This is a genomic window from Paeniroseomonas aquatica, from assembly GCF_030409335.1.
In the GTDB taxonomy this organism is placed as follows: Bacteria; Pseudomonadota; Alphaproteobacteria; order Acetobacterales; family Acetobacteraceae; genus Belnapia; species Belnapia aquatica.
On sequence record NZ_JAUFPN010000184.1, the window covers coordinates 162956 to 209125 of the forward strand.

Annotated in this window: 48 protein-coding genes (1 of these 48 running past the window's edge); 18 read left to right on the forward strand and 30 right to left on the reverse strand. The window is 71.7% G+C overall.

Going from position 1 to position 46170, the window contains the following annotated elements:
- The 3 genes from QWZ14_RS22015 to QWZ14_RS22025 form a co-directional block, all read right to left on the reverse strand.
- Positions 1-1190, reverse strand: the 5' portion of a protein-coding gene (locus QWZ14_RS22015; RefSeq protein WP_290319068.1) for a sensor histidine kinase. The gene continues 601 nt to the left of window position 1, outside the view; 1190 of the gene's 1791 nt are visible here — the first part of the coding sequence; its start codon is at positions 1188-1190; its stop codon lies beyond the left edge, outside the window.
- 157 nt (positions 1191-1347) lie between these two features.
- Positions 1348-2220 (reverse strand): 3-hydroxyisobutyrate dehydrogenase, encoded by an 873-nt coding sequence (gene mmsB, locus QWZ14_RS22020; protein WP_290319069.1) that lies wholly within the window; start codon positions 2218-2220, stop codon positions 1348-1350.
- Positions 2221-2326: 106 nt separating this feature from the next.
- Positions 2327-3898 carry an alkaline phosphatase D family protein gene (locus QWZ14_RS22025; RefSeq protein WP_290319070.1) on the reverse strand — a complete coding sequence of 524 codons (1572 nt, stop codon included), beginning with the start codon at positions 3896-3898 and terminating at the stop codon, positions 2327-2329.
- Between the two features lie 149 nt (positions 3899-4047).
- Between QWZ14_RS22025 and QWZ14_RS22030 the strand changes: the two genes are divergently transcribed.
- On the forward strand, positions 4048-5301 hold the full coding sequence (locus tag QWZ14_RS22030; RefSeq protein ID WP_290319071.1) for a flavin-dependent oxidoreductase: 1254 nt from the start codon (positions 4048-4050) through the stop codon (positions 5299-5301).
- Here QWZ14_RS22030 and QWZ14_RS22035 read toward each other — a convergent pair.
- Entirely contained in the window at positions 5273-5746 is a 474-nt protein-coding gene (locus QWZ14_RS22035) for an Lrp/AsnC family transcriptional regulator (RefSeq protein ID WP_290319072.1), read from the reverse strand. The two genes, QWZ14_RS22030 and QWZ14_RS22035, sit on opposite strands and share 29 nt — an antisense overlap.
- A gap of 112 nt (positions 5747-5858) precedes the next feature.
- On the opposite strand from QWZ14_RS22035, the gene phhA reads away from it, so the two are divergent.
- Both phhA and hppD read left to right on the forward strand, forming a co-directional pair.
- On the forward strand, positions 5859-6692 hold the full coding sequence (phhA, locus tag QWZ14_RS22040; protein WP_290319073.1) for a phenylalanine 4-monooxygenase: 834 nt from the start codon (positions 5859-5861) through the stop codon (positions 6690-6692).
- An 11-nt stretch (positions 6693-6703) separates the two neighbouring features.
- Positions 6704-7807 (forward strand): 4-hydroxyphenylpyruvate dioxygenase, encoded by a 1104-nt coding sequence (gene hppD, locus QWZ14_RS22045; protein ID WP_290319074.1) that lies wholly within the window; start codon positions 6704-6706, stop codon positions 7805-7807.
- Here hppD and QWZ14_RS22050 read toward each other — a convergent pair.
- Positions 7779-8183 carry a hypothetical protein gene (locus QWZ14_RS22050; RefSeq protein WP_290319075.1) on the reverse strand — a complete coding sequence of 135 codons (405 nt, stop codon included), beginning with the start codon at positions 8181-8183 and terminating at the stop codon, positions 7779-7781. The two genes, hppD and QWZ14_RS22050, sit on opposite strands and share 29 nt — an antisense overlap.
- Positions 8173-9519 carry a FliI/YscN family ATPase gene (locus QWZ14_RS22055; protein ID WP_290319076.1) on the reverse strand — a complete coding sequence of 449 codons (1347 nt, stop codon included), beginning with the start codon at positions 9517-9519 and terminating at the stop codon, positions 8173-8175. The genes QWZ14_RS22050 and QWZ14_RS22055 overlap by 11 nt, the downstream gene beginning before the upstream one ends.
- Positions 9520-9665: 146 nt before the next feature.
- Here QWZ14_RS22055 and ctrA point away from each other — a divergent pair, with 146 nt between their 5' ends.
- Positions 9666-10421: a response regulator transcription factor CtrA gene (ctrA, locus tag QWZ14_RS22060; RefSeq protein WP_290319077.1), complete on the forward strand. Its 756-nt coding sequence runs from the start codon at positions 9666-9668 to the stop codon at positions 10419-10421.
- Positions 10422-10547: 126 nt separating this feature from the next.
- Here the strand turns inward: ctrA and QWZ14_RS22065 are convergent, their stop codons facing one another.
- The 6 genes from QWZ14_RS22065 to QWZ14_RS22090 all read right to left on the reverse strand — a co-directional run bounded on the left by QWZ14_RS22065 (position 10548) and on the right by QWZ14_RS22090 (position 16818).
- A complete protein-coding gene (locus tag QWZ14_RS22065) occupies positions 10548-11369 on the reverse strand; it encodes a CheR family methyltransferase (RefSeq protein ID WP_290319078.1) in 822 nt (273 codons plus the stop codon).
- The gene (cheB, locus tag QWZ14_RS22070) at positions 11366-12553 is read right to left on the reverse strand and encodes a chemotaxis-specific protein-glutamate methyltransferase CheB (RefSeq protein WP_353959329.1); all 1188 of its coding nucleotides are present in this window, start codon (positions 12551-12553) and stop codon (positions 11366-11368) included. The genes QWZ14_RS22065 and cheB overlap by 4 nt, the downstream gene beginning before the upstream one ends.
- Positions 12550-12945, reverse strand: coding sequence for a response regulator (locus QWZ14_RS22075; protein ID WP_290319079.1), 396 nt, complete (start codon positions 12943-12945; stop codon positions 12550-12552). Before QWZ14_RS22075 ends, cheB begins: the two co-directional genes overlap by 4 nt.
- A gap of 36 nt (positions 12946-12981) precedes the next feature.
- Positions 12982-13485, reverse strand: coding sequence for a chemotaxis protein CheW (locus QWZ14_RS22080; RefSeq protein WP_290319080.1), 504 nt, complete (start codon positions 13483-13485; stop codon positions 12982-12984).
- Positions 13486-13497: 12 nt separating this feature from the next.
- Positions 13498-16104, reverse strand: coding sequence for a hybrid sensor histidine kinase/response regulator (locus QWZ14_RS22085; protein WP_290319081.1), 2607 nt, complete (start codon positions 16102-16104; stop codon positions 13498-13500).
- Between the two features lie 75 nt (positions 16105-16179).
- Complete coding sequence (locus QWZ14_RS22090; RefSeq protein ID WP_290319082.1) at positions 16180-16818, reverse strand: histidine phosphotransferase family protein; 639 nt, start codon at positions 16816-16818, stop codon at positions 16180-16182.
- Positions 16819-16900: 82 nt separating this feature from the next.
- Between QWZ14_RS22090 and QWZ14_RS22095 the strand changes: the two genes are divergently transcribed.
- The 6 genes from QWZ14_RS22095 (at position 16901) to QWZ14_RS22120 (ending at position 21621) form a co-directional block, all read left to right on the forward strand.
- Positions 16901-17080: a DUF3553 domain-containing protein gene (locus tag QWZ14_RS22095; RefSeq protein WP_290319084.1), complete on the forward strand. Its 180-nt coding sequence runs from the start codon at positions 16901-16903 to the stop codon at positions 17078-17080.
- 83 nt (positions 17081-17163) lie between these two features.
- Positions 17164-18156 (forward strand): GTP 3',8-cyclase MoaA, encoded by a 993-nt coding sequence (gene moaA, locus QWZ14_RS22100; protein WP_290319085.1) that lies wholly within the window; start codon positions 17164-17166, stop codon positions 18154-18156.
- Between the two features lie 8 nt (positions 18157-18164).
- On the forward strand, positions 18165-18533 hold the full coding sequence (locus tag QWZ14_RS22105; RefSeq protein ID WP_290319086.1) for a hypothetical protein: 369 nt from the start codon (positions 18165-18167) through the stop codon (positions 18531-18533).
- A 64-nt stretch (positions 18534-18597) separates the two neighbouring features.
- Positions 18598-19494: a carbon-nitrogen hydrolase family protein gene (locus QWZ14_RS22110; RefSeq protein WP_290319087.1), complete on the forward strand. Its 897-nt coding sequence runs from the start codon at positions 18598-18600 to the stop codon at positions 19492-19494.
- Positions 19478-20359 carry an NAD kinase gene (locus tag QWZ14_RS22115; RefSeq protein ID WP_290319088.1) on the forward strand — a complete coding sequence of 294 codons (882 nt, stop codon included), beginning with the start codon at positions 19478-19480 and terminating at the stop codon, positions 20357-20359. Before QWZ14_RS22110 ends, QWZ14_RS22115 begins: the two co-directional genes overlap by 17 nt.
- Positions 20360-20382: 23 nt before the next feature.
- Entirely contained in the window at positions 20383-21621 is a 1239-nt protein-coding gene (locus QWZ14_RS22120) for an MFS transporter (protein WP_290319089.1), read from the forward strand.
- On the opposite strand, the gene QWZ14_RS22125 is transcribed toward QWZ14_RS22120, so the two are convergent.
- The 7 genes from QWZ14_RS22125 to QWZ14_RS22155 all read right to left on the reverse strand — a co-directional run bounded on the left by QWZ14_RS22125 (position 21600) and on the right by QWZ14_RS22155 (position 27601).
- Positions 21600-21866, reverse strand: coding sequence for a hypothetical protein (locus tag QWZ14_RS22125; protein ID WP_290319090.1), 267 nt, complete (start codon positions 21864-21866; stop codon positions 21600-21602). The two genes, QWZ14_RS22120 and QWZ14_RS22125, sit on opposite strands and share 22 nt — an antisense overlap.
- Positions 21867-21999: 133 nt before the next feature.
- Complete coding sequence (locus tag QWZ14_RS22130; RefSeq protein ID WP_290319091.1) at positions 22000-22128, reverse strand: hypothetical protein; 129 nt, start codon at positions 22126-22128, stop codon at positions 22000-22002.
- The gene (locus QWZ14_RS22135) at positions 22125-23162 is read right to left on the reverse strand and encodes an ABC transporter ATP-binding protein (RefSeq protein ID WP_290319092.1); all 1038 of its coding nucleotides are present in this window, start codon (positions 23160-23162) and stop codon (positions 22125-22127) included. The genes QWZ14_RS22130 and QWZ14_RS22135 overlap by 4 nt, the downstream gene beginning before the upstream one ends.
- Positions 23159-24139 carry an ABC transporter ATP-binding protein gene (locus QWZ14_RS22140; RefSeq protein ID WP_290319093.1) on the reverse strand — a complete coding sequence of 327 codons (981 nt, stop codon included), beginning with the start codon at positions 24137-24139 and terminating at the stop codon, positions 23159-23161. The genes QWZ14_RS22135 and QWZ14_RS22140 overlap by 4 nt, the downstream gene beginning before the upstream one ends.
- Positions 24136-25050, reverse strand: coding sequence for an ABC transporter permease (locus QWZ14_RS22145; protein ID WP_290319094.1), 915 nt, complete (start codon positions 25048-25050; stop codon positions 24136-24138). Before QWZ14_RS22145 ends, QWZ14_RS22140 begins: the two co-directional genes overlap by 4 nt.
- A complete protein-coding gene (locus QWZ14_RS22150) occupies positions 25047-26021 on the reverse strand; it encodes an ABC transporter permease (RefSeq protein ID WP_290319095.1) in 975 nt (324 codons plus the stop codon). Before QWZ14_RS22150 ends, QWZ14_RS22145 begins: the two co-directional genes overlap by 4 nt.
- A complete protein-coding gene (locus QWZ14_RS22155; protein ID WP_290319096.1) occupies positions 26018-27601 on the reverse strand; it encodes an ABC transporter substrate-binding protein in 1584 nt (527 codons plus the stop codon). The genes QWZ14_RS22150 and QWZ14_RS22155 overlap by 4 nt, the downstream gene beginning before the upstream one ends.
- Before the next feature lie 276 nt (positions 27602-27877).
- On the opposite strand from QWZ14_RS22155, the gene QWZ14_RS22160 reads away from it, so the two are divergent.
- Positions 27878-29449: an ABC transporter substrate-binding protein gene (locus tag QWZ14_RS22160; RefSeq protein ID WP_290319097.1), complete on the forward strand. Its 1572-nt coding sequence runs from the start codon at positions 27878-27880 to the stop codon at positions 29447-29449.
- A 22-nt stretch (positions 29450-29471) separates the two neighbouring features.
- On the opposite strand, the gene QWZ14_RS22165 is transcribed toward QWZ14_RS22160, so the two are convergent.
- From QWZ14_RS22165 to thiS, 6 genes are all read right to left on the reverse strand, one after another.
- Complete coding sequence (locus tag QWZ14_RS22165) at positions 29472-29933, reverse strand: nitroreductase family deazaflavin-dependent oxidoreductase (RefSeq protein ID WP_290319098.1); 462 nt, start codon at positions 29931-29933, stop codon at positions 29472-29474.
- Positions 29934-29996: 63 nt separating this feature from the next.
- Entirely contained in the window at positions 29997-30497 is a 501-nt protein-coding gene (locus QWZ14_RS22170) for a hypothetical protein (protein ID WP_290319099.1), read from the reverse strand.
- 99 nt (positions 30498-30596) lie between these two features.
- Positions 30597-31061 (reverse strand): Lrp/AsnC family transcriptional regulator, encoded by a 465-nt coding sequence (locus tag QWZ14_RS22175; protein WP_290319100.1) that lies wholly within the window; start codon positions 31059-31061, stop codon positions 30597-30599.
- A 70-nt stretch (positions 31062-31131) separates the two neighbouring features.
- Positions 31132-32262 (reverse strand): type III PLP-dependent enzyme, encoded by a 1131-nt coding sequence (locus QWZ14_RS22180; RefSeq protein ID WP_290319101.1) that lies wholly within the window; start codon positions 32260-32262, stop codon positions 31132-31134.
- 428 nt (positions 32263-32690) lie between these two features.
- Positions 32691-33509 carry a thiazole synthase gene (locus tag QWZ14_RS22185; protein WP_353959330.1) on the reverse strand — a complete coding sequence of 273 codons (819 nt, stop codon included), beginning with the start codon at positions 33507-33509 and terminating at the stop codon, positions 32691-32693.
- A gap of 2 nt (positions 33510-33511) precedes the next feature.
- Positions 33512-33661, reverse strand: coding sequence for a sulfur carrier protein ThiS (gene thiS, locus QWZ14_RS32030; protein WP_353959331.1), 150 nt, complete (start codon positions 33659-33661; stop codon positions 33512-33514).
- A 272-nt stretch (positions 33662-33933) separates the two neighbouring features.
- Here thiS and aroQ point away from each other — a divergent pair, with 272 nt between their 5' ends.
- The 7 genes from aroQ to QWZ14_RS22220 all read left to right on the forward strand — a co-directional run bounded on the left by aroQ (position 33934) and on the right by QWZ14_RS22220 (position 40159).
- Positions 33934-34401 (forward strand): type II 3-dehydroquinate dehydratase, encoded by a 468-nt coding sequence (gene aroQ / locus QWZ14_RS22190; RefSeq protein WP_290319102.1) that lies wholly within the window; start codon positions 33934-33936, stop codon positions 34399-34401.
- A 22-nt stretch (positions 34402-34423) separates the two neighbouring features.
- A complete protein-coding gene (accB, locus tag QWZ14_RS22195; protein ID WP_290319103.1) occupies positions 34424-34915 on the forward strand; it encodes an acetyl-CoA carboxylase biotin carboxyl carrier protein in 492 nt (163 codons plus the stop codon).
- Positions 34916-35006: 91 nt separating this feature from the next.
- Complete coding sequence (accC, locus tag QWZ14_RS22200) at positions 35007-36359, forward strand: acetyl-CoA carboxylase biotin carboxylase subunit (RefSeq protein WP_290319119.1); 1353 nt, start codon at positions 35007-35009, stop codon at positions 36357-36359.
- A gap of 147 nt (positions 36360-36506) precedes the next feature.
- Complete coding sequence (gene aat, locus QWZ14_RS22205; RefSeq protein ID WP_290319104.1) at positions 36507-37178, forward strand: leucyl/phenylalanyl-tRNA--protein transferase; 672 nt, start codon at positions 36507-36509, stop codon at positions 37176-37178.
- Positions 37175-37966, forward strand: coding sequence for a hypothetical protein (locus tag QWZ14_RS22210; protein WP_290319105.1), 792 nt, complete (start codon positions 37175-37177; stop codon positions 37964-37966). Before aat ends, QWZ14_RS22210 begins: the two co-directional genes overlap by 4 nt.
- 144 nt (positions 37967-38110) lie before the next feature.
- Positions 38111-39358: a phosphoglycerate dehydrogenase gene (gene serA / locus QWZ14_RS22215; RefSeq protein ID WP_290319106.1), complete on the forward strand. Its 1248-nt coding sequence runs from the start codon at positions 38111-38113 to the stop codon at positions 39356-39358.
- A gap of 102 nt (positions 39359-39460) precedes the next feature.
- Positions 39461-40159 carry a CBS domain-containing protein gene (locus QWZ14_RS22220; protein ID WP_290319107.1) on the forward strand — a complete coding sequence of 233 codons (699 nt, stop codon included), beginning with the start codon at positions 39461-39463 and terminating at the stop codon, positions 40157-40159.
- Between the two features lie 21 nt (positions 40160-40180).
- On the opposite strand, the gene QWZ14_RS22225 is transcribed toward QWZ14_RS22220, so the two are convergent.
- From QWZ14_RS22225 to QWZ14_RS22245, 5 genes are all read right to left on the reverse strand, one after another.
- The gene (locus QWZ14_RS22225; protein WP_290319108.1) at positions 40181-41209 is read right to left on the reverse strand and encodes an amino acid ABC transporter substrate-binding protein; all 1029 of its coding nucleotides are present in this window, start codon (positions 41207-41209) and stop codon (positions 40181-40183) included.
- 17 nt (positions 41210-41226) lie between these two features.
- Positions 41227-43140: a TRAP transporter permease gene (locus QWZ14_RS22230; protein ID WP_290319109.1), complete on the reverse strand. Its 1914-nt coding sequence runs from the start codon at positions 43138-43140 to the stop codon at positions 41227-41229.
- A gap of 96 nt (positions 43141-43236) precedes the next feature.
- Positions 43237-44223, reverse strand: a complete 987-nt coding sequence (locus tag QWZ14_RS22235; protein WP_290319110.1) for a TAXI family TRAP transporter solute-binding subunit — start codon at positions 44221-44223, stop codon at positions 43237-43239.
- A gap of 106 nt (positions 44224-44329) precedes the next feature.
- Positions 44330-45208 carry a universal stress protein gene (locus QWZ14_RS22240; RefSeq protein WP_290319111.1) on the reverse strand — a complete coding sequence of 293 codons (879 nt, stop codon included), beginning with the start codon at positions 45206-45208 and terminating at the stop codon, positions 44330-44332.
- A gap of 52 nt (positions 45209-45260) precedes the next feature.
- Positions 45261-46170, reverse strand: a 910-nt coding sequence (locus tag QWZ14_RS22245; protein ID WP_290319112.1) for a bifunctional aminoglycoside phosphotransferase/ATP-binding protein, incomplete at its 5' end; no start/stop codon positions are given.

The window sequence follows — 46170 nt, forward strand, 5'->3', positions numbered from 1 at the left end:
TCCAGCTCGCGCAGCAGCAGCTCGCGCGCCCGCTCGGCCCGCTTGCGTCCGGTCACCTCCTCGCAGATCAGGCCGATGCCCATCACCTCCTCGGTTTCCGGGTCCCGGACCGGGTAGAAATGCTCCACCCAGTCGCGCCGCTCGCCCGGGGCCCGGGCGGTCTCGCCGGTGAACTCCACGCCGGTGATCGGCTCCCCCTGCTCGATCACCCGGCGGAGGACCGGCTCCGCCGCACTGCGGAGGTCTGGCACCAGATCCCAGACATTGCGGCCCAGATGGCGCTCGATCGGGAAGCCGTTGATATCGGCCAGCGCCTGGTTGACCCGGACGAAGCGGAGGTCCCGGTCCATCTGCGCCAGCCCGAGCGGCGCCGTGCGGTAGAGCAGCTCGAGGTCGGCCAGGCGGCGGCGGGCCTCGCGCTCGCTGGCCGCCTGGGCGGCGGCGGCGCGGCGCTGGTCGGTCAGGTCGAGGTGGGTGCCGGCGATGACCAGCGCCCGGCCCGCGGCGTCGCGGTCCAGCGCCTCGCCACGCGCCCGGATCCAGACCCAGCAGCCGCTCGCGTGACGCATGCGGAATTCGGTTTCGTAGCGGTCGGTGGCCCCTTTCACCAGCGGTGCGAGCCGGGCCCGGGTCGGCGCCACGTCCTGCGGATGCAGCAGCGCTTCCCACTCGGCCAGGGGGATGCCGCCGGCCGGGGCCGGGCGGCCCAGCATGCCGGCCCAGCGCGCCGAGACCGTCAGCAGGCCGGTGGCGGCATCCCAGTGCCAGGCCCCGAGATCGGCGCCGGCCAGGGCCACCTCGAGGCGGCGGTTGGCCGTGGCGAGCGCCGCTTCCGCCTGCCGCCGCCGGGCGACGTTGATCAGCCCCACCGAGAGCAGCATCCGCCCCAGCACCGCGACCTGCCGCGCCCGGATCAGCAGGCTGAGCGGCGCGCGCCCATGCGGGCCCAGTACGATGTCGAAGACCTCGGCCGTGGTGGTGGCGCGAATACCGGCCAGCCGGTGCTGCAGCGTGCCGCACTCCGCCAGGGCCGCGTCCCAAGCCGCCGGCAGCGCCGCCAAGCCGCAGCCCAGCAGGATCGCGGCCTCGGCATTGCCTGCCACCAGCCGCCGGTCGGCCGGATCCAGCAGCACCGTTGCCACCGGCGAGGCTTCCAGCACGCCGGCCAAGGCCTCCCCCGATGCCGTCATGACACCCGCAGAGCGGCAAGCGCCGCCCGGGACAGCCGGCCGGGGCGCAGGCAGCGATGACGGGCGAAAACAATCCTGAAGCGCAACATATTGCGCGATATTCGCCGATAAAGTTGCGACTCTTGGCTCACATTGTTGTGTTGTATTGCTGCGACCGTTATCTCAGCGCGCGAATGATGCCCGAAAAATCGACATCGCCGCTGCCGGCATCCTGGAACGCTTGGTAGAGGGCCTGGGCCTTGGCTCCCATCGGCGTCGTCAGCCCGACGCTGGCGGCGGCCTCCTGGCTGAGCCCGAGGTCCTTGGCCATCAGCGCCGTGGCGAAGCCGGGCTTGTAGTCCCGGTTGGCGGGGCTGGTGGGCACCGGGCCCGGCACCGGGCAATAGGAGGTCAGCGCCCAAGACTGGGCGGAGGACTTGCTGGCCACGTCGAACAGCGCCTGATGCGACAGGCCCAGCTTCTCGGCCAGCACGAAGGCCTCGGCGGTGACGATCATGGTGGCGGCCAGCATCATGTTGTTGCAGACCTTGGCGGCCTGGCCGGCCCCGGCCTCGCCGCAATGCACCAGGGTGCGGCCCATGGCGGCCAGGATGGGCTGGGCCTTGGCATAGGCCTCGGCCGGGCCGCCGACCATGAAGGTCAGGGTGCCGGCCTCGGCCCCCATGGTGCCGCCGGAGACCGGCGCGTCGAGCATCGGCCGGCCCACCCCCGCGGCCACCTCCCGTGCGGTGGCGACATCGATGGTGGAGCAGTCGATGAGGATGGCGCCGGGCTCCGTCGCCGCGGCCATGGCATGGCTGCCGAGCCAGGCCTCGCGCACATGCTTGCCCGCCGGCAGCATGGTGATGACGAACTCGGCCCGGCTTGCGGCGGCCGCCGCCGTGCTGGCGGTGGCGGCGCCGGCTGCGGACACGGCCGCCAGGGCTGCCGGCATCAGGTCGAAGGCGGTCACCTGGTGGCCGGCCTTCAGCAGGTTGCGCGCCATCGGCCCGCCCATGTTGCCCAGCCCGACGAAGCCGATGCGTGCCATTCATTTTCTCCCCTTGATGCCGCCACCGTGCCGTTGGCGGGCCCAGGGTGCAATCTGCCGTGCCCCGGCCGATCCGGCCAGCCAGCCGCCGCTGCGCCGGCCCGCCTCAGCCGAGTGGCTGCAGGCCGGGCCGCCCCGCCTCGAGGAGGAAGCGGCCGCGGTCCTCGCGCGCCGCCCCGGGCCGGGTGACCGCGGCGACGGCGCGGAAGGTGGTCTCCAGGCGCCCTGGCCCGGCCGCGTGCAGGCAGTAGCCGCGGCGGTCGTTGAAGAAGCGGACATGCGGGTTGCGGGCGAGGGTCGCGGCGGTGCCGGGCAGCGCCTCGCTGCCGTCGCCGCTGCTGGTGGTGCTGGTGGCGGTGAATTCGCTGGCCACCGGCGGCCCGTCCTCGCCGGCCCGGATGTCGCCGGCCCAGGCAGTATGCACGTCGCCGCTGAGGATCACCGGATTGGCCACCCGCCGCGCCGCTAATCCGGCCAGCAGCCGGGCCCGGGCGGCCGGGTAGCCGTCCCACTTGTCCATCGAGATGCCGCCCCGGGCCAGCCGCCGCGGCATCAGCATCACCTGCTGCGCCAGCACCTGCCACGTCGCCCCGGCCGGGCCGAGGTTGCCCAGCAGCCAGGCCTCCTGCGCCGGCCCGAGCACCTGCGCCGCGGGCCGTGCCACCGCCTCGCAGGCGGGGCCATTGACGTCGCCGCAGGGCTGGTCGTCGCGGTACTGCCGCGTGTCCAGCACATGCAGGTCGAGCAGCCGGCCGAAGCGCAGCCGGCGATGGGCGAGGATAGCGGCGCCGCGGGGCCGTTGGGCGCGGCGCAGCGGCATGGCCTCCCACCAGGCCTGGAAGGCGGCGGCGCGCCGGGCCAGGACGGCGGCTTCCGGCACGGCGACGGGAGGCCGGCTGCCGCCGCCATCGGCCTCGCTCTGCAGCCCGGCCCAGTTGTTCTCGACCTCATGGTCGTCGAAGCTGGCGACGAAGGGATGCGCGGCATGGGCGGCGGCCAGGTCCGGGTCGGACTGGTACTGGGCGTAGCGCTGGCGGTACTCCGCCAGGGTGCGGCAGGTGCCGCCGGCATGGCGGCGGACGGCGGGGCCGAAGCCGCCGGGCTGGCCGGGGGAGCGGCCGGCGGTTTCGTAGATGTAGTCGCCGTAGTGGAAGACGAAGTCGATCTCCGCCTCCTCCGCGACATGCCGCCAGGCGGTGAACCAGCCGTGCTCCAGGTGCTGGCAGCCGGCATGGATGAAGCGGACCGGCGCCGCCGCATCCGGCGCCGGCGCGGTGCGGGTGCGGCCGACCGGGCTCGGCACGCCGTCGGCCAGGAAGCGGTACCAGTAGGGGCGGCCGGGCTGCAGCCCGGTGACCTCGGCATGGAGGGAGAAGCCTTCCCCGGCATGCGCCACCTCCCGCCCCCGCGCGGCGATGCGGGTGAAGCCGGGATCCTCCGCCACCTCCCAGCCCACCTCGACCGCGGCCTCCGGCGGCATCCCGCCCAGCGGCGCCAGCGGCTCCGGCGCCAGCCGGGTCCAGAGCACCACCCCGTCCGGCCAGGGGTCTCCGCTGGCGACGCCGAGGGTGAAGGGTCCCCCGGGGTAGGCATCGGGATGGGCCCCGGAAGCGCGAGCCCAGGCGGCGGGGGCGGTGACCAGCGCCGGCAGGGCCAGCAGGGTTCGACGCAGCGGCATGCCGCCAGGATGCGCCAGCCGCCGCGCCGATCCAACGGCCGCCGCCACCGGTGCAGCGATCCGCAACCCTGCGGGATCCGCGCGCTGGCTCGCCCGGGTCTGCGGCGGTATCCTGCGGGTCCAGGCAGTCAGCGGCAGGGAGGCAACGGATGCGCGTGCTGGTGATCGGCGGGGGCATCGGCGGCCTGACCACGGCGCTGGCGCTGCAGGCCGCGGGCCTCGAGGTCGAGGTGCATGAGGGCGCCGGCGAGGTGCGGCCGCTCGGCGTCGGCATCAACCTGCAGCCGCATGCGGTGCGCGAGCTGACCGAGCTCGGCCTGGGCGCGGCGCTGGCCGCGATCGGCGTGGCGACGCGGGAGCTGGTCTATGCCAGCCGCTTCGGCCAGGTGATCTGGCGGGAGGATCGCGGCCGCGCCGCCGGCTACCACTGGCCGCAGTATTCCATCCACCGGGGCCGGCTGCAGCTGCTGCTGTGGCAGGCGGCAGAGGCGAGGCTGGGCGCGGCGCGGGTCCGCAGCGGCCACCGGCTGGCGGGATTCACCCAGGATGCCGGCGGCGTCACCGCGCATTTCGCCGATGGCAGCCTGGCCCGCGGCGACCTGCTGATCGCCGCCGACGGCATCCATTCCGTGGTGCGCCGGCATTTCGCCCCGGAGGAGGGTCCGCCGAAGTGGAACGGCGCCATCCTCTGGCGCGCCACCAGCGAGGCGCCGGCCTACCTGACCGGAGCCTCCATGGTGCAGGCCGGCAGTCACGACCAGAAATTCGTCGTCTATCCCATCGCCGAACTGCCGGACGGGCGGAGGCTGACCAATTGGATCGCCGAGCTGCGCTTCCCGGCCGACCGGCCCTGGGCGCGGGAGGACTGGAACCGGCCGGGCCGGCTGGCCGACGTGCTGCCGGCCTTCGAGCGTTGGGACTTCGGCTGGCTCGACGTGCCCGGGCTGATGCGCCGGGCCGAGGCGGTCTATGAATTCCCCATGGTCGACCGGGACCCGCTGGAGCGCTGGACGGAGGGGCGGGTGACCCTGCTCGGCGACGCCGCTCATCCGATGTACCCGATCGGCAGCAACGGCGCCTCCCAGGCGATCCTTGATGCGCGGCGGCTGGCCTGGCACCTGGCCGGCAAGCCCTGGGATGCGGCGCTGGCGGCCTACGAGGCGGAGCGGCGGCCGGCGACGGCGGCGCTGGTCGCGGCGAACCGCGGCCTCGGCCCCGACCTGGTGCTGGAGCTGGTGCACCAGCGGGCGCCGGAAGGATTCACCGCGTTGCACGACGTCATCAGCCAGGCCGAGCTGGAAGGCACCGCCAGCGCCTACAAGACGCTCGCCGGCTTCGACCCTTCGCTGCTCAACGCACGGGAGAGCTGGAGCGTCACACCGGGACCTCGCCCGGCGGCTTGAGCGCCGAGAGGACGAAGCTGCTGCGGGTCTCCTTCACCCCGGGCATGCGCAGCAGGGCTTTCAGGGCGAAATCCGCATAGGCCTCGAAATCAGCGGCCAGGACGTGCAGCAGGTAGTCCATCTCGCCGCTCATCGTATAGGCGGCCAGCACCTCGGGCCGTTCGGCGAGCGCCTTGTGGAAGCGCTCCACCACCTCCTCCGCATGGCTGTCGAGCGCCACCATGACGAAGGCCTGCAGGGGCAGGCCGAGCCGGGCCGGGTCCAGCACCGCGCCGTAGCGGGTGATGACGCCGGCTTCCTCCAGCCGCTTCACCCGGCGCTGGCAGGGCGTGGCCGACAGCCCGACCTGCTCGGCCAGCGCCACCACCGGCAGGCGGCCGTCGCGCTGCAGGGCGCGCAGGATACGGCGGTCGATGGCATCGAGGCTTATGGTGGATTTCGCCATGGAAAACGCCTTCCAGTAGCCGATTCAGCTCTATCCTAGCCGATCCGCCGGGAGATTCGCCGGAAACCCCTCGCCGCCCGGCGCTATGCTGGGGGCAACCGGGGAGGCTCGCATGGCGGGGCTGATCGAAGGGTTGCCGTCGGGCCTGCGTGGCGACTATGCCGGATTGGGTGCCGACCTCACCCTGGCGCAGGATATGGCGGGCTACGCCCCGGCCGACCACGCGACCTGGCGCAGCCTCTATGCCCGGCAGGCGGCGCTGCTGCCCTGCCACGCCGCCGCCGCCTTCCGCGAGGGCCTGGACCGCCTCCCCTTCGCCGCCGGCATCCCGGACTTCGCCCGCTGTTCCGCCCTGCTGCGGGCCGCCACCGGCTGGGTGCTGGTCGCAGTTCCAGGGCTGATCCCCGATGCCGCCTTCTTCGGCCACCTCGCCGCCCGGCGCTTTCCCGTCACCCGCTGGATCCGCCGGCGGGAGGAACTCGACTACATCGTCGAGCCCGATGTCTTCCACGACGCCTTCGGCCACGTGCCGCTGCTGACGCAGCCGGATTTCGCCGATTTCCTGCAGGCCTATGGCGCCATGGGCGAGACCGCGGCGCGGATCGGGGCCCTGAAGCCCCTCGCCCGGCTTTATTGGCACATGGTCGAGTTCGGCCTGATCCGGGAGGGGGGCGCGATCCGCGCCTATGGCGCCGGCATCCTCTCCTCCGTCGCCGAGACGCGGCATGCGACCGAGGGCGATGCGCCGCGCCGGCTGCGCTTCGACCCGCGGCGGGTGCTGCGCAGCGACTACCGCATCGATTCGGTGCAGCCGACCTACTTCGGCATCGGCGGCTATGCCGAGCTCTTTGCCACCATGCCGGCGCTGCCCGCGCTCCTGGCCGAGGCGCGCGACGCCGCGCCCATTCCGCCCGGCGCCGCGGCGCCGGGCGACCAACCGCTCTGAGGAGACATCGCATGGACATCCCTCCCGACCGCACCCCGCTCGCCGGCGTCATCTCGGAGGCCAATCCGATGGGAACCGACGGCTTCGAGTTCGTCGAATTCACCGGGCCCGACCTGCCGGGGCTGGAGGATCTCTTCACCCGCCTCGGCTTCCGCGCCGTGGCGCGGCACCGCAGCAAGCAGGTGGCGCTGTGGCGCCAGGGCGACGTGAATTTCATCCTGAACGCGGAGCCCGAGAGCTTCGCCCAGGCCTTCCAGAAAGTGCACGGGCCTTCCGCCTGCGCCATGGCCTTCCGCGTCGCCGACGCCGCCAAGGCCTATGAGCGCGCCATCGCGCTGGGCGCCAGGCCGGTCACCGGCAAGGTCGGGCCGATGGAGCTGAACATCCCGGCAATCGAGGGAATCGGCGGCTCGCTGCTGTATTTCGTCGACCGCTACGGGGCGCGCGGCAGCATCTACGACGTCGACTTCCGCTGGCTGGAGGGGGCTGACCCGCATCCGGCCGGGAATGGCCTGACGGTCATCGATCACCTCACGCACAACGTCCTGCGCGGCCGGATGGACGTGTGGTGGGCCTTCTACGAGAAGCTCTTCAATTTCCGCGAGATCCGCTACTTCGACATCGAAGGCAAGCTGACCGGGCTGAAGTCCCGGGCGCTGACCTCGCCCTGCGGCCAGATCCGCATCCCGATCAACGAGAGCAGCGACGACCGCTCGCAGATCGAGGAATACCTGCGGGCCTACAACGGCGAGGGCATCCAGCACATCGCCCTCGGCACCACCGACATCTTCGCCAGCGTCGAGGGCATGCGGGGGGCCGGCGTCGCCTTCATGGATACGCCGGAGACCTACTACGAGCTGCTGCCGACGCGGATGCCCGACCTCGACGCCGCGGAGATCGACCGGCTGCGGCGCAACCGCATCCTGACCGATGGCGCGCCGACGCCCGAGGGCGGCCGTCTGCTGCAGATCTTCACCGGCACGGTCATCGGCCCGATCTTCTTCGAGCTGATCCAGCGCAAGGGCGACCAGGGCTTCGGCGAGGGCAATTTCCGCGCCCTGTTCGAGAGCATCGAGCTCGATCAGATCAGGCGCGGGGTCCTCGCCGCCGGGTAGCGGCTTCGTCCAGCAGTGCCTGGGCCCGCCGCTCCGCCCCTTGCGCGGCGGCGGCCTGGCGCGCCTCACGCAGGGCGTCCAGCCCGCGCTCGGCCGCCCGTGCCTCCGCCAGCACGGCCTGGGCGGTGGCGGCCCCGGCGCGGGCCAGGCCATGGGCGATGCCGGCCCGGTCGCGCTCGGCCAGGCCGCGGCGCAGCCAGGCGGCGTAATCCGCCGGCGCGGCCGCGACTGTCTCGGCCTGCAGCCGGGCGCTGGCCTCCGCCACCCGCGCCTCGGCCGCGCCAAGCCGGTGGAAGGCCTCGCCGAGCCGCCGCTTGGCCTCGGTGGTCTCGAGCCGGCGCAGCCGCGCCAGGGCCCCGAGCGGATCACGCGCCACCGGGGTCCTCCATGGCGTCGGCCAGGGCGGCGAAGGCGCCGGCCACGGTGTCCCGTTCGCCCTTGGCCTGGGTCAGCATGGCCTCGATCCGCGGTGCGAGGCGGATCGCCTCATCCACCGCCGGATCGGCGCCGGCGCGGTAGGCGCCGAGCCGGACCAAATCCGCCATGTCGGCATGCAGCGCAAGGATGGCGCGGGCGCGGCGCATCAGCCCGGCCTCGGCCGGCGCCAGGCAGCCCGGCACGGTGCGGGAGAGGCTGCGCAGCACGTCCATCGCGGGGTAGCGGCCACGCTCGCCGATGGCGCGGTCCAGCACCACATGCCCATCGAGGATGCCGCGCACCGCATCCGCGACCGGCTCGTCATGGTCGTCGCCCTCGACCAGCACGGTGAAGAGGCCGGTGATGGCCCCCGCGCATCCCTCGGTCCGGGGGCCGGCCCGTTCCAGCAGCCGCGGCAGCTCGGCGAAGACGCCGGGGGTATAGCCACGCGTGGTCGGCGGCTCGCCGGCCGCCAGACCGATCTCCCGCAGCGCCATGGCATAGCGGGTGACGCTGTCCATCAGCAGCAGCACCTGCTTGCCAGCATCCGCGAAGTGCTCGGCGATGGCCATGGCGGCATGGGCCGCCTCCCGCCGCAGCAGGGGAGGGCTGTCGGAGGTGGCGCAGACCACCACGCTGCGGGCGAGGCCGTCCGGGCCCAGGTCGTCCTCGATGAATTCCCGCAGCTCCCGCCCCCTTTCGCCGACCAGGGCGAGCACCACCACGTCGCAGTCGGCCCCGGCCGCCAGCATGGCCAGAAGGGTCGACTTGCCGATGCCGGAGGCGGCGAAGAGCCCGAGGCGCTGGCCGCGGCGGCAGGTGGCGAAGGCATCCAGCGCCCTGACGCCGAGGTCGAGCCGCGGCCCCAGCCGGGCGCGCCGCCCGGCATCCGGCGGCGGCGCCCGGAGCGCCCGGGGCCTCGGCCCGGGGCGCAGGGGCCCCTGCCCGTCCATCGGCTGCCCCATCGGGTCCACCACCCGGCCCAGCCAGCTGTCGTCCACCGCAAGACAGGGCGGCGGGGCGAGGACCGCGGGCATGCCGGGGGCGATGCCGTCCAGCGGGCCGAAGGCCAGCGCCGTGGCTTGGCCGGCCTGGAAGCCGACCACTTCGACCGGCAAGGACGGCCGGCCCGATGCCTCCAGCCGCAGCCTGGCACCGACCTGCAACCATGGCGCGAGCGCCTCCAGCGACAGCCCCAGTCCCGTGGCGGCAGCCACCCGCCCCTGGAGACTGATGGCGGGCAGGCGGCGGAGGGCGGCCGTTGCCGTCACAAGTGTGCTAAGCGCATGATTCATCGGGTTTATTGGTCCTGCCCTGCTCCGGTTAGCCTCGAATTTACGGATTGTCTCGTAAATTGATACGTCTCAATGGTGAATATGCTCTTCACTGTGCGCGCAGAAGTGGTATCTCTATACACGTTAAAGGTGTAGGAGACCGCAACATGCGCGTTCTGCTGGTTGAAGATGACCTGACCGCCGCCCGTGGCATCGTTGCCATGCTGAAGGCCTCCGCCATGGTGGTGGATGCCGTCGACACCGGGGAGGAGGCGCTGGAGATGGTCCGCCTCTACGACTACGACATCGTCGTTCTCGACCTCGTCCTGCCGGACATGGAGGGCTACGAAGTCGTGCGCCGGCTGCGCGCCGGCCGGGTCGAGACGCCGGTGCTGATCCTCTCGGGGCTGGTCCGGCCGCAGGCCAAGGTGAAGGGCTTCGGCGTCGGCGCCGATGACTTCCTCACCAAGCCCTTCGACAGCCAGGAACTGCTGGCCCGCATCCATGCCGTGGTCCGCCGCGCCAAGGGCTTCTCCCAGCCCAGCCTCTCGGTCGGCCCGCTGACCCTGAACCTCGGCTCCCGCGAGGTGACGGTGGATGGCCATCCGATCCATCTGACCGGCAAGGAGTATGCGATCCTCGAGCTGCTCACCCTCCGCAAGGGCATGGTCCTCACCAAGGAGGCCTTCCTCAACCACCTCTACGGCGGGATGGATGAGCCTGAGGTGAAGATCATCGACGTCTTCATCTGCAAGCTGCGCAAGAAGCTGGCCCAGGCCGGCGCGGACAGCCTGATCGGCACCGTCTGGGGCCGCGGCTATGTCCTGCGCGACCCAGATACCCGGCTGACCGCCGGCTTCGCCCCGCCCCGCCCCGTGGCGGCGCCGGCCCCCGCCCTGCCGCTGGCCCGCGAGGTCGCCTGACCGCAGGTGCCGCCGGGGCCCGGCCGGGCCCCGGTTGCCTGGCCGCGTCACCCTTCGGACTCAACGGAGGCCCGGCGGAGCTGCTCCGCCGGGCCTCCGTTGCTTCCGGCGCCCCGCCGGTGCCGCCTAGCCCGCCAGGGCCGCCTCGCGCGGCCGGCCATAGGCGCCGCGTTCGCCGGCGAGCGGCGCCAGCCGGTCGGTCAGGCCCAATACCGTCTCCGCCCCACCGAGGTAGAGCACCCCATCCGGCAGCAGCTGCGCCGCCAGCGCGTTGAGCACCCGCGTCTTGGTCGGGGCATCGAAGTAGATCAGCACGTTGCGGCAGAAGATCACGTCGAAGCGGCCGAAGCCCCGCAGGTCGCCCAGCAGGGTGCCCCGCTCGAAACGGGCCATCGCCCGCAGCTCGGGCGAGACCCGCCAGCGCCCGCTCTCCTGCCGGAAATGCTTGACCAGGAGCCGCGCCGGCATCCCCCGCTGGACCTCGAACTGGGTGAAATACCCCTCGCGCGCCCGGGCGACGACGCTGTCGGCGATATCCGTGCCGATGATCTCGACCCGCCTGCCCTCCAGGTTCAGCTCCTGCACGAGCATGGCGATCGAATAGGCCTCCTGCCCGGTCGAGCAGGCCGCCGACCAGATCCGCAGCAGCGATCCGGGCGCCCGGGCCCGCGCCAGCACGGGCAGCGCCTGGCGCAGGTGGTCGAACGGCTTGCCGTCGCGGAAGAAGCTGCTTTCGTTGGTGGTCAGCGCCTCGGTCACCGCATCCGCCAGGGCGCTGGAGCGCGGGTCGCGCAGCTTCAGCGCCAGCGCATCCAGGCTTGCCAGGCCATCCCGCTTCAGCAGCGGTCCGAGCCGGGTCTCCAGCATGTAGCCCTTGTCGGAGGTCAGTACCAAGCCGGATCGGGATTTCACCACACCGGCGATGAAGGCGAAGCTTTCCGGCGTCATGCCATCACTCCCTGGCTCGTCATGTAAGGGCCGGCGGCGCCGGGGCGGGCACCGGCGGCTGTCAGCAACTGCTCGGCCAGGCCTTCCGGCGGCAGCAGCGCCCTGGCCAGGCCCGCCCGGGCCACTGCGCCGGGCATGCCCCAGACGACGGAGCTCGCCTCATCCTGCGCGAGCACGGTGCCACCCGCTGCGGCGACCGCCTGGCAGCCGAGCAGCCCGTCCTGGCCCATGCCGGTCATGATCACCGCCAGCAGCGCCCCGCCGCAGGCCGCCGAGAGGCTGCGCAGCATGGGGTCTACGGCCGGGCGGCAGAAATTCTCGGGCGGCCCCCCGTTCAGGCGTGCCGTCAGGGCACCGCCCGGGCCGGTATCCACCAGCAGGTGCCGGTCACCCGGGGCGAGGTAGAGCGCGCCGGGCCGCAGCGTCTCGCCGTCCTGCGCCTCGGCGCAGCCTGGCCCGCCGAGGCGGTTGAGGTGGTCCGCCAGCATGGCGGTGAAGCCGGCCGGCATGTGCTGCACCACCACCAGCGGCACCTGCAGCGGCCGGGTCAGCCCCCGCAGCAGGGTGGTCAGAGCCTGCGGCCCGCCGGTCGAACAGCCGATGCCGATGGCGCGGAGGCCGCGGAGCGGCGCGCCGGCAGCGGACCGCGGCGCCGCCCGGGCCACGCCCAGGGCCGCCGCCGGCACCGCCGTGACGCCGGCCTGACCCAAAGCCGCCTTGCGGCCGACCCGGGCCCAGCCCTTCACCTTGGCCAGCAGCTCGGCCCGGAAGGCCGGATCCGCCAGGCCGCCGCCGGCCGCGCCGGGCTTCGGCAGGTAATCCGCCGCCCCCGCGCGCAAGGCCGCCATGGTGGCGCTGGCGCCCTTCTGGGTCAGGGCGCTGGCGACGATGACCGCGGGCCGCGGCTCTTGCCTGAGCAGGAGCGGCAGCGCGGTCATGCCATCCATCACCGGCATCTCCAGGTCCAGCAGCACCACCTGCGGCCGACCGGCCATGGGCATCGAGGCGAAGGCGGCCACCGCCTGCTGCCCATCCCCGACGCGGGAGACCACCCTGATGCCGGGGTCCGCCTCCAGCGCCCGGGCCAGGGCGGACCGCACCGTCGGGCTGTCGTCGCAGAGCATCACCCGCACCGGCTCCGGCACGGGGGCCGGTGGCGGATGCGCCGGTCGCGTGGAGCTCACGCGGCCTCGTCCCGCAGCAGCCCGACCTGGACGAATTTGTCCCGCAGGATGCCCTCGTCGAAGGGCTTCATGACGTATTCCTGAGCACCGGCACCCAGCGCCTCGACGATCTTCTCCATCGCGGCCTCGGTGGTGCAGAGCACCACGATGGGATGGTCCGGGCCGAATTCCGCACGCGCCGCGCGCAGGAATTCCAGCCCGTCCATGACCGGCATGTTCCAGTCCAGCAGCACGACCTGCGGCATGCTGGACCGGCAGGCGGTCAGGGCTTCCGCGCCGTCGCCCGCCTCGGCGACCGTGAAGCCCAGCTTCTCCAGGATCCGCCGTGCCGCCTTGCGGACGGTACGGCTGTCGTCCACCACCAGGCAGGTTGCAGGGCTTTCGCCGGTCATTCCACGCTCTCCCTCTCAGCTTGGGTCCGGCACCGGTCAGCCAATGGCCAGGATCCGTTCGACATCGATGACGATCAGCAGCCGCTCACCGACGCGATGGACGCCGCGCGAGACCTCCCGCCACATGGCGTCGAGCGTGACCGGATTGGCCGCGCGATCCGCCAGCGGCAGCGGCAGCACCTCGCCGACCTGGTCGGCCAGCAGGCTGTAGAGCTCGCCCTCCCGCTCGACGACGATGCTCATGGCGCCGCGCTGGCCCTCGGCGCGCGGCGGCAGGCCGAGCCGGCACCGCAGGTCGATGGCGGTGACGATGCGGCCGCGCAGGTTCAGGCTGCCGGCCACCTCCGCCGGCGCCAGCGGAATGCGGGTGATGGCCTGCACGCCCAGCACGTCGCGGATCGCCAGCACCGGCACGCCGCAAAGCTGGTCGGCGACCGTCAGGGTCAGGTAGATCTCCTCGGCCGCATCGGCGGGCGCCGCGTTGCCCCGGGCCAGGTGGCCAGCAGGCGAGCCGTCGCTCAGGGTGCTCTGGGTCTGCATGTCTGGCGCTCCTCAGCCGGCGACCGCCGCGTCCAGGCATTGCCGGAGGCTGTCCAGCAAGGCGGCGCGATCGAATTTGGCGACGTAATCGGTGAAGCCGGCGGCACGGCCGAGCTCGACGTCGGCCGGCTCGGCCCGGCCGCTGAGGGCGATCAGCGGCAGGTCGCGCCAGGGGCCACCCTCCCGCAGGGTGCGGGCGAAGGCGAAGCCATCCATCCCCGGCATCACGATGTCGGAGACCACGGCATCGAAGCCGGCCCCCGCATCGCGCAGCCGCAGCGCTTCCTCGGCATCCGCCACCGCGGTCACGACGAAGCCGGCCGCGCCGATGGCGGGCACGACGAGGTTGCGGAAGAAGGCGCTGTCCTCCACGACCAGGATGCGGCGGGCCGGGCCCTTGCTGCCCTCGGCGCCAGCGCCGAACCAGTCCTCGCCGGCCTGGCGCAGCCACCAGGCGGTGTCGAGCATCTCGGTGACCTTGCCGGCGATCACGGTCGTACCGAGGAAGCCGGGGCGCTCGCCGGCGCCGTCGATGACCATCTTCTCCTCGATCACGTCCAGGATCTCGTCAACCATCAGCCCCATGGCGCGGTCGCCGTCGGAAAAGACCAGCACCGGCTGGCGCTCCGGCGCCATGGACTGGTCCCAGTGGCCGGCGATGGGCACCAGCGGCATCAGCTTGCCGCGATACTGCACTAGCGGCCGGCCGCCGGCATTCTCGATCCGGTCGCGCTCCACGTCCTCGAGCCGGGCGATGAGGCCGAGCGGCACCGCCTTCGGGGTGGTGTCGCCGGCGCGGAACAGGAGCATCGCCGTCTGCTGGTCCGAGCGATGCGTCACCACCATGCGGCCGCCGTCGCGCTCATTCTCCCCCTCCCCGCTCTCGGCGCCGACGCCGGTGGCGCGGGCGATGCCGTTGGGGTCTAGGATCATGATGACGCTGCCGTCGCCGAGGATGGTGTTGCCGCTGAACATGGTGACATGGCGCAGGATCGGCGCGACCGGCTTCACCACGATCTCCTCGGTGTCGAAGACCCGATCGACGATGATGCCGAAGACATGCGCGCCGACCTGGGTGACGACGACGAAGGCGCTGTCCTCGTTGGCTCGGGAGTCGAGCTGCAGCAGGCCGGCCAGGTTGACCAGCGGCAGCAGGCGGTCGCGCAGCCGCAGCACCGCGCTGTCCTTGATCCGCTCGAGCTGCGGGGCCCCTTCCCCGCCGACCCGGACCAGCTCGACCACGCCGATCTGCGGGATGGCGAAGCGCTCGCCGCCGGCCTCGACGATCAGCGCCGAGACGATCGCCAGGGTGAGCGGAATCTTCACCACGAAGGTCGTGCCGCGCCCCTCCTTCGAGCGGACCTCGATGGTGCCGCCGATGCGCTCCATGTTGGTCTTGACCACGTCCATGCCGACGCCCCGGCCGGAAACCGCGGTGACGGCGGCGGCGGTGGAGAAGCCGGCGCGGAAGATGAAGCGCTGCACCTCGCGCTCCGGCATGGCGGCCAGCTCGGCCTCGGTGGCGAGGCCTTGCGCCAGCACCTTCTGGCGGATCCGGTCCACGTTCAGCCCGCGCCCGTCGTCGCCGATCTCGATGATGATGTGCCCGCCCTCGTGCGAGGCATTCAGCAGGATGCGCCCGGTCTCCGGCTTGCCGGCGGCCGCCCGCTGCTCCGGCGTCTCCAGCCCGTGATCGGCCGAGTTGCGGACCATGTGCGTCAGCGGATCCTTGATCAGCTCGAGCACCTGCCGATCCAGCTCGGTCTCGGCGCCGCGCATCTGCAGCTCGATCTTCTTGCCGAGTTCGACACCGAGGTCGCGCACCAGCCGTGGCAGCTTGGCCCAGGCGTTGCCGATCGGCTGCATGCGGGTCTTCATCACCCCCTCCTGGAGATCGGAGGTGATGTGCGACAGCCGCTGCAGCGGCACCGCGAAGGCGCTGTCGGCACCGTTGCGGGAAAGCTGGAGGAGTTGGTTGCGGGTCAGCACCAGTTCCGAAACCAGCATCATCAGCCCCTCGAGCACCTCGACGGTGACGCGGATGGTCTGCGGCGGGGCATTGCCGCCGCCGGAGGCTTCGGCGTCGGCGGCCGGGACCGCCTTCGGCGGTGCCGAGGCGGGCGGCGGCGCGACCGGCGGCGCGGCGGCCACGACGACCTCTGCCGCCTCGGCCGCCGGCGGGCTGGGTGGTGCCGCCGCGGCCGCTTCGGCCGCAGCCGGGGGCGCGGCCGGCGGGGCGTCCTCACCGGAGGCGACGGCATCCAGCGAGGCGATCAGGGCGGCGTCGCTGCCGGCCGGCTCGGCACCGGTCGCCTCCAGCCCGGCGACGATCCCGCGGATGCAGTCCAGTGCCGCCAGGATCAGCGAGATCCCCCCCTGGGTGACCCGCAGCGTGCCGTCGCGGTAGCGGCCCAGCACGCTCTCGCCGGCATGCGCCACCGCTTCCATGCGGGTCAGCCCCAGGAAGCCGAAGGTGCCCTTGATGGTATGGACGATGCGGAACACCTCGGAGAGGGTTGCCACGTCGTCGGGCGATCGCTCCAGCCGGACCAGCGCGGCGTCCAGCGCGCCGAGGCCTTCTTGGGTTTCGGTCAAGAAATCGGCGAGCAGATCGTCCATTGCGGTCCTCGGGGCGGTATCCGGCGGAGCATGCCCCCGCAGGCCCGAAGATTCGGTAAACCCCGGCCAGCCGCCTCAGGCGGCGCCCAGCAGCAAGGGCTGCGGCCCGGGACCGGGGCCGAGGGAGGCCCGCCATCCCAGCTCGGCCAGCATCGCCAGCAGCAGCGGCGCCACCACCTGCCGCGGCCCCGCCGCCAGCCCTTCCTCCGCCGCGGCACCCGCCAGCAGCCGCAGCAGCAGCGGCGGCCAGGACACCGTGCCGGCCCCCGGCGCCGGGGCGCGATGCGGCTGCGGCAGCACCACCAGCCCGGCCTCGGCGGTGCCGGACAGGACGACGGTGCCGCCCCGCGGCAACGCCTCGGCCCCCAGCAAGGCCGCGTTCAACGCCACCGGCACGATGGCGGCGGGGAGCAGGGTGCCCGGAGCCAGCCCGTCCAGGTCGAAGCGCACCCGGGGGGAAGCCGGCGAGCCCAGCAGCATGTCGGCCAGCTCGGCGGCGTCGTGCTCGGCGGTGGGCCCGCCCCAGGCGGCGGCGCAGAGCCGCAGCCGCTGGCGGAGCGCCACGCCGGTCTCCCGCGCCATGACCATCATCTCGTCGTCGGCCGACCGGACCAGGTCCAGCGTGCCCGTAAGCCCCCCGACCGCCCCCCCGAGGTCATGGCAAAGCCTGGCGCAGAGGATGCGGGCAAGGCGGGTGTCCGGGCTGAAGCTCATCGCTGGGTTCCTGTCGACAGCCCCGCAGGCTACCCTGCCGGCGTTAGCGAAGCGTTGTCCGGCCGCATCTGCAAGGGAGCCCATGCCGAGCCTTCTGGAACCTGGGATGCGGGTGCGCCACCCGAGCCTGCCCGACTGGGGCGTCGGCCAGATTCAGTCCGTGGTCGGCGACCGGGTGACGGTGAATTTCGAGCATGCCGGCAAGGTGCTGATCAATGCCGCGATCATCGACCTGGAGCCGATCGATGACGCCGAAGCCTGAACGGGCGCAGGGGGGTTGCGGAACAGGGGGGGTGCGGTCCAAATGAGAACGCTCCTGTTCGCAGTGTTGAAGGGTTCCGCCGCATGATCGATCCGTTCGGCCGACGGATCAGCTACCTCCGCGTCTCCGTCACGGACCGCTGCGACCTCCGCTGCGTCTACTGCATGGCGGAGGACATGACCTTCCTGCCCAAGCGGGAGGTCCTGACGCTCGAGGAGCTGGACCGGCTATGCGGCACGTTCATCGGCCTGGGCGTGGAAAAAATCCGCCTGACCGGCGGCGAGCCCCTGGTGCGGCGCAACGTGATCGGCCTGGTCCGCAGCCTCGGCGCGCGGATCGGGGCCGGTGGGCTGAAGGAGCTCACCATCACCACCAACGGCACCCAGCTGACCAAGCTGGCCGATGACCTCTACGGCGCCGGCGTCCGCCGCATCAACGTCTCGATGGATACCCTCGACCCGGCCGTGTTCAAGTCCGTGACCCGCTGGGGCGAGCTGGACAAGACCATGGAGGGCATCTTCGCCGCCAAGGCCGCCGGCCTCGCGGTGAAGATCAACGCCGTGGCGCTGAAGGGCGTGAACGAGGGCGAGTACGACCGCATGATCGCCTGGTGCGGCGAGCACGGGCTGGACCTCACGCTGATCGAGACCATGCCGCTGGGCGAGATCAGCGGCGACCGCACCGACCAGTACCTGCCGCTCTCCATCGTCCGGTCGCGGCTGCGCGAGCACTGGACGCTCGAGGAAACCGACTACCGGACCGGCGGCCCCGCCCGCTACTTCACGGTGAAGGAAACCGGCCGGCGGCTCGGCTTCATCACGCCGATGACCCATAATTTCTGCGAGACCTGCAACCGGGTGCGGCTGACCTGCACCGGCACGCTGTACATGTGCCTGGGCCAGGAGGATGCCGCCGACCTCAGGGCGCCGCTGCGGGACCCGGCGGTCGGCGATGACGGCCTGCGGGCGGCGATCGAGCAGGCCATGCTGCGCAAGCCGAAGGGGCACGACTTCATCATCGACCGCCGGGAGGCCAAGCCGGCCCTGGCCCGCCACATGAGCGTCACGGGGGGCTGATGGGCCTGTTGCAGGAGTTGTCGGCCCGGCTTGCCATCCCCGGCTTGCCGGCCTGGACCGGCCCCCTGGCGCTGCTGGTGCTGCTGCTGGTGGGCCTCGCCTACCTGCTGATGCCCTTCAGCGTCTTCGGCGTGAAGGGACGGCTCGATTCGATCGAGGCGCAGCTCGACGAGCTGCAGGGCGAGCTCCGCCTGCTGGCCATGCGGCTGGCCGATGCGCCCCGGCGCGGCGCCGTGGCCGACGACTGGGTGGAGATGCCGAACCGCGCCCGGGCGATGCCGGAGGAGCCGGTCCTCCGCGCCACGCCGCCGGTCCCGCCGCCGGCCGCCTGGCCCGACAGCGGCCGGCGCGGCCGGGCCGAACCCCGTCTGGACTGAGCCGCGCCCGCTTGCCCTGGCGGCCATGCCGGGGCTTGATGCATCGACCCGGCGGAGAGTGGCGATGCGCGTCAGCGTCATCCAGATGAACCAAGGCAGCGAGAAGCAGGCGAACCTCGACCAGGCGCGGCAGCTGGTCGAGGCGGCCGTTGTGGCGGACCGGCCCGGCCTGGTCACCCTGCCGGAGACCTGGACCAACCTCGGCGGCGGCCGCGAAAGCCGCCAGGCGGCGGCGGAGGTGCTGCCGGCGCCCGGCTCCGGCGCGGCCGGCGGCCCGGCCTATGAGCTGCTGCGCGGCCTTGCCCGCAGCCATGCGATCCATGTCCATGGCGGCTCGATGATCGAGGCCCCCGGGCCTGGCGACGACCCGGAGAAGCTGTTCAACACCACCGTGGTCTTCGACCCCGGCGGGGCGGAGATCGCCCGCTACCGCAAGATCCACATGTTCGACATCGTGGCCCCCGACGGCACCGGCTACCGCGAGAGCGCGCTCTACGGCGCTGGCGAGCGGCTGGTGACCTTCGTGGCCGGCGGCATCACCTTCGGCTGCACCATCTGCTACGACATGCGCTTCGCCGAGCACTACGTCGCCCTGCGCCAGATGGGGGCGGAGGCCATCCTCGTGCCGTCCAATTTCACCCTGCAGACCGGCAAGGACCACTGGGAGGTGCTGCTGCGCGCCCGGGCGATCGAGACGCAGTGCTGGATCATCGCCGCCGCCTCCACCGGGCAGTACCTGGAACGCGGCCAGCCGCGTTCGGTCTACGGCCATTCGCTGGTGGCCGACCCCTGGGGTCATGTGGTGGCCAAGGCCTCGGACGGCACCGGCTGGGCGACGGCCCGGCTCGACCCGGCGGTCACGGCCCGGGTGCGGCGGGACATGCCGGTGCTGGCCCATCGCGCCGCGCGGCACCTGCGCTTCGACGCCTCCGGAGGCCCCCCGGATGCGGGGAGCCGATGACGCCTTGCCGCCGATGCCGCCAGCCGGGCGCCTGCGCTGTGGCCCCGGCGTGAACGAGATCCTGCCCTTCCCGCAGCCCCTCGCCCTGCTGCCCGAGGACCTGGCCGGCCGCATCGCCTTCCTCGCCGCCGCGACCGAGACCGCCGCCGCGGCCCGCGACCGGCTGGTGGCGCTCTATGGCGATGCCCCGGCCGAGACCGCCCTGGCCATCGTCGCCCTCGGCGGCGACGGCTGCATGCTGGAGACCCAGCACCGCCTGCTCGGCCGCAACATCCCGGTCTACGGGATGAACTGCGGCAGCGTCGGCTTCCTGATGAACGACTTCCGCGAGGATGCGCTGGTCGAGCGCCTGGCCGTGGCCCAGGCGGCCATGCTGTATCCGCTGCGGATGCGGGCGGTGGCGGCCGATGGCACGGCGCATGAGGCGCTGGCGATCAACGAGGTCTCGCTGCTGCGGGAGACCCGCCAGGCCGCCAAGATCCGCATCGTGGTGGACGGCAAGGAACGGCTGCGCGAGTTGATCTGCGACGGCGTGCTGGTGGCCACGCCGGCCGGCAGCACCGCCTACAACCTCTCGGCGCATGGCCCCATTGTGCCGCTCGGCGCCAACCTGCTGCCGCTGACGCCGATCTCGGCCTTCCGCCCCCGCCGCTGGCGCGGCGCCCTGCTGCCGGGCGATGCCGCCGTGGTCTTCGAGATCCTGGAGGCCGAGAAGCGTCCGGTCGCCGCGGTGGCCGACTATACCGAGGTGCGGGACGTCCGCCGGGTGGAGGTGCGGGAGGACCGCAGCCTGTCCCTCACCCTGCTCTTCGACCCGGACCATGGATTGAGCGAGCGGATCATCGCGGAACAGTTCACGGTCTAGCCGGCCTCCGTTAGGCTGGCGGCATGGAAGGCAGCCTGCCCACGACGCCCAAGCCGGCCGCCCCCGCGCCGGCCCCTGCCTCCGACCGCCGGCTCATCCTCTGCATGGCGATCGGCCAGACCATCGGCTGGGGCACGCTCTTCGCATCCTTCCCGCTGTTCGGGGCGCCGCTCGAGGCGGAGTTCGGCTGGACCCGGACCGAGTTCAACACCGGCCTGACCCTGGCCCTGCTGATCTCCGGGCTGGTGGCGGTGCCGGTCGGCCGCTGGGTGGACCGCCGGGGCGGCCGCTGGCTGCTGGCACTCGGCGGCTGGGCGGGCGCGGCGCTGCTGGCGGCGCTCGCCGCCACCTCCTCCCTGCCGGTCTTCTGGCTGATCTGGGCCGGCATGGGGCTGGTGCAGGCCTGCGCCCTCTGGGGGCCGGCCATGGCGGTGGTCGTCACCACGGCGCGGGACCCGGTGAGGTCGATCGCCGGCATCACCTTCGTCACCGGCTTCACCAATACGATCTTCGTCCCGCTGACCGCCCTGCTGATCGCGCAACTCGGCTGGCGCGGTGCCCTGCTCTGCCTTGCGGCCCTGCAGCTCATCCCCGGGATGCTGGCGCTCCGGCTGCTGCCGCCCGCCGCACCGCGTGGCCGGGCCACCGGGCAGGGCGCCTTCAGCCTCGCCCGGGCGGTGCGTTCCCGCGCCTTCCTGGGCATCGCCGGCAGCCTGGCGGCGCATGCCTTCATCGGGGTGGGGCTGGGGGCGCATGTGATTCCGCTGCTGCGGGAGAAGGGCCTGCCGGAAGCGTCCGTGCTGCTGCTGGTCTCGCTGCACGGCCCCTTCCAGGTGGCGGCCCGGGCGGCGCTCTACGGGCTCGGGCAGCGGGTGACGATGCGCAGCGTCGGCCGCCTCGGCGCATCGCTGGTGCCGCTGGCCATGCTGGCGCTTGCCCTGGCGCCGGCGGACTTCGCCTGGCTGGTGCTGTTCATCCTGGCCTGGGCCATGGCGGATGGGCTGATGACCATCGTCCGCGCCGCTGGGGTGGTGGAGATCCTGGGACGCGACGGCTACGGCGCCATCACCGGCGCGCTCAGCGTCGCCACGGTGCTGCCGCGGACCCTGGCGCCGGTCGCCATCGCCCTGATCTGGCAGGGGGCCGGCGGCTACGGCCCGGTCCCCTGGCTGCTGGCCGGGCTGGGCGCCCTGGGGGCCGCGGCCTTCGCCCTGGCCGCGGCGCAGCCGCCGCCCGCGTCTCAGCCGGGCGTGGGGACGTAGCCGTCGTCGTCGTCCTCGGCCACGGGTGCCACGAAGCCTTCCTGGCTCTTCATCATGACCAGGGTCCCGGCGAACATCCCGGTCAGCGCGACCAGATGCCCCCAGATGTTCGACCTCGGCTGCTGCCAGACCCCGACGGCCAGGGCCGCGGTGGCGACCGCGGCAAGGCCGATCCAGAGCCACATGTTGTCCTGGATATGGCGACCGGCAAAGGCGCTGGACGCCCGATAGGCTCGCATCGGCATGGATTGGCTCCCTGACCGGTGCATGTGCCGGGCGAGGCAGCCTGCACAGGCTTTCGGTCGGCTTGCTAGCGAAATAACCGGCGCCGCCCCGGCCCGACGGCCTGGCGATGAAAGCCCGGGCCGGTCGGTCGCCTCAGCGCAGCCGGCCGTCGTCCCGGATGGTGGCGCCGACCGAGCCGCCGACATAGGGCCCGCTGGCCGTGCCACCGCCGGCGCAGGCGGCCAGCAGCAGCAGCGCCAGGATCGCGGCGGTGCGGGTCATGCGGCGTCGTTCAGGTGGCAGGCACTGCGATGCCCGGCCGCGATCTGCCGCAGCGCGGGACGTTCCACCTTGCAGCGATCGAAGGCGAAGGGGCAGCGCGGGTGGAAGTGGCAGCCGCTCGGCGGATTGAGCGGCGAGGGAATCTCCCCCTTCACCCCGGCGAAGGCGCGCTTGCGGGCATCGATGCGCGGCACCTCGGCCAGCAGCGCCTGGGTATAGGGGTGGTTGGGCTTGCGGAAGACCTCCTCGGAGGGCGCCTCCTCGACCACCCGGCCGAGGTACATGATGACGACGCGGTCGCTGAGATGCTCGACCACGCCGAGGTCGTGGCTGATGAAGAGGTAGGTGAGATCGAGCTCCCGCCGCAGCTTCATGAACAGGTTCAGGATCTGCGCCTGGATGGAGACGTCGAGCGCCGCAACCGCCTCGTCGCAGACCAGGAATTCGGGCTGCACCGCCAGCGCCCGGGCGATGCCGATGCGCTGGCGCTGGCCGCCGCTGAACTGGTGCGGGTAGCGCTTCTTCAGGCTGGGATCGAGGCCGGCGCGGCGGAGCTGCTCATCCACGTAGCCCTCGTAGTCACCGCGCGGGATCATGCCGTGGTACTGCGGCGCCTCGCCGACGATCTCGGCCACCTTCAGCCGCGGGTTGAGCGAGGCGTAAGGGTCCTGGAAGATCATCTGGGTGCGGAGCTTGGCGTTCTTCGCCTCGGCCGCGTTCAGCGTCTTCAGGTCGCGGCCGCGCCAGAGGATGCTGCCGTCGCTCGGCGGCATGATGCCGGCGACCATGCGGCCGAGCGTCGACTTGCCGCAGCCGCTCTCGCCGACGAGGCCGACCACCTCCCCCTTGCGGACGGTGAGGTCGACGCCGTCCACGGCATGCACGATCTCCTCCCGCACGTTGGCGCCGAGGCGCTTGGCGAAGCGGGCGGCGAAATCCAGCGTCTTCGAGAAGCGCTTGGAGACGCCGCGCAGCTCGATGATGGGGTCGGCGAGGGCCGCGGCAGGGGCGGCCGGTGCAAGGACTTCACTCATGCGGCCACGGCCTCGTCATGCGGGTGGATGCAGCGGGCGTGGCGGCCGGGCCGGTATTCCGCCATCGGCGGCGGCTCGGCGCAGCGCGGTTCGGCCCGCGGACAGCGGGAGCGGAAGGCGCAGCCGGCCGGCAGGTTGAGCAGGCTGGGGGTCATGCCGGGGATCTGCCGCAGCGGCTCGCCCCGGCGGTTGCGGCTGGGGACCGAGCCGATCAGCCCGAGGGTATAGGGATGCAGCGGCGCATCCATCACCTCGGCCACCGGGCCGCTTTCGACCACCTTGCCGGCGTACATGACCGCGATGTCGTCGGCGAGGCCGGCGACGACGGACAGATCGTGGGTGATCCAGACCAGCGCGGTGCCGAACTGGGTGCAGAGCTTCTGCGCCTCGGCCAGGATCTGGCCCTGGATGGTCACATCCAGCGCGGTGGTGGGCTCGTCCGCCACGATGACGTCCGGCTTGTGCAGCAGGGCGATGGCGATGGCGACGCGCTGGCGCATGCCGCCGGAGAATTGGTGCGGGTAGCTCTGCAGCCGCTCGTCCGGGCTGGGGATCCCCACCTGCCCGAGGGCATCGCGCGAGCGCTGACGGGCCTCCTCCCGGCTGACCTTGGCATGGGCCTGCACCGTCTCGATCATCTGCGTGTCGATGCGCAACACCGGGTTCAGCGTCATCATCGGATCCTGGAAGATCATCGCGATGCGGTTGCCGCGGAGGCTCCGCATCTCGGCTTCCGGTAACGTCGCCAGGTCCCTCCCCTTGAACAGGATCTGCCCGCCGGTGATCCGGCCCGGCGGATCGACCAGGCCGATGATGGAGAAGCCGGTCACGGTCTTGCCCGAGCCGCTTTCGCCGACCAGGCCCATGACCTGCCCGGCCTTCACCGAAAAGGAGACGTCGTCCACCGCCTTCACCACGCCGGCGCGGGTGAAGAAATGGGTCCTGAGGTTGCGGACCTCGAGAGTCGGCGCGCTCATTTCTTCAGCCTCGGGTTCAGCACGTCCCGTAATTGATCGCCGACGAGGTTGATCGAGACGATGGTCACCAGCAATGCGATCCCCGGGTAAAAGCTGATCCAGTACTTGCCGCTCAGCATGTACTCGTAGCCGTTGGCGATGAGCAGGCCGAGCGAGGGCTCGGTGATCGGCACGCCGAGGCCGAGGAAGCTGAGCGTCGCCTCCAGCGCGATGGCGCGGGCCACCTGCATGGTGCCCACCACGATGAGCGGCGGCAGGCAGTTCGGCAGCAGGTGGCGGAAGATGATGCGCGAGGTCGGCAGCGCCAGGCACTGCGCCGCCTCGATGTATTCCCGCCGCCGCTCGACCAGGGCCGAGCCGCGCACGGTGCGGGCGTAATAGGCCCATTCGACGATGACCAGGGCGAGGACCACGTTGAAGATGCCCTTGCCGAGGAAGGCGAGGATCATCAGCGCCGCCAGGATGGCGGGGAAGGACAGCTGGAGGTCGACCAGCCGCATCAGCAGGCTGTCGGTCCGGCCGCCGGCATAGGCGGCGATCATGCCGAGCGAGGCGCCGACCAGGCAGGCGATGATGGCCGAGCCGGCGCCCACCGTCAGCGAGATGCGGAGCCCGTAGAGGATGCCCGAGAGCATGTCCCGGCCCTGGTCGTCGGTGCCGAGCCAGTAGGTGAAGCCGGCGCCGCCGACCGTGCCCGGCTCCATCCGCCCGTCCATGATGTCGAGCTGGGCGAGGTCATAGGGGTTCTGCGGCGCGATCCAGGGCGCCAGCACCGCGATGACGACGATGAAGGTGAAGATCAGCAGCCCGAGGAGCGCGAGGCGGGAGGCGCAGAATTCGGAGACGAAGCGCTGCAGCGGCGTCTCCACCCGCGGCACCGGGGGTGCCGCGGCGATGGTGGTGGTGCTCATGACTTGCCCTCCAGCCGGACCCGCGGATCGAGCAGCGAATAGGTGATATCGACCACAAGGTTGATGGTGATGAAGAGCAGGACAATCATCATGAGGTAGGCGACCATCACCGGCCGGTCCAGCACGTTGATGCTGTCGATGATGAGCTTGCCCATCCCCGGCCAGGCGAAGACGCTCTCCGTCACCACGGAGAAGGCGATGGTCCCGCCGAACTCGAGGCCGACCACGGTGACGACCGGGATCAGGATGTTCTTGAAGACGTGGACGAAGGTGACGCGCGCCGGGGAGAGGCCCTTGGCGCGGGCGAATTTCACGTAGTCCATCAGCATCGTCTCGCGCACGCCGGCGCGGGTCAGGCGGATGACGAGGCTGATCTTGAACAGCGCCAAGTTCAGCGTCGGCATGGCCATGTGGGCCAGGCCGTCGAGGGTCAGGAAGGACCAGCGGGTGCCGAGCAGGGTCACCGTCTCCCCCCGCCCGGTGCTGGGCAGCCAGCCCAACTGCACCGCGAAGACCATGATGAGCATCAGCCCGACCCAGAAGGTCGGCAGCGAGAAGCCGAGGATGCTGGTCGCCATGATCCCCTTGGACAGCGCGCCATTCGGCTTCAGCCCTGCATAGAGGCCGAGCGGCAGGCCGATCAGCAGCGCCAGCACGGTGGCGCCGATGGCCAGCTCCAGCGTCGCCGGCATGCGCTCGAGGATCAGCTTCAGCGCCGGCTCGTTGAAGACGAAGGAGCGGCCGAGGTCGCCCTGCAGCGCATTGCCGAGGAAGACGAGGTACTGCTGCCACAGCGGCAGGTCGAGGCCGAGCGCCTTGATGGCGCGCTCGCGCTCGAACTGGTCGGCCTCGGGGCTGATCAGGATCTCGATCGGGTCGCCGATGGCGAAGACGCCGAGGAAGACCAGCAGCGACATCACCAGCACGACCGCCGCGGCCTGCAGCAGCCGGCGGAGCAGGAAGACGGTCATCGGGCCGCCGCCGGACGGATGTCCTGCGCCCGCGTCAGCTCGTCGGCCCGGGCGTCGTGCGCGAAGCCGCGGCGCATGGCCCAGGCATTCTTCTGGATGTGGACGGGAATGATCCCGGTGTCCTCGAAGACGATGCGGGTCGCCTGCTGCAGCAGCGCCTCCCGCTTCGGGTCGTCCAGTTCGCGCATGGCCGCGTCCAGGATGCGGTCGGCCTCCGGGTTGGAGTAGCGGCCGCGGTTGGAGGCGCCGTAGCCCTTCTCCCGGTCGTAGGTCGCGGTGAGGTTCCGCAAGGGATTGGACGCCTCGCCGGAGGAGGTGCCCCAGCCGATCAGGAAGGCGGAGAAATCCTGCTTCGCGGCGCGGCCGACGAAGGTGGTCCAGGGCTGCGCCTCGATGGCGGTGCGGATCCCGGCCCGGGTCCACATCTGACCGATCGCCTGGATGATGCGGGCATCGTTCGGGTAGCGGTCGTTCGGCCCGTGCAGGGTCATGCGGAAGCCCTGGGGGAAGCCGGCCTCGGCCAGCAGCTTCTTCGCGGCCTCGGCGTCCTGGCGGGGCGCGGCCAGGCCGGGCGCGTAGCCGAAGCTGCCCTCCGGCAGGAACTGGCCGGCCGGGATGGCGGCGCCTTCCATCACGCGCTCGGTGATGGCGCCGCGGTCGATCATGAGCGAGAGCGCCCGGCGCACGCGCGGATCGCGCAGCGGGTTGCGCGGGACCGGCTTGCCCTCGTTGTCGGTGACGAAGGGCGAGGCTTCGGCGCTGAGGTGGTCGAGGCCGAGGAAGATCAGCCGCAGCCCGGTCGTCTCCGACAGGGTCAGCCGCTGGTCGGCCCGCAGCTTGGCCAAGTCGCTGGTCGGCACCTGATCGATGACGTCGACGTCGCCGGCGAGCAGCGCCGCGGTGCGGGCCGGGTCGTTGGTGATCATCCGGTAGGTCACTCGCGCCCAGGCGGGGGCGGTGCCGAAATAGCCCTCGTTGCGCTCGAACTCGATCCGGTCGCCGTTGCGGTGGCTGACCATGCGGAAGGGGCCGGTGCCGATGGCCATGGGCCCGGCATTGAAGCCCTCGGTCGTCGCCGCCGCATGGGTCTCGCGGTCGAGGATCATCACGCTGGCCAGGTCGGTCGGCATGAGCGGATAAGGCACTGCGGTGTGGAGGCGCAGCGTATGGCTGTCGACGATCTCCACCCGGGTGATCGGCCGGGTATAGATGGCATAGGAGGAGGGCGAATTCGGCACCTTCGGCACCCGGTCGAAGGTGAAGGCGACATCATCCGCGGTGAATTCCGAGCCGTTGTGGAAGCGCACGCCGCGGCGCAGCTTGAATTCCCAGGTGGTCTCGTCCACCGCGTGCCAGCTCTCGGCGAGGTCCGGGACGATCCGGGCATGGCCGTCCGTCGTCGTCAGCCCGCTGAAGATCATGTGGGCCACGGCAGTATTGGGCGACAGCTGGTGGTAGTGCGGGTCGATCGAGGTGACCGGCGCACCCACGCCCACGGTGAGGCTTTGCGCCGCGGCAGGGCCGGCGACCGCAATTGCCAAGGCAGCGGCCAGACCGGCCGCGTGACGATGATGTCCCATTATGTTCCCCGGAAGCCCCAGCAGCGGCGAAACTAGCATTCTGGTAACCCTCTCGCTAGGTTCCGCTGGGTTTGGTACGGAATTGACCCTTTTCGCGCCACTTTGCTGCGCGGGTCGCCCAGATCCTCGGCATGCATGCGGGACTCGAAGGCGATCGGTCGTGTCATCGGCCCATCCCCGTCCGCCCTGCCACCCGCGCACGCAAGCCGGATGCCAAGCCTTGGCGGGGAGGCATCGTCGCCGCTAGTGTCCGCCGCAATCCGGGAGAAAGTGCTGATGCATCGACCAATCCTTGCCGCCGCCCTCACGCTGGCGGCCCTGCCCGCCCTCGCCCAGCCAGCGTCCACCCTCAACATCGGCATCGGTGGTGCGGTCACCTCGGTCGACCCGCATTTCTACAACGCCTCGCCCAACAACAGCCTGTCGATGCACGTCTTCGACCGCCTGGTGGAACGCGACGCCCGGGCCCAGCCCTTCCCCGGCTTGGCCGAGAGCTGGCGCGTGGTCTCGGACACGGTCTGGGAGTTCAAGCTGCGGGCCGGGGTGAAGTGGCACGACGGCCGGGACTTCACCGCCGACGACGTCGCCTTCACCATCCAGCGCACCCCGAACGTGCCGAACAGCCCCGGCGGCTTCGGCGGCTTCGTCCGGGCGATCGAGCGGGTGGAGGTGGTCGATCCGCTGACCCTCCGCTTCCATACCGCCCGGCCGCACCCGCTGCTGCCGACCGAGCTCGCCTCCGTCGCGATCATCGCCCGGCATGCCGCCGAGGGCGCCGGCACCGAGGATTTCAACAGCGGCCGTGCGGCCATCGGCACCGGCCCCTACCGCATGGTCGCCTACCGCTCCGGCGACCGCACCGAGCTGGCCCGCAACGACGGCTATTTCCGCGGGCCGGAGCCCTGGGCGCGGGTGAACTACCGCTTCATCGGCAATGACGGCGCCCGCACCGCGGCGCTGCTGGCCGGCGACGTGGACATCATCGACCAGGTGCCCTCCACCGACCTCGCCCGGCTGAAGCGGGACCCGAAGGTGACGGTTTCGGAGATCCAGGGGCTGCGGATGATCTACCTGGTGATGGACCACTCGCGCCGCGGCCAGGTGCCCTTCGTCGCCGACAACGACGGCAAGCCGCTGGCGACCAACCCCTTCGACGACCTCCGGGTGCGGCGCGCGCTGTCCCTGGCCATCAACCGCGCCGCCCTGGCCGAGCGGGTGATGGAGGGCACCGCCCAGCCCACCGGCCAGTGGCTGCCGGACGGCACCTTCGGCTACAACCCGGAGATCCGCCCGCCCGCCTTCGACCCCGAGGCCGCCAAGAAGCTGCTGGCCGAGGCCGGCTTCCCCCAGGGCTTCCGCCTGACCCTGCACAGCCCGAACGACCGCTACCCGAACGACAGCAAGGCGGCCCAGGCCGTGGCGCAGATGTGGAGCCGCGTCGGCATCCGCACCGAGGTCGAGGCGGTGCCCTGGGCGAGCTTCGCCCAGCGGTCCAACCGGCAGGAATACGCCATCCGCCTGTCCGGCTGGGCCAGCGTGACCGGCGAGGCGAGCTACGCTCTGGTCAATATCCTCGGCACCTTCGACCGCGAGAAGCGGACGGGGGCCAGCAATGCCGGGCGCTATACCAACCCGGCGCTGGACGCGCTGACCGAGCGCGCGGCCGCGACCATCGACGACCCGACCCGCGAGCGGCTGCTGCGCGACGCGGTGAAGACGGCGATGGACGACCAGGCCATCATCCCGATGTTCCAGCTGGTGAACAGCTGGGCGCTGCGCCGCGGCCTGCGGTACGAGGCGCGGATGGACGAGCGCACCGTCGCCACGGGGGTGCGCGCGGCGCCCTGACGGCCCGTACCGGGCGACCCGGTCAGACGATCCGGTCGAGCACGACGACCGGGATCTCCCGCTCGGTCTTCGCCTGGTACTCCGCATAGGGCGGCCAGAACTCCAGCGCCTGCTCCCAGAGCCGGGCGCGCTCCGTGCCGGTCGCGGTGCGCGCCCGCGCCCGGGCCTTCACCGTGCCGGCCTGCACCTCGACCTCGGGATCGGCCAGGATGTTGCGGTACCAGCCCGGATGCTCCGGGGCCCCGCCCTTGGAGGCCACCACGATGTAGCCGTCGCCGGTCTTGCCGTAGAACAGCGGGAAGATGAACCGCTCGCCGGACTTGCGCCCGGTGGTGGTCAGCAGCAACGAGGGCACCACCAGCTCCGGCCGGTCCGGCTGGCTGATCCGGTACATGTGGCCATCGGTGCCGCCGCTGGCGAGGTAGCGCCTGGCGTGCTCCTGCATCCAGTCGGGAAGATTGGGGGCGAGCTTGGCCTCGGACATGACGACGTCTCCCTGGGAGCCAGGCGTCAGCCTAGCACGACGCGCCCGGCGGGCGTCCCCGCCCTATTGCAGCACCCGCCCGGCCGCCGCGTCGGCCGCCGGGGCAGGCTGCGGCATGCCCGGCCGCGCCAGGCGGACGTCATGCCGCGCCAGCATCGCCGCCAGGGCCTCGGCCGAGCGCAGCGCCGGCGTCAGGTTGCCGGGCTGCAGCCAGGCGTCCAGCTCGTCGAGCGCTGCCAGCCGGTCGCCGCACTGCATCGCCCCGAGCAGGCGCAGCAGCGCCTCCTCGTCCCGGCCCAGCCGGGGACAGGGGCAGCAGCGGACGTCGAGCGACCGCCGCAGCGATTGCCGGACGAGCGTCATGAAGGAGCCGAAGGCCGTGGCCGCCGCCGCCGGCAAGCCGGCCAGGGCGACGATCTGCCGCCACTCGGGCGCCCCGGGATCCGGCTGCAGCGCCGCGACCCAGGCCCGCAGCACCCCCACCACGAAGAGCGGCTCGGCCTCCAGCGTCAGGGTGGCACGGCCGCCGGCCTCGGCCTCGTCGCGATGGTGACACTGCGTCATGCCTGCTGCTCTCCCGGGCACTGCCGGGACAGACGCTAATGAGAATCACTTGCAATAACCAGAGCCATGTTTCGCGGGGCCGCGCCGGCCGCGGGCGGCCTATTCCTCGGTGGCCGGCGCCACCGGCAGGATGGAGGTCTCCTTGACCGTGGCGATGGCCAGCAGGGTCTCCACCCGCTGCACCCCGGACTGGGCCCGCAGCTCGTCGTTCAGGAAGGCATCGAGCGCCGGCAGGTCGGCCAGCCGCACCTTCAGCAGGTAGGTCCAGTCGCCGGTGATCGCATGGCATTCCAGCACCGTCTCCTGCCGGCGCATCGCCATGCGGAAGGCGGTTTCGTCGCGGCCCGGGGCGACGGTCACCAGGATATGCACCAGGAGGGGGCAGCCCGCGGCGACCGGATCGAGGTCGGCGCGCCAGGCACGGATGACTCCGCGTTCCTCCAGGCGCTTCACCCGCTCGGCGGTGGCGGAGACCGAAAGCCCCGCCACCTTGGCCAGCTCCGCCAGCCCTGCGCTGCCGTCCAATTGCAGGGCAACGGTGATGTTCCGGTCTATCTCGTCCATGGCGCCAGACTATGCGCCCCGCGCCGCCTTGGGAACGGAAAGAATCGGACCGCGAGGCGGCCCGAACCCTTCAGACGTAATGTTCGGCCAACGGCCGGAAGCCGTTGAAGCCCTGGCTCGCATAAGTGGTCACGTAGGCGCCGGTCGCCAGCAGCTCCACCCGGTCGCCGCAGTCGAGCGCCAGCGGCAGCCGGTAGTTGGAGCTCTCGTACAGCGTGTCGGTGCTGTCGCAGGAGGGACCTGCGATCGTCACCGGACCGTCCACCGCGCCGTCGTGCGGCGTACGGAAGGCGTATTTGATCGCCTCGCCCTCGGTCTCGGCCAGGCCGCCGAAGCGGCCGATGTCGAGGTAGACCCAGCGCACCGGATCATCCTTCGCCTTGCGGGAGACGAGCACGACCTCGGCGCTGACCACCCCGGCATCGCCGACGATGAAGCGGCCGGGCTCGATGACCAGCTCCGGCAGGGCATTGCCGAAATGCTCGGTCATGGCGCCCATGATGGCGGCGCCGAAGTCGTCGATCTCCGGCACTTCCGAGCGGTAGCGCACGGGATAGCCGCCGCCGAGGTTGACCATCCGCACCTTCACCCCGGCGTCGCGCAGGTCGGTGAAGAGCATGGCGACCTTGGCGATCGCCGCCTCATAGGCGGCGGTCTGGGTCTGCTGGCTGCCGACGTGGAAGCTGAGGCCGAAGGGGTCGAGGCCGAGCTCGCCGGCCAGCACCATCAGCTCGCGCGCCATCTCCAGCTCGCAGCCGAACTTCTTCGACAGCGGCCATTCGGCGCCGAGGTTGCCGACCAGGATGCGGCAATAGACGCGGGAGCCGGGGGCGGAGCGTGCCAGCTTGCGCAGTTCCGCCTCGCTGTCGAAGGCGAACATGCGGACGCCGGCGGCATAGGCGGCGCGGATCGCGCTCTCCTTCTTCACCGTGTTGCCGTAGCTGATCGCTTCCGGCCGCGCGCCGGCCTCGAGGCAGGCGGAGACCTCCTCGAAGGAGGCGGCATCGAAGGAGGAGCCGAGGCCGACGAGGCGCGACAGCACGGGCTCGGCCGGGTTGGCCTTCACCGCGTAGTAGATGCGCGCGAGCGGCAGCGCCGCCATCAGGCGCCGGTAGTTTTCTTCGACCCGATCGACGTCGAGCACCAGGCACGGGGTTGCCGGCGCGACTTCGCGCAGGAAGCGGGAGACCTTGGGGGTCATCGCACCATCCTTCACAGACAGAAGGACCGCCCCACACATCGGGTGCAGCCCCAGATTAACGAAACGGTCGAACGAACCAGCGACCAAGTGAACCGCAGGACTTGCGGCCCACGGGGTTGCCAGAACGCTTGACGTCGTTGCGTAAACCTTGCGCCGCGGTGACCGGGTGGGCTGCGCCGTTGTGGAGGGGCGCCGGGTTCCGTGGGCTTGGGGCCAGAGGCACGTGCGTACTGCGTCTGATGTGGGATATAGGACCGGCTTCTGCCGACGCAAAGCGGAATTCGCCGATCCCGCGGATTTTTTTCCAGCCTACCGCCGGGAAGGCCGGAAACTCCTCCGAAGGCCCGCAGGTGTTCCGGGTGATCCGCGCGCCGTGATGGTGAATGGCCGTCAATAAAGCGGCGGCGACTCCGGCCCGGCCCGCCGGCTCAGCGGATCAGCCCGGAGAGCGGGCTGGAGGGATCGGCCGCGTACTGCCGCGGCATCCGCCCGGCGAGGAAGGACAGCCGCCCGGCCTGCACCGCCGCCTGCATGGCGCGCGCCATGCGGACAGGATCCCGGGCATGGGCGATGGCGCTGTTCATCAGCACCGCGTCGCAGCCCAGCTCCATGGCGATGGCGGCATCCGAGGCGGTGCCGACCCCGGCATCGACCAGCACCGGCACCTTGGCATTCTCGATGATCGACCGGATCATCACCGGGTTCTGGATGCCGAGGCCCGAGCCGATCGGCGCGCCCAGCGGCATGACCGCGACCGCCCCCATCTCCTCCAGCCGCTTCGCCGCGATGGGATCGTCCGAGCAATAGACCATCACCTGGAACCCGTCCTTCAGCAGCACCTCCAGCGCCTCGAAAGTCGCCCGCATGTCGGGATAGAGGAAGGGCGGCGGCCCGAGGACCTCCAGCTTCACCAAGTTCCAGCCGCCGGCCTCGCGGGCCAGACGCAGGGTGCGCACGGCGTCCTGGGCGGTGAAGCAGCCGGCGGTATTGGGCAGGTAGGTATAGCGCTTGGGGTCGACGTAATCCTGCAGCATCGGCGCCTTAGGGTCGCCGAGGTTCACCCGCCGCACCGCGACGGTGACGATCTCCGCCCCCGAGGCATCGATGGCGCGGCCGGTCTCCTCCAGGTCCTTGTAGCGCCCGGTGCCGACGATGAGGCGGGAGCGGAAGCGGAGGCCAGCCACCTCCCAGGCGTCCTCGGGCCAGCGCTCGTCCAGGGTGGTCACGGCGTTTGGGGTTCCGTCCATGGTCAGCCTCCGCCGATGAAATGCACGATTTCCAGCTGGTCGCCGGCCGCGAGCCGCACGGCGGCATAGGTGGAACGCGGCACGATCTCGAGGTTGCGCTCGACCGCCACCTTGCGGATGTCGAGGCCGATCTGCGCCAGCAAGACAGCCACGGTCGCGCCCTCCGGGATCTCCCGCGGCTCGCCGTTCACGGTGACAGAAATTGAAATCGACGCCTCCATCGGGGGGAATGTGGCGAAGGCCCCGTGCGAGGACAAGGCGGCAAGCCGTCGCCGGCGCATCCGGGCGCCCCGCGGCACGGCAGGGCCGCCATGCGCCGGAGGCGGGGCCGGGGGTCAGCTTGGGCTCCGCTTGCGGCCCGAAACCCCTCCGTGGTAGCGCAACCGCCCCATCGCCCTACCCTGGCTCCACCGGATTCCGCCCCATGTCGCCACCCCTCGTCGTCGTGCTCAACGGCCCGAACCTCAACCTGCTCGGCATGCGCGAGCCGGAGAAGTACGGCAACGCGACCCTGGACGACGTCGAGGCGCTCTGCGCCGAGGCGGCCGAGACGCTGGGCCTCGCCATCGACTTCCGCCAGACCAACGGCGAGGGCGAGCTGATCACCTGGGTGCAGGAATGCCGCGGCCGGGCGAGTGGCATCATCATCAACCCGGCGGGCTATACCACCACCTCCATCGGCCTGCTCGACGCGCTGCTGGCGGTCGGGCTGCCGGTGATCGAGGTGCACATCACCAATATTCACCGCCGGGAGGAATTCCGGCACCATAGCTTCGTCTCGAAGGCCGCCACCGGGGTCATCGCCGGGCTGGGCGTGCAGGGCTATGCCCTGGCGCTGGAAGCCATGGCCGGGCTGATCGCCCCCATGGACGACCCGGACGACGCGGCGTGATCGGCACGCCTGGGACATACGCATGAGCAACGGCATCCAATTCGACCCCGAGGCCATCCGCGCCCTGGCGCAGATCCTGCGGGACACCGACCTGACCGAGATCGAGCTGGTCGAGAAGGACAGCCGCATCCGGGTCGCCCGCAAGCCGCCGGCCGCGGCGCCGCAGCCGATGAGCTGGCCGGTCGGCATGGCGCCGGGCATGCCGCATGGCGCCATGGTGCAGGCGGACGCCTCGCCGGTGGTCGTCCCGGTGGTGGAGGCGGTGCCCGATGCCAAGCATCCGGGCCTGGTCACCTCCCCCATGGTCGGCGTCGCCTATCTGGCGCCCGAGCCGGGGCAGCCGCCCTTCGTGACGCTGGGCGCCAAGGTGGCGCAGGGCCAGACCCTGCTGCTGATCGAGGCGATGAAGACCTTCAACCAGATCAAGGCGCCGCGCGCCGGCACCGTGACCCGCATCCTGATCGAACCCGGCACGCCCGTGGAATACGGCGAGCCGCTGATGATCGTCGAATGAGGGGGCGGGTTGCCCGGCCGTCCGGCCGCCGCAGGGCCGCAGGGCCCGGAGGCGTGAATCGGCCCCTTGCCCATCGGGCGAGAACGCCATGATGTTCGGCAAGGTCCTCATCGCCAACCGGGGCGAGATCGCGCTGCGCATCCACCGCGCCTGCCAGGAGATGGGCATCCGCACCGTCGCGGTGCATTCCACCGCCGATGCCTCCGCCATGCACGTGCGCCTCGCCGACGAGAGCGTCTGCATCGGCCCGCCGGCCGCCCGCGACAGCTACCTGAACATGGCGGCGATCATCTCGGCGGCCGCCATCACCGGCGCCGATGCGGTGCACCCCGGCTACGGCTTCCTGTCGGAGAATGCCAATTTCGCCGAGATGGTGGAGGCCCACGGCCTCGCCTTCATCGGCCCGACCGCGGCGCATATCCGCATGATGGGCGACAAGATCACCGCCAAGGACGCGATGCGCCGGCTCGGCGTGCCGCTGGTCCCCGGCAGCCTGGGCGCGCTCGCCTCGGTCGAGGAGGCGCGGCAGGTCGCGGCCGAAATCGGCTATCCCGTGCTGATCAAGGCCGCCGCCGGCGGCGGCGGTCGCGGCATGAAGGTGGCGCACGACGAGGACGAGATCGAGGAGGCCTGGCGGGTCGCCCGCACCGAGGCCCGCGCCGCCTTCGGCAACGACGAGGTCTACCTCGAGAAATACCTCGACCGTCCCCGCCACATCGAATTGCAGGTGCTGGCCGATACCCACGGCAACGTCGTGCATTTCGGCGAGCGCGACTGCTCGCTGCAGCGCCGCCACCAGAAGCTGGTCGAGGAAGCGGGCTCGCCGGTGCTGAATGCCGCCGAGCGCGATGCCCTCGGCGCGCAGGTGACGCGGGCCCTGCGCGAGCTGGGCTACCGCAATGCCGGGACGCTGGAATTCCTGTGGCAGGACGGCACCTTCGCTTTCATCGAGATGAACACTCGCCTGCAGGTCGAGCATCCCGTGACCGAGATGGTCTGCGGCATCGACCTGGTGAAGGAGCAGCTCCGCGTCGCCGCCGGCGAGGCGCTGGGCTACGACCAGTCGGAGATCCGCTTCCACGGCCATGCCATCGAATGCCGGATCACCGCCGAGGACCCGGAAACCTTCGCCCCCTCCCCCGGCCGGGTGCATACCTACCACGCGCCGGGCGGCCTCGGCGTCCGGGTCGATAGCGCGCTCTATTCGGGCTATGCGGTGCCGCCCCACTACGACAGCCTGATCGCCAAGCTGGTGGTGCATGGCGCGACCCGGGCGGAGGCCATCGCCCGGCTGAGGCGCTCGCTGGCCGAGATGGTGGTGGACGGCATCCACACCACGCTGCCGCTGCACCGGGCGATCGTCGAAGACCCGGAGTTCCAGTCCGGCGACTATACCATCCACTGGCTGGAACGCTTCGTCGCCAAGCGCCTCCCGCAGGCCTGAAGGCTTTCCGGTAGCGATCCGGCCCGCCGGCGGCTATGGTCGCCGGATGCCGATCCGCGCCATCGCCGGACCGCGTCTCGAGGGGCGACGGCCTGGTGATCCCATGCTTCCTGGTACCGGCCCCGCCCGCCCGCCGGTGGCCGGGGCATGAGCCGCCGCCACATCGACATTACGCCCGAGCTGATGCTGCGCGCCTATCGCGCCGGTCTCTTTCCCATGGCCGAGAGCCGCGGCGGCGACAAGCTGTACTGGCTGGACCCGGAACGGCGCGGCATCATTCCCATCGATGCCGGCTTCCACCTCTCGAAGCGGCTGCTGCGGACCACCCTCTCCGGTCCCTATGTCGCCACCGCCGACGTGGACTTCCCCGGCGTCATCGCCGGCTGCGCCTCCCCCGCCCCGGGCCGGGAGGACACCTGGATCAATCCGGAGATCGAATCGCTGTTCCTGTCGCTGCACCGCATGGGCCATGCCCATTCGGTCGAGGTCTGGGAGGGCGACCGGCTGGTCGGCGGCCTCTACGGCGTGGTGCTGGGCGCCGCCTTCTTCGGCGAGAGCATGTTCAGCCGGGCCCGCGACGCCTCGAAGGTCGCGCTGGTGCAGCTGGTGGCGCGGCTCCGGCTCGGCGGCTTCACCCTGCTCGACAGCCAGTTCCTGACCGAGCACCTGGCCCAGTTCGGCGCCCACGAGATCCCCCGGGCCGACTACAAGCGCCGGCTCGCCGCCGCGGTCATGACCCCGGCCGACTGGATCAGCCGCCCCTACCCCGCCATGCTGGAGGCCGAGATCCGCGCCCTCCGCGCCAGCGGCGAGGCATGAGCGAAGCACCGGAGGAGAAGGCCGCCGCGGCGGTCCCGCCGCCGGCCCGGGCGAAGCGGGTCCAGGGCGGCGTCGCCACCGCCGATGTCGTGCTCTCGGCCCATTCCGGCGGCAATGCCGAGCTCTTCCCCCGCATCCTGGCGCTGCACGTGCCGCCCGGCGCGGTGATCGCCGACGTCACCTATGGCCAGGGCATCTTCTGGCAGCGCGTCCCGCCCGGCCGCTACACCCTGTTGCCGAGCGACCTCGCCACCGGCACCGATTGCCGCGCCCTGCCCCATGCCGATGCCAGCCTCGACGCGCTGGTGCTCGACCCGCCCTACATGGAGGGCCTGCTGCGGCCGAAGGCGGCGACCCGCGGCGGCCTCGGCAGCCATGCCGGGCTGCGCAACTACTATGCCGCCGGCGGCGGGCATCCGGCCACGGCCCAGGGCCTCGCCGGCGGCCGCTGGCACCAGGCGGTGCTGGACCTCTACCTCGCCGCCGCCGCCGAGGCGCGCCGCACCCTGCGGGACCACGGCATCCTCATCGTCAAATGCCAGGACGAGGTCAGCGCCAACCGGCAGGAACTGACCCATGTGCAGATCATCACCGGCTTGGCCGAGCTCGGCTTTTATGCCCGGGACCTCTTCTTGCTGGTCCGCGCGAACCGCCCCGGCGTGGCCCGGCTGCTGCGGCAGGTCCATGCCCGCAAGAACCACAGCTACTTCCTGGTCTTCCAGAAGGTCCCGGCCGGCCAGGCGGTGGGCCGCTACCGGACCCGGGACCTGCCCCTTCACAGGCCATGACCGCGCCGGGAGGGCACGCGGCACGGTCGCCCCCCCTGCCCGGCCGCATGATCCGCGCCCGCCCCGGGTGATCCGGCGCCGGCCGGGCTTGGCGGCCGGCGCGTAAGGGCGCAAGTAACCCGCCCGCCGTTTCCGGAGCCCCCCATGTCCGACCGCCTCTCCCTCCCCAAGGACCGCATCCGCGTCCTGCTGCTGGAGGGCATCTCCGACAGCGCGGTGGAGCTGATGGGCGCCGCCGGCTACGCCAACGTCACCCGCCTGCCCAAGGCGCTCGATGGCCCGGCCCTGGCCGAGGCGCTGCAGGGCGTCCATATCCTCGGCATCCGCTCCCGGACCCAGGTCACCGCGGCGGCGCTGGCGGCGGCAGACCGGCTGATCACCATCGGCTGCTTCTGCATCGGCACCAACCAGGTGGACCTCGAGACCACCCGGCTGCGCGGCATCCCGGTCTTCAACGCCCCCTTCAGCAATACCCGCAGCGTGGCGGAGCTGGTCATGGGCGAGGTGGTGATGCTGCTGCGCGGCATCCCCGACCGCTCGCGCTCGGCGCATAAGGGCGGCTGGGACAAGTCGGCCGAGGGCAGCTACGAGGTGCGCGGCCGGACCCTCGGCCTGGTCGGCTACGGCAACATCGGCAGCCAGCTCAGCGTCCTCGCCGAGGCCTTCGGCATGCGGGTGATCTACTACGACCACACCACCAAGCTGCCGCATGGCAATGCCCGGCCCTGCACGACGCTCGGCGAGCTGCTGCGCGAGGCCGACATCGTCACCCTGCACGTGCCGGAGACGCCGGAGACGGTGGGCATGATCGGTGCCGCCGAGATCGCCCAGATGAAGCCCGGCGCCATCCTCATCAACAACGCCCGCGGCACGCTGGTGGACCTCGAGGCGGTGGCGGCGGCGCTGCGCTCCGGCCGCCTGCTGGGCGCCGCGGCGGATGTCTTCCCGGAGGAGCCGGCCCGCAACGGCGAGCCCTTCGCCACCCCGCTGCAGGGCCTGCCGAACGTGATCCTGACGCCGCATATCGGCGGCAGCACCGCCGAGGCGCAGTCCCGCATCGGCCAGGAGGTCGCCCGCAAGCTGATCGACTTCTCAGATACCGGCGCCACCATGGGAGCGGTGAACTTCCCCCAGGTCCAGCTGCCGGCCCGGGCCAGCGGCGCCCGCTGGATCCATGTCCACCGCGACGCGCCCGGGGTGCTGTCGCGCATCAACGAGTCCTTCGGCCGCCGCAGCCTCAACATCACGGCGCAGTACTACCAGACCCAGGCCGACCTCGGTTACGTCGTGGTCGAGAGCGTCGAGGCGCGGGACGCGGCCGAGGCGATCCTCGGCGAGCTTCGGGCGCTGCCGGGCACCATCCGCGCCCGGCTTATCTACGAGCGCGAGTAGCCTCCCCGCCACGGCGCTTTGATCAAGATCATATCCATCGGGTAATCCTTGCTTCATGTTCCGTGCAAACCCGGCGGTCTGGCCGGGGTATGGAGGATCGCCATGCTCGCCCGTGACCTGATGTCCCGCGACCTCGTCGTCGTCGCGCCGGAGACCCCGGTTTCCGCTGTCACCGAATTGCTCGCCTCCCGCGGCATCTCGGCGGTGCCGGTGATCGACGCCGAGGGCAGCCCGGTCGGCCTCGTCACCGAAGGCGATCTAATCCGCCGCCTCGCCGAGGCGCCGCGCGGCCCGCTCGGCTGGTTCCTCGACATGTTCCGCAACCCGGAGCCGCTGGTGGCGCGCTTCGCCAAGGCGCATGGCGCCACCGCCCGGGACGTGATGACGGCCAAGCTGGTGACGGTGCCCGAGGATGCCGACGCCGAGACCATCGCCCGGCTGATGGAACAGCACCACATCCGCCGGGTCCCGGTGCTGCGCGACGGCAAGCTGGCCGGCATCGTCAGCCGCGCGGACCTGCTGCGGGCGGTGCTGCGCGACGTGCAGCGCCCGGCCGACGCGCCCCGGCAGGACGACGCCAGCCTGCTGCGGGCGGTGGTCGCCGCCATGCGCGAGCAGCCCTGGACCGATACCTTCTGGGTCTATCCGGATGTCGAGGGCGGGGTGGTGACCCTCTATGGCTATGCCCGGTCCGAGGTGCTGCGGGACGGGCTTCGGCTGCTGGCCCAGGACATCCCCGGGGTGACGCGGGTGGAGGACCGGCTGAAGCCGATGCCGCTCATCCTCCGCGCCGCCCTGTAACCGAGGGGTGGCGATCCTGCCCTAGCGGATCGGCGGCGCGATCATCAGGCCGCCGCGGGTCCAGAGGTCGTTCAGCCCGCGCGGCAGTTGCACCGGGCTGTCCTTGCCGAGGTGCCGGTCGTAGATCTCGCCGTAATTGCCCACCGCCTTGATCGCGTTCAGCAGCCAGGCGCGGTCGAGGCCGATGGCCGGGCCGAGGTCGCCGGTCCTGCCCAGCAGGCGCTGCACCGCCGGGCTGGGGCTGGTGGCCAGCATCTGCTCGGCATTGGCGCGGGTGATGCCCAGCTCCTCCGCCTCCACCAGGGCGTAGATCACGTAGCGGACGATGTCGAACCACTGGTCGTCGCCCTGCCGGACGGAGGGGGCGTAGGGCTCCTTGCTGATGCGGTCCGGCAGCAGCAGGATGGAGGCCGGGTTGGGCGTCGCGGCCCGCACCGCGGCGAGCTGGCTGGCATCGTCGGTATAGCTGTCGCAGCGGTTGCTCTCGAAGGCGCGGCGGGCCTCGTCCTTGTCGGCGAAGATCACCGGGGTGAAGCGGATGCCCTGGGTGCGGGACCAGTCGGCCAGGTTCAGCTCATGCGTGCTGGCGGAGACGAAGCAGATGGTGGCGCCGTCGAGCTGCTTCGCCGCGGTGATGCCGCTGTCGGCGCGGACCAGGAAGCCCTGGCCGTCGTAGAAATTCGGCGCGGTGAAATTCAGGCCGAGCTGGGCGTCGCGCATGTAGGTCCAGGTGGTCGTGCGGGTCAGCAGGTCCACCTGCCCCGAGCCCAGCGCCGGGAAGCGGTTCTGCCCGGTCAGGTGCTGCCAGACCAGCTTCTCGGCGCTGCCGAGCACCGCCGCGGCGACGGCGCGGCAGACATCGGCATCCATGCCCTGCCAGACGCCGCGGCTGTCGGGCTGGCTCCAGGCCGGGTCGCCGGTCGAGATGCCGAAGGAGACGGCGCCGCGGGCGCGGATCGCGGTCAGCGTCGGCCCGGTGGCCACGCTGCCTTGTGCCACCGCCACCCCGGGTGCCAGCAGGGCCAAGGCGAACAGGATGCGAATCAGCATGGGTGATGTCTCCGGGGTCATGGCCGCAGCGGCCGGGGCGCGCGCATGCCCTGCGTCAGGGCGATCGCGGCCGGCACCCCGACCGCCACCGCCAGCCGGACCATGTCCGGCACGCCGTGGTAGAAAGCGGCGAAGAGGCCGCCGCAGGCCAGCAACAGCCGCGCCGGCCCGCCCATCGACGCCCTGAGGTAGCCGGCATAGGCGGCGCAGAGGGCGGTCAGCGCCCCGACCTGGATGGCGGTCGCCACCAGGATATCCACCAGCGATCCCCGCAGCATGATCCCGGGGTCGTAGAGGAAGGCGAAGCCCACGGTGAAACCGGCGATGCCGAGCCGGGTCGCATGCATGCTGGCCATCAGCGGCGAGGATTTGGCGATGGCCGCCGCCGCGAAGGCTGCCGCCGCCACGGGCGGCGAGGCATCCGCCAGAACCGCGAAGTAGAAGATGAAGAGATGCGCCGGCAGCAGCAGCTCCTGCGCCGAATAGCCCAGCGCCTTGCTGCCGAGGTCGAGGATCTGCGGCACGCCGATGGCGGCGGCGATGATGTAGCTCGGCGTCGTCGGGATCCCCATGCCGAGCACCAGCACGGTGACCGCCAGCAGCACCAGCAGCAGGGCGAAATTCCCCGCCGCGAGGTCCTTTATGATGCCGCCGAGAGCGACCACCAGCCCGGTCGCGGTCAGCGCCGAGACGACGATTCCGGCGCCGGCGATGGAGACCGCCAGCGGCGCCATGGTGAGGCCGGCATTGGCCAGGCTCTCCAGCACCTGCCGCCAGCCCATGCGGCTGCGGCGGCGGAGCGCGGCAATGCCGACCATGGCAATGGTGGCGCAGAAGGCGGCGTAATTGCCGCTCCAGCGATCCATCATCAGCCAGACCAGCACGACGATGGGAATGACCAGGTGGGCGTCCTGCGCCACCTCCCGCCAGGCCGGGATGTCGCGCAGCGGCATCGGCGCCATGCCGGCCTGCTTTGCCTCGAAATGCACCGCGGCGAGAATGGCGAAGTAGTACAGCACCGCGCCGATGGCGGCGGCGACGATGATCTCGCCATAGGGGATGCCGGTGATCTCGGCGAGGACGAAGGCGGCGGCGCCCATGACGGGGGGCATCAGCGCGCCGCCGACGCTGGCCGCGCTCTCGATGCCCGCGGCGACGACGGGGCGGTAGCCGATGCGGATCATCAGCGGGATGGTCATGGCGCCGGTGGTGATGACGTTGGAGACGCTGCTGCCGCTCATCGTCCCGAACAGGCCGGAGGTGATGACCGCGACCTTGGCCGGGCCGCCGGTGAAGCGCCCGGCCGCCGCGGCGCCGAGGTTGGTGAACAGCCGCCCGGTGCCGCTGCCCTGCATGAAGGCGCCGAAGACGATGAAGACCGCGATGGTCGTCGCCACGATGCCGGTCAGCGGGCCATAGACGCCGCCCGCGGTCGGCACCAGCCAGGAGGCCTCGAGAATTTCGGCCACCGAGAAGGGCCGGCTGTTCAGCAGCCCGGGGATATAGTGGCCGAAGCCCATGTAGGCGACGGAGATGATGATCATCCAGGCAAGCCCGACCTCGACCGCGCGGCGCGTCGCCTCCAGCAGGGTGAGGATCGCAAGCGCCGCCAGGACCATCATCTCCCAGCCGAAGGGATCGACGTATTCCATGCGGTCCGAGACCTTGTCCCAGTTCCACATCACCCAGGCATGCGGCGCGGCGGAGGCCAGGGCCCAGAGCCAGTCGATCACGCTCGGGCGGCGCGCCGGGGAGCGGCCGGGGAAGGCCGGGAACAGCAGGAACAGCGGCGGGACGAAGACCAGCAGGTGGAAGCCGCGCATGGTGATCGGCTCGGGAAAGCCGAAGCCGCCGAAATAGAGGTGGATGGCGGAGGCGGCGGCGAGCCAGAGGGTGACCAGCAGCTTCAGGGGGCCGGCGAGGTCGCGCATGGAGGGGGCGCTCCGAAAGGAAGAAACACGTTTGGGGACGCTGTCCCCAAGCCCCTGCCAGGGGACGGGCGTCCCGTGGACCGGCCTGAGTCTGGGCTAGGCGGGCAGGGCGCCGGCCTCGCGGAAGGCTTTTGCGGCACCGGGGTGCAGGGGGACGCCGGCATACTTGGCCGAAGCCGCCGGGTCCCAGGCCCCCATGCTGGCGTGGATCTGCACCAGCCTCGGCCCTTTGTTCCGGATCAGCGTCTTCGTGACCTTGTAGGCGGCATCCTCGGGCAGGCTCTCGTGCACCATCAGCACGCTGTCCATCATCGTCACCGGCACCGCCGCCGTCTGCAAGGTCGGGTAGGTCCCGGCGGGGATGAAGCCCTCGGCGTAGGAGTACTGGTCGATGAGGTGGCGCCGCACATCGGCGGGGAATTCCACCAGCTTGCCGGTGCGGCGGCCCTGGGCGATCTCGCTGAAGATCGCCGCCGGGCGGGCCAGCGCGGCATAGAGGTAATCCGCCTGGCCGTCGGAGAAGGCGGCGCCGATATCGGCATAGCTGCCGGTCAGGTAGCGCCCGCCCTCGGCGCGGATCTTCTCCGGACTGGTGCCCAGGAATTTCAGGATGCGCTGCAAGGTCATCTCGTCGGTCGAGGACCGCTGCGGGCAGGCAAGCCGCAGGCCCTTCTGCGTCAGGATGGCGCGCATGTCCTCCGGCCCGCCATCGGTGCGGCGGAGGAAGTGGTGCTCGGTCGGGGAATAGCCGGTGCCGAGACTGCGGAGGTTTTCGTGCTTCTCGGTATAGGGCTCCTCGCCGCGCCGGGCGGAGGCGGCGAAGGTATCGATGCCCCAGCCCATCTGCGACTGGTTGCGGTTGACCCGGGTGGCATTGGCCAGGCCGCCGCCGGGGACGACGCGGATCTGCAACTCCGGGTTCTCGTCCTTGATCAGGGCCGAGAGGCCGGCGGCGATGGTGTACCAGCCGCCGCCGAGCGAGCCGGCGACCCATTCGATGGTCTGCTGCGCCGCGGCGGTGCGGACGAAGGGCAGCGCCAGGGCGCCTCCCGCGAGGGAACGTCGGGTCCAGGTCAGGCTCATCGCAACTCTCCCAAGCGTAGCTTGGGGCGATGATGCAGGCCCGGCGTGGCCGCCGCAACCGGTGTCGCGGCGGCTTTCGCGGCCCGGCGGACCGCCTCTGCTCAGCCTAGCGGCACATCAGCACCGGCATGTCGCTGTTCTCCAGCACATGCCGCGTCACCCCCCCGAGGATGAGCTGGCGCAGCCGCGAATGGCTGTAGGCGCCCATGCAGAGCAGGTCCGCCTGGAAGTCCCGCGCCGCGCCCAGCAGACCGGCGCCGACGTCCTTGGTGAGCGGCTTGAACAGCGCCGGCTCGGCCTCGATCTCGTGCCAGCGGAGGTAGGCGCGGATGCCCTCCACCTTGGGGCCGCGGCGCTGGTACTCGTCGGCATGCAGCAGCCGCACCGCGTTGGCGCGATGCAGCCAGGGCAGCGCCGCCTCGATGGCGGCGGCGCTCTCGGCCGAGCCGTTCCAGGCGCAGCAGACCCGGGTGCCGATGGTGGCCGGCGCCTGGCGCGGGGCGATCAGCACGGGGCGGCCGCTGTCGAACAGCACGGCATGCAGCGCATCGGAGGAGGAGACATCCTCATCCGCTTCCGGGTGCGGCACCACCGCCATGTCGTACAGCCGCGACTGCTGGGCGACGACGTCCTCCTCGCGCCCGGCGATGCTCTCGAAGGAGAGCGTCGGACCATCGGTCTTCAGCGCGGTCTCGGCGCTGTTGGCGATGGTCACGCCGCCGCTGTCGCCGGCGAAGCGGTCGAACAGCGCCCGCACCCGGCCGGCGCGGTCGCCGCTCTCGCGCTCGGTCGCCGCCATCATCTCCTCGATCATGGCGCCCGACAGACCCTCGCCCGCGAGCGGCGCGACGTCGCGGGCATCGACCCGGACGTGCAGGCAGTGCACATGGGCGTTCCAGATGCGCGCCACCATCAGCGCGGTGGCAAGGGCCGCTTCCCCGGCGGCGGTGCCGGTGAGGGGCAGCAGCAGACGTCGGTAGGCCATGGCACGTCTCCCAAGCGGCGCGGATGGCGCATGTCTAGCACGAATCGGATTTTTACAAGCCAAGCCGTTTGCGCGCCGCCGGGATGGGGTCCTCGGTCGTGTCCAGCACCTCCCAGCCGAGCGGACCCGGGTCACGCGCCGCGGCCGCGGCCAGCACCGCCGCATCCGCATCCGAGGCGTCGCGCTGCGCCGGCGCGCGCAGCCCCGCCTCCCGCCGTGCCGCGATGCGGGCCTGCAGCACCGGCAGCGGCGCCACCAGCCAGAAGCCGGTGAAGGGTTCGCCCGCGGCCTCGATGGCGGCGCGTTCCTCCGGCCGCAGGAAGACCCCGTCGGCCACCACCGCATGGCCGGCCCGCAGCGTGGCCGTGGCGGTCGCGGCCAGCTCGGCGAAGACCGCGGCGCTGGCGGCCGGGGCATAGGCCTCGGCCGGCAGCGCCACCTCCGGCGCGACCCCGGCCTGGCGCTTGCGGATCTCGTCCGAGCGCAGCACCAGCGCCCCGGGCGCCGCGCCCAGCGCCGGCGCCAGCGCTCGCGCCAGCCGGGTCTTGCCGGTTCCCTGCAGCCCGCCCACCGCCACCAGCCGCGGCGGCGCCGGCCGCAGCATCGCCTCCGCCAATGCCAGGTAGCCCTGCCCGCTGGCGCCGCGGCCCGCGGTCGCATGCGCCCGGATCATCGCCCGCAGCGACAGCCAGAGCGGCAGGCAGCCGACCAGCCCGGCATCGCCGCCGCGCGCGACGTAGCGGTTCAGCACCCGATTGGCCGCCGGCCGGCCCAGCCGGTGGTCGAGGTCCATCAGCAGGAAGGCGAGGTCGTAGCCGGTATCGATGGTGCCCAGCGCCTCGTCGAATTCCAGCGCGTCGAAGGGCGTCACCTGGCCCTGCCAGAGGCAGAGGTTGCCCAGGTGCAGGTCGCCGTGGCAGCGCCGCACCCGCCCGTCCCGTGCCCGCGCCGCCAGCCGCGGC

Bases quoted from the DNA above. Each gene is read 5' to 3' on its own strand.
- mmsB (WP_290319069.1), bottom strand. From the start codon at position 2,220: ATGGCACGCATCGGCTTCGTCGGGCTGGGCAACATGGGCGGGCCGATG.
- QWZ14_RS22025 (WP_290319070.1), bottom strand. From the start codon at position 3,898: ATGCCGCTGCGTCGAACCCTGCTGGCCCTGCCGGCGCTGGTCACCGCC.
- QWZ14_RS22030 (WP_290319071.1), top strand. From the start codon at position 4,048: ATGCGCGTGCTGGTGATCGGCGGGGGCATCGGCGGCCTGACCACGGCG.
- QWZ14_RS22035 (WP_290319072.1), bottom strand. From the start codon at position 5,746: ATGGCGAAATCCACCATAAGCCTCGATGCCATCGACCGCCGTATCCTG.
- phhA (WP_290319073.1), top strand. From the start codon at position 5,859: ATGGCGGGGCTGATCGAAGGGTTGCCGTCGGGCCTGCGTGGCGACTAT.
- hppD (WP_290319074.1), top strand. From the start codon at position 6,704: ATGGACATCCCTCCCGACCGCACCCCGCTCGCCGGCGTCATCTCGGAG.
- QWZ14_RS22055 (WP_290319076.1), bottom strand. From the start codon at position 9,519: ATGAATCATGCGCTTAGCACACTTGTGACGGCAACGGCCGCCCTCCGC.
- ctrA (WP_290319077.1), top strand. From the start codon at position 9,666: ATGCGCGTTCTGCTGGTTGAAGATGACCTGACCGCCGCCCGTGGCATC.
- QWZ14_RS22065 (WP_290319078.1), bottom strand. From the start codon at position 11,369: ATGACGCCGGAAAGCTTCGCCTTCATCGCCGGTGTGGTGAAATCCCGA.
- QWZ14_RS22075 (WP_290319079.1), bottom strand. From the start codon at position 12,945: ATGACCGGCGAAAGCCCTGCAACCTGCCTGGTGGTGGACGACAGCCGT.
- QWZ14_RS22080 (WP_290319080.1), bottom strand. From the start codon at position 13,485: ATGCAGACCCAGAGCACCCTGAGCGACGGCTCGCCTGCTGGCCACCTG.
- QWZ14_RS22085 (WP_290319081.1), bottom strand. From the start codon at position 16,104: ATGGACGATCTGCTCGCCGATTTCTTGACCGAAACCCAAGAAGGCCTC.
- QWZ14_RS22090 (WP_290319082.1), bottom strand. From the start codon at position 16,818: ATGAGCTTCAGCCCGGACACCCGCCTTGCCCGCATCCTCTGCGCCAGG.
- QWZ14_RS22095 (WP_290319084.1), top strand. From the start codon at position 16,901: ATGCCGAGCCTTCTGGAACCTGGGATGCGGGTGCGCCACCCGAGCCTG.
- moaA (WP_290319085.1), top strand. From the start codon at position 17,164: ATGATCGATCCGTTCGGCCGACGGATCAGCTACCTCCGCGTCTCCGTC.
- QWZ14_RS22110 (WP_290319087.1), top strand. From the start codon at position 18,598: ATGCGCGTCAGCGTCATCCAGATGAACCAAGGCAGCGAGAAGCAGGCG.
- QWZ14_RS22115 (WP_290319088.1), top strand. From the start codon at position 19,478: ATGCGGGGAGCCGATGACGCCTTGCCGCCGATGCCGCCAGCCGGGCGC.
- QWZ14_RS22120 (WP_290319089.1), top strand. From the start codon at position 20,383: ATGGAAGGCAGCCTGCCCACGACGCCCAAGCCGGCCGCCCCCGCGCCG.
- QWZ14_RS22125 (WP_290319090.1), bottom strand. From the start codon at position 21,866: ATGCCGATGCGAGCCTATCGGGCGTCCAGCGCCTTTGCCGGTCGCCAT.
- QWZ14_RS22130 (WP_290319091.1), bottom strand. From the start codon at position 22,128: ATGACCCGCACCGCCGCGATCCTGGCGCTGCTGCTGCTGGCCGCCTGC.
- QWZ14_RS22135 (WP_290319092.1), bottom strand. From the start codon at position 23,162: ATGAGTGAAGTCCTTGCACCGGCCGCCCCTGCCGCGGCCCTCGCCGAC.
- QWZ14_RS22140 (WP_290319093.1), bottom strand. From the start codon at position 24,139: ATGAGCGCGCCGACTCTCGAGGTCCGCAACCTCAGGACCCATTTCTTC.
- QWZ14_RS22145 (WP_290319094.1), bottom strand. From the start codon at position 25,050: ATGAGCACCACCACCATCGCCGCGGCACCCCCGGTGCCGCGGGTGGAG.
- QWZ14_RS22150 (WP_290319095.1), bottom strand. From the start codon at position 26,021: ATGACCGTCTTCCTGCTCCGCCGGCTGCTGCAGGCCGCGGCGGTCGTG.
- QWZ14_RS22155 (WP_290319096.1), bottom strand. From the start codon at position 27,601: ATGGGACATCATCGTCACGCGGCCGGTCTGGCCGCTGCCTTGGCAATT.
- QWZ14_RS22160 (WP_290319097.1), top strand. From the start codon at position 27,878: ATGCATCGACCAATCCTTGCCGCCGCCCTCACGCTGGCGGCCCTGCCC.
- QWZ14_RS22165 (WP_290319098.1), bottom strand. From the start codon at position 29,933: ATGTCCGAGGCCAAGCTCGCCCCCAATCTTCCCGACTGGATGCAGGAG.
- QWZ14_RS22170 (WP_290319099.1), bottom strand. From the start codon at position 30,497: ATGACGCAGTGTCACCATCGCGACGAGGCCGAGGCCGGCGGCCGTGCC.
- QWZ14_RS22175 (WP_290319100.1), bottom strand. From the start codon at position 31,061: ATGGACGAGATAGACCGGAACATCACCGTTGCCCTGCAATTGGACGGC.
- QWZ14_RS22180 (WP_290319101.1), bottom strand. From the start codon at position 32,262: ATGACCCCCAAGGTCTCCCGCTTCCTGCGCGAAGTCGCGCCGGCAACC.
- QWZ14_RS22185 (WP_353959330.1), bottom strand. From the start codon at position 33,509: ATGGACGGAACCCCAAACGCCGTGACCACCCTGGACGAGCGCTGGCCC.
- aroQ (WP_290319102.1), top strand. From the start codon at position 33,934: ATGTCGCCACCCCTCGTCGTCGTGCTCAACGGCCCGAACCTCAACCTG.
- accB (WP_290319103.1), top strand. From the start codon at position 34,424: ATGAGCAACGGCATCCAATTCGACCCCGAGGCCATCCGCGCCCTGGCG.
- accC (WP_290319119.1), top strand. From the start codon at position 35,007: ATGTTCGGCAAGGTCCTCATCGCCAACCGGGGCGAGATCGCGCTGCGC.
- aat (WP_290319104.1), top strand. From the start codon at position 36,507: ATGAGCCGCCGCCACATCGACATTACGCCCGAGCTGATGCTGCGCGCC.
- QWZ14_RS22210 (WP_290319105.1), top strand. From the start codon at position 37,175: ATGAGCGAAGCACCGGAGGAGAAGGCCGCCGCGGCGGTCCCGCCGCCG.
- serA (WP_290319106.1), top strand. From the start codon at position 38,111: ATGTCCGACCGCCTCTCCCTCCCCAAGGACCGCATCCGCGTCCTGCTG.
- QWZ14_RS22220 (WP_290319107.1), top strand. From the start codon at position 39,461: ATGCTCGCCCGTGACCTGATGTCCCGCGACCTCGTCGTCGTCGCGCCG.
- QWZ14_RS22225 (WP_290319108.1), bottom strand. From the start codon at position 41,209: ATGCTGATTCGCATCCTGTTCGCCTTGGCCCTGCTGGCACCCGGGGTG.
- QWZ14_RS22230 (WP_290319109.1), bottom strand. From the start codon at position 43,140: ATGCGCGACCTCGCCGGCCCCCTGAAGCTGCTGGTCACCCTCTGGCTC.
- QWZ14_RS22235 (WP_290319110.1), bottom strand. From the start codon at position 44,223: ATGAGCCTGACCTGGACCCGACGTTCCCTCGCGGGAGGCGCCCTGGCG.
- QWZ14_RS22240 (WP_290319111.1), bottom strand. From the start codon at position 45,208: ATGGCCTACCGACGTCTGCTGCTGCCCCTCACCGGCACCGCCGCCGGG.